The following is a 55678-nucleotide window of genomic DNA, read 5'->3' on the forward strand; positions in this document are numbered from 1 at the left end:
TGGTCGGCGGCGGCCCCAGCGAGGAGCGCCTGCGCGCCGAGGCCGCCGCCGCCAACGCGGAGCTCGGCCGGGAGGCGATCGTCCTCACCGGCCAGCGCGCCGACCCCCGCCCCGCCTACCAGGCCGCCGACCTGGTCCTCGGGATGGGCGGCTCCGCGCTGCGCGGCCTGGCCTTCGGCAAACCCGTCATCGTCCACGGCGCGGGCGGCTACACCGCCGTCCACGAACCCGGCCCGCTGGTCGAGCCGCACGCCTCCCGCTGCATGTACGGCCACGGCGACCACCCCGCCGACGCCAAGGCCCTCGCCGCCCAGATCCGCGCCCTCGCCGACGCCCCCGACCGCCGCGCCGAGCTGGGCCGTTGGGGCCGCGACTGGGTCGTGGGCCGCTTCTCCCTCGGCCACGTCTCCACCGCCTTCGAGGAGATCTACCGCGAACTCCTCCGTCGGCCCCCCGGCCGCACCGCCTGGCTCCGCGACCTCGAGCAGATGTCCCGCTACGAGTTCGTCAAGCCCACCGCCCGCCGCCTGCTGCATCGCTGACGCGCCGCCGGTCCCGCCCCGTCGGGTGCGTCCGGTCGGCTACGGCGCGTCCAGCAGGCGCTGGACGGTGTCGGCGATCCAGTCCTTCAACTCCTGCGGGTCGCCGAGGTCGTCGCGGAGCACCCGCAGGCGCGCGGAGACGCCGAGCACGAAGACGTCGACCGCCCGGGCCCGGGCGAGGGCCTCCCGCTCGGTCATCCCGTAGCGCCGCAGCCGCTGCCGCAGCGGCTCCAGCGACTCCCGGTCGAGGAAGGTCGCCAGCGCCTCGGCCGCCTCGCCGCGCTCGCCCGCGGCGCGGAGCAGGACGAGCAGCGGGTCCTCGCCCTCCATGCCGGTCCACCGGTCGACGATGCCCTCGGCCAGCCGCCGCCCGAGGGACTCCCGCGGTCCGTCGAAGACCCGGTCGAGGTCGAGGCGGACCTCGGTGGCGGCGACGAAGAGCCCGTCCTTGCCGCCGAAGTAACGGGTGATCAGGTTCGGCGACACCTCCGCGGCGGCGGCGACGGCCCGCACCGTCGTGCGGGCGAAGCCGACGCGGGCGAACTCGCGCCGGGCCGCGGCGAGGATCCGCTCGCGGGTGCGCGAGGCGTCCTTGGGGCGTGCCGTGCTGGTGTCCATGGCCCCAGGCTACCGCCGGTCCGCGCGATGTGTGCGAGTGAACACATGATGTGTATGGTTGTACACATGCCTCTGCCGTTCGGCCCCGTGCCCGATTCCGACCTGGACGACCTGCGCCGCCGCCTCGCCGCGACCCGGCGCCCGCCGCTGCCCCCGGGCACGGGGTGGGAACGCGGCACGGACCCGGACTTCCTGGCCCGCCTCCTGACCGCCTGGCGCGACCGCTTCGACTGGCGCACCCACGAGGCCCGCATCCTCGCCCTGTCCTGGGAGAGCGTCGACCCCGGCACCGGCCCGCTGCGCCTGGTGCACCGGCGCGCCGCCCCGGACGCCCCCGCGGTGGTCCTGCTGCACGGCTGGCCCGACTCGGTGCTCCGGTTCGAACGGGTGCTCCCCCTGCTCGACGACCTGAACGTGCTCGTCCCCGCCCTCCCCGGCTTCCCGTTCTCGGCCGGACCGCCGCGGCCCGGCACGACGGCCGCCGCGACGGCCGCCGCGGTGGCCGCCGCCGTCCACCGGCTCGGCTACCGGCGGTACGTCGTCTCCGGCGGCGACCTCGGCGCGGACGTCGCCGAGCACCTCGCCGCGGCGCACCCCGACCGCGTCGCGGCCCTGCACCTGACGAACGTCTCGCCGCTGCACGCGGCCTTCGCCGACCGCTCGGCCCTGGGCCCGGAGGAACGCGCGTACCTCGACGCCGCGGCCGCCTGGCAGCGCACCGAGGGCGGGTACATCGCGCAGCAGTCCACCCGCCCGCACACCCTCGCGCCCGCCCTCGCCGACTCGCCGGCCGGCCTCGCCTCCTGGATCGTCGAGAAGCTGCACGGCTGGTCGCACACCCCGTTCGCGGAGGAGGACCTGCTCACCTGGATCAGCGCCTACTGGTTCACCGGCACGATCGGCACCTCGTTCGCGCCCTACGCCGAGTTCGCGCCGCCCGTCCCGTACGTGCCGACCCCGACCGTCCTCAGCGCCTTCGCCCACGACACCAAGCCCGCCCCCCGGAGCTTCGCCGCCCGGTACGTCAACGTCCAGGAGTTCGTCGAGCACCGGGACGGCGGCCACTTCGCGGCCTGGGAGCAGCCGCTCGCCTACGCCCGGGACCTCCGCCGCGCCGTCGCCCTCGCGGAGCGCGGGGGCCCGCGGCCGGTCAGGGGCTCCGGCGCAGCACCAGCGTGACGAAGCCGAAGCCGTCCCGGTAGCCGCCCAGCCACTCCTCGCGGTGCTCGGCCGCCGTCCGCAGGGCCTGTTCGCGGTCGGGGCCCGGGGGCCGGTCCAGGGCCCAGTCGGTGAGGGAGCCGGTCCAGGCCCACTCGTAGGCGTCGAGTTCGGCCCGGGCCGAGGTGTGCCCGGCGACCGGCAGCCAGCCGGCTTCCCGGATCGCGGCGACCGTCCCGGCCAGGTCGCGGACCTCCTCCCCGAACAACTCCCTCGCCAGCTCCGTCGGTTCGCCCTCCCAGTAGGACTCGCCGAGCAGCACCGCACCGCCCGGCGCCAGCAGCGGGCCGATCGCGTCGAGCGCCGGGCCGAGCCCGCCGAAGGCGTACGCCGCCCCCACGCACAGCACCGCGTCGAAGGGCTCGGACGCGGTGAACTCCCGTGCGTCGCGGTGGTGCAGGCCGAGCCGCCGCTCGACGCCGAGCCGCCGGGCGGTCTCCAGGGCGGTGCGCAGCGCACCCGGGTCGGTGTCCACGCCGACCGCCCGCAGCGCCGGGTGCGCCGCCAACGCCCGTACCAGCCAAGGGGCTTCGCCGCAGCCCAGGTCGAGCAGCCGCCCGTCCGACCGGCCGCGCAGCAGGCGTTCCAGCAGGTCCCGCACCGAATCGTCGGAGAGCGGGGCGGCGATCGGGTGGTCGCGGTGCGCGATCCGCGAGATCTCGTGTCGTTCCATCACCGGGTCCTGCCCGCCCCGGCCCGGGCCTATTCGGCGCGCTGCGGCCGCGGGTAGGTGCGGCCCTTCCAGGCGGCGCCGCGCCCGCGCCAGTGCTGGACGGCGGAGTCCACGGTCATCAGCAGGTAGAGCAGCGCGGTGAACGGCAGCAGCGGGGCCGCCGCCACGGGCTGCCCGTAGTAGCGCAGCATCGGGGCGTACGTCCCGGCCATCACCGCCCACGCCGCCAGCCCCGCCCCGGCGGTCCACCACGCCCCGGCCGCGGCCCCGACCAGCGCGGCCACCGGCGGCGCCAGGTAGACCAGCGCCAGACCCGCCACCGTCCCGGCCAACAGCAGCGGCGAGTAACGGAGTTGGGCGTACGCGCTGCGCGAGACCATCCGCCACAGCGGGCCGAGGCCGGGGTAGGGGCGGACGGAGTCGACCAGGTCCGCGAGGCCGAGCCAGGTCCGGCCGCCGGTGCGCTTGACCGCCCGGGCCAGCGACACGTCGTCGATGACCGCGCCGCGGATCGCCGCGACCCCGCCCGCCCGCTCCAGCGCGGAGCGCCGCACCAGCGAGCAGCCGCCGGCCGCGGCGGCCGTCCGGGAGCGGGGGCGGTTGGAGCGGCGGAAGGGGTACAACTGGGCGAAGAAGTACACGAACGCGGGGACGATCAGCCTCTCCCAGCGGGTGGCGACCCGCAGCCGGGCCATCTGCGAGACCAGGTCCAGCCCGGCCCCCTCACCCGCCGCGACCAGCGCCCGCAGCGAGCCCGGCCGGTGCGCGATGTCGGCGTCCGTCAGCAGCAGCCACTCGGCGTCCGCCGCCTGCCCGACCCCGTGCCGCAGCGCCCACAGCTTGCCGGTCCACCCCGCGGGCAGCGGCGGGGGAGTGGTGACCGCCAGCTCCAGCCCGCCGACGCGCCGCGCCAGCTCCCGGGCGAGCTCGCCGGTGCCGTCGGTGCTGTGGTCGTCCACCAGCACCACCCGGGCCCGCCCCGGGTACTCCTGGGCGAGCAGGCTCGGCAGCGACACCGGCAGCACCCCCGCCTCGTCCCGGGCCGGCACCAGCACCACCACGGAGGGCCACTTCCCGGGCTCGCCGCCCCCGCGCGGCAACCGCTGGTCGGTGCGCCAGAACCCGCCGTGGCCCAGCGCCAGCCACGCCCACACCAGCAACGCCACCACCGAGACCCACCACAGGACCGTCACCCGGGCAGTCTGCCCGATCCGCCCCGCCCCCACCCCGAGGCACGACGGCCCGCGGCGGGTCAGGGCTCGGGCGGGCTCCGGCGGCAGCGCGGCCGGGGGCAGCGGGACGCCCGCCTCGGCGGCGAGCCGGGCCAGTTCGGCGCCGAAGCGGGCCGCGGAGGCGTCCCGTCCGGCCCGGGTCTCGGGCGGGGGAGGACCACGGCGCGCAGTGCGGGCCGCCGGGGCCCGCCGCCGGGGTCAGACCCGGGCGGCGGCCGTCAGCAGGGCGCCCTGCGGGTAGGCGAGCGCCTCGGCCTGCAGGGCCGCGGGGCGGCCCGAGTGCAGCACGGTCAGGGTGCCGCCGCCGGGGGGCGTGCCGGGGTCGAGGCGGCGCAGGGTCTGGGCGGCGATCGCGTCGGCCGAGGCGTGCAGCCGGACCGGGCCGGCGAGGGCGGCGGCGATCCGGTCGTCGATCAGCTCGTAGTGGGTGCAGCCCAGCACCACGTCGGTGGTCCCGGCGGGGGTGCGGGCGGCGGCCGAGGCGACGGCGGCGGCGATCGCGGCCTCGTCGGCCCGTTCCACGGCCTCGGCCATCCCCGGGCAGGCCACCTCGTGGACCTCCGCGGCCCCGCCGAACTCGGCGATCAGCCCGCGCTGGTACGCGCTGCCGGTGGTCCGCGAGGTCGCCCAGATCGCCACCACCCCGCCGGCCGCCGCGGCCGGCTTGATCGCGGGCACCGTCCCGATCACCGGCAGCCCGGGCTCGAACTCGGCCCGCAGCCGGGCCAGCGCGTGCACCGTGGCCGTGTTGCAGGCCACCACCAGCGCCTCCGGCCCGTGCTCCACCGCGGCCCGGGCGCAGGCGAGGGCGTGCGCGGTGATGTCCTCCGGCGTCCGCGGCCCCCAGGGCATGCCGTCGGGGTCGCAGGAGACCACCAGGTCCGCGTCGGGCCGGGCCCGACGGATCGCGGCGGCGGCGGCGAGCAGTCCGATTCCGGAGTCCACGAGGGCGATCTTCACGAGCACCGACTCTACCCCGTGCCCTCCGGACGGGCCGTGGGCCGGGGGCCCCCGGCCTGCTCCGTCCGACTGACGGTACGACCACCGTGCGGACGGGTTCCCGCCCCCCGGCGGCGCGCCCGCCCAGGGTGGGGTCCCATGGGACAGCTGACAGCATCGAACGAGCGGGTGCCGACCGACGACAAGGTGTCGGGAACGGCCTACACCAACCTGGTGGTCGCCACCGTCGGGTTCACGCTCACCTTCTGGGCGTGGAACCTGATCGCCCCGCTGGCGGGCGAGTTCGACAAGACCCTGCACATGTCGTCCTTCGCCCAGTCCTTCCTGGTCGCGGTGCCGGTGATCGTCGGCTCGCTGGGCCGCGTCCCGGTCGGCGCGCTGACCGACCGCTTCGGGGCGCGGCTGATGTTCCCGCTGATGTCGGCGCTGACCATCGTCCCGGTGCTGCTGCTGATCCCGGCCCGCAACTCGTACGGGGCGCTGCTGGCGGTCGGGTTCCTCCTCGGGCTGGGCGGCACCACCTTCGCGATCGGCGTGCCGCTGGTGAACTCCTGGTTCCCGCCGCGCAAGCGCGGCCTGGGCGTCGGCGTGTTCGGCATGGGCATGGGCGGCGTCGCGCTGTCCGGCTACTTCACGCCGCGGCTGTGGAAGCACGGCCACGACCTGCCGTTCTGGGTGATGGCGATCGCCCTGGCCGCGTACACCGCGGTCTCCTTCCTGCTGCTGCGCGACCGCCCCGACCGGGTGGTCCCGACCGCCTCGCTGGCCTCCCGGCTCGGCCGGGCCGGGCGGCTGCGCGTGACGTGGGAGCTGTCGGCGCTGTACGCGATCGGGTTCGGCGGCATCGTCGCGTTCGGCGTCTACCTGCCGACGTACCTGAAGACCTGGTACGACCTGTCGGCGACCGACGCGGGCACCAAGGCCGCCGGGTTCGCGCTGGTCACGGTCGTCTTCCGGCCGTTCGGCGGCTGGCTGTCGGACCGGGTCCACCCGGCCGTGGTGACCTGCTGGGCGCTGGCGGTCACCGCGCTGTTCGCGGTCGTCCAGGCCTTCGACCCGGACCTCAGCCCGATCGGCACGATCGCCTTCCTGGTGATGGCGGCCGGTCTCGGCACCACCAGCGGCTCGGTGTTCGCCCTGGTCGCCCAGGTCACGCCGGTCACCCAGGTCGGCTCGGTGACCGGCATCGTCGGCGCGATCGGCGGCCTGGGCGGCTTCGTCCCGCCGCTGGTGATGGGCGCGATCTACAGCGCCAAGGACAGCTACTCGATCGGGTTCATGCTGCTCTCCGACCTGGCCCTGGCCGGCGCCGTCTACGCGATCGGCCGGATGCGCGGCATCCGCCCCGCCTCCGACTGACCGCGGCGCTACGCCTGCGCCCCCAGCAGCCGCTGCACCGCCGGCTCCAGGCCGGACAGGATGGTGTCGAAGCGCCGCGTCGAGGTGGTCGAGTCGACCTGCAGGCGGCTGATCCGCAGCGGGTGGGCGGGCAGCCGCGGGCCCAGCCGGTGGTCGGAGAGGAAGCCGAGCCGGTAGCCGAGGCGGCGCAGCACCGCGTCCGCCCGCTCGTCGAAGCCGCCGTCCGGGTAGGCGAACGCGGACGGGGCCTCGCCCAGCCAGCGGGTCAGCGCCCGGTGCGCGCCGGTGATCTCCGCGTGCACGGTCGCCTCGTCGCAGCGCCGCAGCGAGGGGTGCCCCAGGGTGTGGTTGCCGACCGCGACGTCCGCCTCCCGCAGGACGCACAGGTCCTCGGGGCGCAGCTGCTCCTGGGCCGGGGGGCGGCGGTGCGCGGAGACCCGCAGCTCGGCCAGGCTGCGGCGGCGGTCCGGGTCGGGCATCGCCTTGAGCAGGGCCAGCACCCGGCCGGGGTCGGCGCCGCCGGGCAGCATCCTGGCCCGGCCGCCGTGCCGGGCCAGGAACGCGGCCTCGTGCCACCAGAACGGCTTCTCGGTGCCGACCAGCTCGGCGATCACGAACGCGGCCGCCGGGATCCGCCGGGCCACCAGCTCCGGCAGGGCGTGCCGCAGCACGGTGCGGTCCGGGTCGTCGAAGGTCACCAGCACCGAGCGCGGCGGCAGCGGCCGCCCCTGGGCCAGCGCCCGCTCCACGTCCTGCACCGACACCGGGGTGGCCAGTCGTCGCAGCCGGTCCAGCTGGGCGCCGAACGAGGCCGGGTCGGTGATCCCGTGGTACGCCAGCACGGCCAGGCGCTGCGCGGCGCGCGCCCGGAACAGCGGCTGGGCCGGGCTGAAGCGCAGCCAGCTGCCCCGGTCCCGCTCCCGGGCGCGGTGCGGGGCGGCTGCGGTGGACGACGGGACGACGGGCTGGGGCGGGGCGCAGACGGCAGCGGCAGTGGTGGCGTACGACACGGTTCCCCCCTCGGTCGCCGGCAAGCGGCGTGGCGGTACCGTCGGCAGGCGGAGCCCGGCCTCCGACCCCGGGTGCGGCGGCTCCGCACCCGAGTGATCTAGCCCGCGGCGGACACTCCCGATTCCGCTCGTCGGACGGCTCCTGGATCGCTCAATGTAGTGGAGACCCACGACGTCCCGGGATGGTTGTACGCCGGACGGCGAGATTTCGCGGGCGGTCCGGGGACGGTCCGGGAGGGGCCCGGAAAGCCTTGCGCGGGGGCCTGCCGCGAGGCGGCCGGGCGGGTGCGCGGGGGACGGAGGACTGTGGCCCGCTCCCCGGCGCCGGGTTACCGTGGAAGGCATGGCAGACACCCGAAGTGACCGCGCCGCTACCCGCTGGTCCGCCCTGTTCGGCGGCTGCGCGCTGCGCCGCCACCAGTTGCTGCTGGCCCTGGTCGGCCTGCTCTGCGTCGGGGCGGGCATCGCGGTGGCGGTGCTGGTCCCGGAGACCGACGGCCCGGCCTGGGTGATGGCGGTGGCGGGCTGCCTGGCCGCCGGGGTGCTGCTGCTGGTCCGGATCGGCCTCGGCCTGCTCCGCCCGGGCGGCGGCGCCACCCCCTGACGCGGCGGGCGGCCCCGGCCGTCGTCCGGACGCCGCCCCGCTGACCCTCCGCTGACCGGAAACGTCCACCAATGGGACAGGACCGGTCGGACCGGCTGATTTTCGGCCTACCTACGCACTTCTTTCACGTTTCGGGGGCAGCAGCCCCACACTTCCCCCTACTGTGATGCGCATCGCCCGCGGCAGCCGCGGGCCGGGGGAGTCACAGGTCCGGTGCGGGGGCACCGCGAGGGGGATCCATGGCGAGCAACGCCGCCCAGGCCGGGGGCATCCGGTCGAAGGTCAAGCAGCAGCTGGCCCGCGCGGCGGGACGGGTGCCCGGTGAGGGCGCCACCGTCCTCATCTACCACCGGGTCGGCGGCGGCACCGCCGACGAGCTCGACCTCGCCACCGCCGACTTCACCGCCCAGGTCGACCTGCTCGCCGAGCTCCCGCCCGGCCGGGTGGTCCCCCTGGACACCGCCGCCGACCGCCTCGAAGCGGGCCTGCGCACCCCGAGCACCGTCCTCACCTTCGACGACGGCTTCGCCGACACCTACGAGACCGCCTGGCCGCTGCTCAAGGAACGCGGCCTGCCGTTCACGGTCTACCTGGCCAGCGGCCTGGTCGGCGGCCCGATGCGCTGGGAGGGCTCCACCGCCAAGGGCGCCCCCGCCACCGGCCTCAGCTGGGAGCAACTGCGCGAGATGACCGCCTCCGGGCTGTGCACCGTCGCCAACCACACCCGCAGCCACGCCCGCCCCGAACTCCTCACCACCGCCGAGCTCGACGCCTGCGGCGACGACGTCGAGGAGCACCTCGGCACCCGTCCCCGGCACTTCGCCTACACCTGGGGCCGCCCCGTCCCGCACATGGACGCCGCGCTGCGTGCCCGCTTCCGCACCTCCGCCACCGGCCAGGTCGGCCGGAACCTGCCCGGCTACGACCCGGTCCGCTTCCACCGGATCCCCGTCCGGCGCACCGACCCGATCGACTTCTTCCGGGCCAAGCTGTACGGCCGCCTCCTCCCGGAGCGCGCCTACGCCCGGATCGTCGCCACCGCGAAGGCGGTGGGCGCCGGTGCCTGAACAGCCCGCCCTGCCCCTGCGCCTGCGCGGCGAGGGCGGCCGCCCGCTGCGGGTCGCCCACCTCACCACCGTCGACATGTCGCTGCACCTGCTGCTCGCCACCGAACTGACCGTCGACGTCGAGCACGGGCTGCGCACCTACGGCATCAGCGCCCCCGGCCCCTACCTGGAGCGGATCGGGCAACTCGGCGTCCGGCACCGGCCGCTGCCCTCGCTCACCCGCGCCTGGCAGCCGCGCGCCGACCTCGCCGCCGCCCGCGAACTGCTCGCCGCGCTGCGCGAGATCCGGCCCGACGTGCTGCACACCCACAACCCGAAGACCGGCGTCCTGGGACGGATCCTGGGCCGGCTCGCCCGCGTCCCCGTGGTCGTCAACACCTGCCACGGCCTGTGGGCGCAGGCCCACGACCCGCTCGCCAAACGGCTCGCCGTGCTCGGCGCCGAGGCGCTCGCCGCCCGCTTCTCGCACGCCGAGCTCTACCAGAACGCCGAGGACCACGCCACGCTCGCCAAGTGGGGCGTCCCCGCCGGGCGTTCGCGCGTCGTCGGCAACGGCGTCGACCTCGACCGCTTCCCCGCCCCCGGCCCCGCCCGGGACGCCCTGCGCGCCCGACTGCGCACCGAACTCGGCCTCGCCGACGACGAGTTGCTGGTCGGCGGCGTCGGTCGCCGGGTCGCCGAGAAGGGCATCCGCGAGTACGCCGAAGCCGCCCGCGCGCTGGCCGGCAAGGCCCGCTTCGTGTGGATCGGCCCCGACGACCCCGACAAGCCCGACGCCCTGCGCGCCGCCGAGGCCGGACTCGAATTCCTCGGCCCCCGCGACGACATGCCCGCCGTGTACGCCGCCCTCGACGTCTTCGTCCTCCCCTCCTACCGGGAGGGCTTCTCCCGCTCCGGCATGGAGGCCGCCGCCAGCGGCCTGCCCCTGCTGCTCAGCGACATCCGCGGCTGCCGCGAGATCGGCACCCACGACCAGCACCTGCTCCTGGCCCCGGCGGCCGACGCCGCCGCCCTGACCACCGCACTCGACCGGCTCCTCACCGACCCCGAACTACGGATACGCCTGGGCGCGGCGGCCCGCCGCCGCGCCCTCGACCAGTTCGACCAGCGCGCGGTCGCCCGGGTCTCGCTGGAGACCTACGCCGCCGTCGCCCGCCGCCGCGGGCTGCGCTGGACCACCGACTGACCCCACGACCCCTGCGAACGCACCGCAGCACCGCAGCACCGCGCACCACCACCGCACCACCGCGCGCCGAGCAGCCCCGGCACGCCCACGACACCACAACGCACCAACCCAGTTGGGGGAGAAATGAAGCGAGGGGGGGACCTCGCGGTCACCGTGCTGGCCGGGATCATCGCCGTCCCGCTCGGCCTGCTGATCGCCCTCCTGATCCGTGCCACCATGGGCGGACCGGTGATCTTCCGACAGACCCGCTCCGGCCGGCACGGCCAGGAGTTCCGCATCCTCAAGTTCCGCACCATGCGCGACAAGCACTACGAGGACGAGCCCGACGCCCCGCGCATCACCCGCCTCGGCGCGCTGCTGCGCAAGACCAGCCTGGACGAACTCCCGCAGCTGTGGAACGTCGTCCGGGGCGACATGGGCGTCATCGGCCCGCGTCCCACCCTGCCCGAACAGGTCGCCCACTACTCCGACCGCCAGCGCGGCCGCCTCGCCCTGCGCCCCGGCCTCACCGGCTGGGCCCAGGTCCGCGGCCGCAACTCCATCACCTGGCCCGAACGCATCGAACTCGACCTCTGGTACATCGAGCACCGGAGCCTCGCCCTCGACCTGCGCATCCTCGCCCTCACCGCGAAGATGCTGCTCCGCCCCACCGGCATCACCGCCGCCGGCGGCGTCAACCCCGGCTTCCCGGCCCCGGCCGAGGAGCCCGCCCCGGCGACCGCCAGGATCGTGCTGCCCCGCCAGGCCACCGCCACCGCCCCCCGGCTCGCCCGGGAGGAACTGCGCGGCTGACCCGGACGCGAGGACTCGCCACCACCGGGCCGGGCGGCAGCGGGCGACCGCGGCCGCCCGGCCCGGTACCTTGCCGGTGACGGGCCACCAGGACACCCACGAAGGACGAAGGACGGAGAACGGCGCATGGTGTGGATCGCGGGCGCGGGCGGGGTCGGCCGGGAGGCGCTGGACGTGGCGCTCGCCGCGGGCGTGCCGGTGTCCGGCTTCCTGGACGACCGGCTGGCCGGGGGAGAGGTGCGCGGCCTGCCCGTCCGCAAGCCCACCGAACTCCCGCCCGGAGCGCCGTACCTGATCGGCATCGCGGACCCGGCGGTACGGGCCCGGCTGGCCGCACTGCTGGACGCGGCGGGCGGGCACCCCGTCACCCTGGTCCACCCCCGGGCGATCATCGCCCCCGAGACCGAACTCGCCCCCGGCTGCCTGGTGATGGGCGGCGCGCACGTCTCCAGCAGCGTCCGGCTCGGCCCGCACAGCCAGGTCCACTACAACGCCACCGTCGGCCACGACACCCGGCTCGGCGCCCGCGTCACCGTCTACCCGGGCGCGAACGTCTCCGGCGCCGTCCACCTCGACGACGACAGCACCGTCGGCTCCGGCGCCGTCGTCCTCCAGGGCCGCACCGTCGGCCGCGCCGCCTTCGTCGGCGCCGCCGCCACCGTCACCCACGACGTCCCCCCCGCCACCACCGTCATCGGCACCCCCGCCCGCCCCGTGCCCCGCTGAACCCCGGAGGCTACCCGCCGCTCCCGGCGTTCCCGCCGTCCGGCAGGGTGCAGCGCATAGGCTCCGGGGCATGGGAATTCCTGCGTTTCTGACGGAGCTGCGCGAGGTGGTCGGTCACCGGCTGCTGTGGTTGTCCGGAGTGTCGGCGGTGGTGGTGGACGAGGAGGGACGGGTGCTGCTCGGGCGGCGGGCGGACACCGGGCGGTGGGCGTTGATCGGCGGGATCATCGACCCCGGTGAGCAGCCCGCGGACGCCGTGGTGCGCGAGTGCCTGGAGGAGACCGGCGTGACGGTGCTGCCCGAACGGTTGGTCGCGGTGGGCGTCACCCCGGTCATCGAGTACCCGAACGGGGACCGCAGCCAGTACCTCGACCTGGTCTTCCGCTGCCGCCCGCTGTCCGGCGAGGCCCGGGTCAACGACGACGAGTCGCTGGAGGTCGGCTGGTTCCACCCGGACGCGCTGCCCGAGCTGGGCGACCGCGCCCGGGAGCACATCGCCCGCGCACTGGCCGAGAAGGACGAGGCGCACTTCGAGTTGACGGAGCGTTAGCAGGACGGGGCGCGCGCCCGGCGCGCGCCCCCCGCCCACGGGGCTCAGAGCGTCCGGAACCAGTCCGCGGTGCGCCGCAGGCCCTGCTCCAGCGGGACGGGCACGACCTCGGGGAACAGCTCGCGCAGCCTCGCGTTGTCGGCCTGCGAGTCCCGCACGTCCCCCGGCCGCGGGTCGACGTGCTCGGCGGCGACCGGCCCGCCCAGCACCTCGCCCAGCAGGTCGATCAGCTCCAGCAGCGAGGTGCGCGTCCCGAAGGCGAGGTTCACCGGGTCCGCGGAGACGACCCGGCGCAGCACCGCCTCGGCGAGCACCTGGGTGACCGTGCCGACGTAGGTGAAGTCGCGGCTCTGCCGCCCGTCCCCGTGCACCGTCACCGGCCGCCCGGCCAGCGCCGCGTCCAGGAACGCGGGGACCACGGCCGCGTACGCGTGCCCGGCGGCCTGCAGCGGGCCGAAGACGTTGAAGAAGCGCAGCGGCAGCACGCCCAGGCCGTAGCAGTGGTGGTACGCGCCGAGGTAGGCCTCGGTGGCCAGCTTGGAGACCGCGTACGGGCTCATCGGCACCGTGCGCATCGTCTCGCGCTTGGGCAGCTCCCGGTTGGCGCCGTACACCGAGGAGGAGGACGCGGCCGCGACGTACAGGTCGCCCGCGCGGCGGGCCGCCTCCAGGACCTCCAGGGTGCCGGTGGCATTGACCCGGTGGCTGGCCAGCGGGGCGGCGATCGAGCGCGGCACGGACGGCAGCGCCGCCAGGTGCACCACCGCGTCGGCGCCGGTGAACGCGGCGTCCAGCAGGGCCGGGTCGAGGATGCTGCCCTCGAAGAAGGTGACGTCCACCCCCGTCAGGTTGGCCTTGCTGCCGGTGGACAGGTCGTCCACCACCCGGACCTCCGACACCTCCGGGCGGGACGTCAACTCCCTGGCCAGATTGGCCCCGATGAACCCCGCACCGCCGGTGACCACCACGCGCATCGCCGCGCACCGCCCCTCGCTCGGGCCCGGGGACTCCCCCCACCGGGCCGGTGCGGCCGACTCTAGCGGCGGACCGGGGCCCGGCGTACGCGAAACCCGCACAGTCGTGGCCAAACCGACCCATCGGACCCCTCTCGTCCGACGGGCGGAGGAGGGACGGAGGAGGGACGGGGGAGGGACGGGGAGCCGCCGGTCAGTGCTTCGGCCGGCGCGCGGTCTCCTCCGCCGCGTCCAGCACCGCCGCCAGGTCGCCGCCCGCGGTCGCGGTCGCCACCGCGGCCACCGCGCCCTCCACGAACGGGGCGTCGGCGAAGCGGGTCGGGAAGGGCAGGCCGTGCTCGTCCGCGGCGGCCAGCACGGTCAGCACCGTGCGCACCGGCCCGTCCAGGTCGCACAGCACCGCGACGCCGTGGCCCTGGTCGACCCGGCGGGCCGCGGCGGCCACCAGCACCGCGCTGGTGCCCGGCCCGTCCGCGAGCGAGCCGCCCGCCGTCGCGACCGGAGCCGGATCGTCCGCCTCCACCACCGCCAGCGCCAGCGCCCGCACCGCGTCCGCCAGTTCCTGGCTGTGCGACACCAGCACCAGCCCCACCCGCCCGTGCCCGGCCGGCCGCGAGGGCCGCGGCACGGACGGCACCGGCGCGGTCACCGTCCCCCGCGCGGCCCCCACCGGCGGGGCCGAGGGCGCGGTGGTGATCGGGATGACGTCGGCGCGGCTGCCGTCCCGTTGGTCCATCGGCTGCTCCCGGGTGCGTGGCTGACTGCTCGTCACCCCATCCTCGCCCCGGCCGGGCCCCGGAGCGGTGCCATTAGCACAGGTGTCGCCGCCGGAGGGCCGGATCGGCCCAGTCGTGCCGTCGGGCGGGCGTGCCGGGGCGATCCGCCGGAACGGGCGGGGGCGGGTGGCTAGGGTGGTGGCTCGACCAGAGGAACGGTTCCCAGCGGGAGGGTGTGCGGATGACGCCGGCAGAGGCGGCCCGGGCGGCGGACGAGCGGCGCAAGATCGAGCTGGACGTGAGCGGGGCACAGTGGCAGTACGCGCCCGGCGAGGAGGAGGGCGTGCAGATCGCCTTCGTCGACGGGTACATCGCGATGCGCAACGGCGCGGAGCCCGACGGCCCGGCGCTGATCTTCACCCCGGCCGAGTGGCGGGCCTTCGTCTTGGGCGCCCGGGACGGCGAGTTCGACCTGGAGAGCCAGGGGAGCCAGGACGGCCAGGGGCGGTAGGGCCCGCGCGGACGGCGGCGGAACCGGCCGGTCCGCGGCCGGGCCGAGCCGGTCCGGTTCGCCCCGCGTTCACCGCCCCGCAACGGGCCGGACCGGCGCCCGCGCGGCACGGCGGGCCCTGGTCGGGCCCGCGCGCAGGTGACGAGTGGGCATACGCCGAGGTTACAAAAGAGTTCTGATGGACCGAATCTTGTTGACTGTTCGACAAGCCTGCCAGCACAGTAAGAGCAGGCAGACGCCGTGCCTACCGCCCCCACGCGGTATAGGCACGGCGCCCGCTTCTGCTGCCCGTCAACGGCGCCGATGACGGGCTTCCCGACCCCGGCCGCACGGAGTGCGGCTGCCGTCGCAACGGGAGTGGCCTCCCCGGGAAGAGCGACTCCCCGGGTGGGCCGGACCCGGATTCCGCACGCCCCCACGCGGCGGTGATCCGGGCAAGGTTCGCGGACGCGACGGCACGGGGCCCCCGCGAACCTGGCTCTGGGTGTTATGTGGTTCGTGTCATGTGGTTCTCGGTGGTGCGGACGACACCGATCCGATGGTGCGTCGACCGCCCGGAGCCGACCGGAATCACCCGCAGGCTCCAGGAACAGTCTAAGGACCATTGAATCAGCAAATGGTGCTCGGAGTTCACACGACCGCGTGCGCAGTGAGGGAATGCGCGCAAGGCACGCTGCGACAACCCGCCCCCTGTGGATCTCGCCCCGGAGCGGCCGTCGTGCTGAACCGAACGTAGCCCGGACGGTTGCTCAGAGTCAACATTGGTCCCTGAGCGTAGATCTCGGCCTGATCGCGGACCCGCTCACCGGCCCCCGCCCACCGGGCACGTACGATGGGCCCATGTCATTTCTCCGCCGACGCTCCGGACAGCCCGCGGGCCCGGACTTCGACGTACTGGCCATGGATCCGGGCGACTGGCCCGGCGACTTCGGTGCCATGATCCTGGCCGGTCAGGACGGGTCCTGCCAAGGCATTTTCCTGCGCTACGACCTGCTCGGCGGCCGCGGGCCGGCCATGCTGATCGGCAACGTCCCGCAGGAGTCCCCCGTCCGCGAGAGCGAGGACGGCGTGCCGCTGGAAGCCCGCGAACTGCTCGCCTCGCTGGAGAACGAGGAGGAGGTCGAGTTCGTCTCGGCCGAGGACTTCCCGGTCATGCTCGGCGACGACCTGCTGATCGTCCGCAAGGTCAAGGTCACCGAGGAGCGGCTCTACTGCTCCCAGTTCGGCCGCAGCGACGGCGTCCAGGTCACCATCGCCTCCTGGGACCGGCCGATTTCGGACGATCTCTACCAGCTCCTCAAGCCGCTTCCGGCGGAGATGTTCCAGCAGGGCTAGCGAGATGCCCCGGCCGCTGCTGCTCACCCGACGCCTGCACGTGGACCTCCGGCGCACCGCCGGCGCGGCCTGTCCGGCTCCCTGACGACCCCCCAAGTCAAGGACGCCCGACCCCACCCACGCCGCCCGGCCCGGAGGCCACCGCCATGACCCGCACCGCAGCGCAGCCGACCGTCCCCACCCCCGCGACCACCACCGACCCCGCCGACGGAGGCGCCGTCGAGCGCGCGCTCGCCCGGCTGCCCCGGGTGGTCGACCTGCTCGCGGCCCGCGCCGCCGAGCACGACCGCGACGGCACCTTCCCCTACCAGGGCGTCGAGACCGTCCACGAGGCCGGACTGCTCACCCTCACCGTCGGCCGCCGCCACGGTGGGCCGGGCGCCGGACTCGCCGACACCGTCCGGGTGCTGGCCCGGCTCGGCCGCGGCGACGCCTCCGTCGCCCTGCTCACCGCGCACACCCTGCTGCACCACGCCGAACAGTCCCGCACCGCGCCCTGGCCCGCCGCGCTGTACCGGCGGCTGCTCACCGAGTCCCGCCGCGGCCCCGCCCTGGTCGGCACCCTGCGCGCCCCGGCCGGGCGGCCCCCCGCCGTCACCGCCCACTGGCACGGCAACGCCTGGCGGCTCGACGGCCGCGCCCCGCACTGCCCCGGCGCCGAGGCGCTGGCCTGGCTGGTCGTCGAGGCCCGCACCGCCGAGGCGCAGCCCCGCACCGGACTGTTCCTGGTCCGCGCCGACAGCCCCGGACTGGAGATCGACCCCGCCGCCGACCAGCTCGGCCTGCGCGCCGCCGCCGGACACGACGTCCTGCTGGAGGACGCCCGGATCGGCACCGACGCCGCCCTGCTGCCCCGCGGCGCGGCCCTCGCCCCCGACCCGGTCGCCGCGGCCTGGCACCAACTCGCCCTCGCCGCCGTCCTGCTGGGCACCGCCCGGGCCGCCCTCGACTGGTCCGCCGGACGGCTGCGCGGCGCCGCCGCCACCCACCGCCGCCCGCTCGGCGAACTCGCCGCCGCGCTCACCGGCGCCGAGGAACTCGTCCACGGCCTCGCGGCCCGCACCGACGCCGACCCGGCCGCCGCCACCCGGGCCCCCGCCGTCCAGCTGCTCGCCGCCCGCACCGCGGGCGACACCGTGCAGCGGGCCCTCACCCTCACCGGCAGCACCGGCCTCGACCGGCGCCACCCGCTGGAGCGCCACCTGCGCGACACCCTCAGCCTGCGCACCCAACTGCCCGCCGAGGACGCCGTGCTGGACGCCCTCGGCGAAGCCCTGCTGGACGGCTGAGACCCGGCGGGCGCCGACGACTCAGCGGGTGCCGACCGCCGCGCGGACCGCGCGGCGGGCCAGCGCCGCGTCGTCGTACAGCCGGCGGATCATGATCCGCTGCTCCTCGCCCGCGCCCGGGACGTCGTGCAGCCGCAGCTCCCGCATCAGCACCAGCACCAGGTTCACCAGGAACGCGTCCCGGGCCAGCGTGCCGCCGGACTGGGCGAGTTGGCTGATCTGGCGGCGGGCCGCGGTGTCGCCCGACAGCACGCTCCACAGCACCGCCAGGTCGTAGCCCGGCAGGTACCAGCCCGCCTGCTCCCAGTCCAGCAGGACCGGGCCGGACGGGGCCAGCAGCACGTTGCCCAGCAACGCGTCGCCGTGGTTGAGCTGCCACGTCACCGAGGACAGGCCGTGCAGCAGGCCGCGCAGGTCGCCCGCGTCCCGGTCGGTCAGCAGGCCCAGCGAGTGGAACCGGGCGATCTCGGTCTGGTAGTCCATCGGCTTGCCGAACACGTCCGTCGGCGGGCGCCACAGGTTCAGCGTGCGCACCGCGCCCAGCACCGCGCGCACCTCGCCCGGCGTCGGGGCGTTCACCGGGTGCCGCTCGCGGGCCGCCGGACGGCCCGGCACCCGCTCCAGCACCAGCACGCAGCGGTCGTGGTCGGCCGCCACCAGCCGGGGCAGCCGCACCGGCGGACGGTGCCGCACGAACGCCCGGTACACCGCCACCTCGTGGTGGAAGCGCTCGATCAGCTGCTCCGCCCGCTCCCCGCGCAGCGCCGCCGGCGCCAGGCACTTCGCCACCACCGGGGCCCGGCCGATGGTGCCCGCGATCAGGATGTGCCGGCTGCCCTCGCGCAGCACCTGGCGCGGCAGGAACGCCGGACATATCCGCGCGACGTTGGCGAGCACCGCCCGCACCGCCGGGGTCTGCAGCGCGGCCGGGTCCACCCGGTCCACGAACGCCTCCGGGGCCCGGACCGCGCCGGGACGGCCCAGCCGCCCGGCCTGGTCGACCAGCGGCCGGGTCACCAGGGTGGTGCGCCCGCGCGGGTCGCGCAGCTCGGCGCCGCGCGGCGCGGGACGGCCCGCACCGGCGGTCGGGGGGCGCAGGGGGGAGCGTGACTGGCGTACGGTCGCGGCGTCCGCCCCGGTCGGGGACGACGAACGGGTACCGGTGCTGGGTGTGGAGTACATGGGCTGGTGAGGGTCCTTCCTTGACCGGCGGCACAGCGGAAAGCAGGTGGTGCTGGGAGACGCGCGGGCCCGGGTCCTTGCCGGGCCGGGCCGCCGGGTGGGGCGCGGGCGCCGGGCACGGCCGACGGTGCGCCGGACCGCCCGCACCCTGGGGAGTGCGACCGCTCCGACCTCCACCGCGCCCTGCCCGGCGCCCCCGCGCCACCCGGTCGCGCCACCCCCCGGAACGCCGCTCCCGGACGGCCGCCTGACGTACCGTCGGAGTGGAGTCCGAGCCGGTCGGGGGCCGTTCCGGTGCGAAGCCGGGGTGGCGCATACCTACCTGACACCCGGACGGCACTGGCACACCACGTAGCGCACCCTGGCGAACCCTGGCGAATGGTCGCCTGGCATGTGACAGAGCCACTAGGGTCGGTGACCAGCCGAGGATCCTGGGGGCTTCAGTTGAGCAAGGGGCCGAACACCAGACTGGCCGACCACTTCGCCCTGACCGGATGGTCCAAGGGCGAGCTGGCCCGGCTGGTCAACCGGCGGGGTGCCGCGATGGGCGAGCAGCAGTTGTCCACCGACACCTCCCGGGTCCGGCGCTGGATCGAGCAGGGAGAGATCCCGCGCGACCCGGTGCCGAGGGTGCTGGCCGCCGTGTTCACGGAGCGGCTCGGCCGTGTCGTCACCACCGAGGACCTAGGTCTCGAACGACACCGGCCCACCAGGTCCGGCAGCAGCGCAGCACCGCCGAAGGAGCCCTGGGCACCGGATCGGACGGCCGCGGTCCTCACCGAGTTCACGGGAATGGACCTCATGCTGAACAGACGCGGACTGGTCGGCGCCTCCGCCGCCCTCGCGGCGGGCGCGGTCATCGCCGACAACCTGCACGACTGGCTGACCGGCGGCGCCGTCGCGGAGGCGGCCGCCCGTCCCGGCCCCCGCCACGTCCCCACCCGGGGCGGGCCCCGGCCCGTCCTCGACGTCTACGAACCCGGCCCGGTCGGCAACGAGGAGGTCGCCGCCCTGGAACGCGCCGTCGAGGTGTTCCGGGCCTGGGACGCCTCGCGCGGCGGCGGGCTCCAGCGCAAGGCCGTGGTCGGCCAGCTCAACGAGGTCGGCGGCCTGCTCACCCACGGCCACCCGCCCGCGCTGGAGCGCAGGCTCTGGACGGTCGCCGCCAACCTCGCCGTGCTGGCCGGCTGGATGTCCCACGACGTCGGCCTCGAACCCACCGCCCAGCGCTACTTCGTGATCGCCGCGCAGGCCGCCCGGGAGGCCGGCGACCGCCCCCGGGCCGGGGAGGCGATCTCCCGGGCCGCCCGCCAGATGCTCCACCTCGGCCGGGCCGACGACGCCCTCGAACTCATGCAGCTCGCCAACGCCAGCGCCGGGCCGAAGGACGGCACCCAGCCGCGCACCCGGGCCATGCTGCACACCGTCGAAGCCTGGGCGCAGGCCTCGCTCGGCCGCTCCGAGGCCACCCGCCGGGTGCTCGGCGAGGCCGAGGAGCTCTTCGTCCAGGACGCCGCCGAACCCGCCCCCAGCTGGATGCAGCTGTTCAACGAGGCCGAACTGCACGGCATGCAGGCCCTGGTCTACCGCACCCTCGCCGAGCACGACCCCGGCGCCGTCCCGCTCGCCCTCCGGCACGCCCAGACCGCGATCCGGCTGCGCCAGGCCACCGGCCGGGAGCGCTCCGCGCTGCTCGACCGGATCAACCTGGCCTCCATCCACTGGATCTCCGGCGAACCCGACGAGGCCCAGGTGCAGGCCAAGCTCGCCCTCGCCTCGATCAACGACACCTCCTCCAAGCGCACCTGGGACCGGCTGCGCGAGATGTACCGCCTCTCCACCCGCTACCAGGGGCTGCCCGCGGTGGCCGAGCTCCGGGAGCAGATCCACGCGGCCCTCCCCGCGCCGCGGGGCCCCCGGACGGTCTGACGGCCCGTCGGCCCGGAGCCCTTTCCCGGCTGCGGGCCGATCCGATTCGTGCCCGAACGCACGTCCCATTGCGGAAGGGGTCGATCCGGTACGGACGGACCCGGTTCGTCGCGGTCACGCAGGGGAAATCCGTTGCCCTGTGTGCGGATCGGCCACCCAGGCGGTAACCTTCGGTGATTCCGGCGCCCGGGCGCCTGAGCTGTGCCAACCGACCCCCGGCGACGGAAATCCCGTTGCCACGACGACCGCCGCAACGGATGCTGACCTCATGTTCGAGCCAGTGATAGCGCCCAGCGCCAGCCTCCTCGGCCTCCTGCAGAGAGGCCGCGGGGACGGGCAGCTGCATGCGTTGGCCGCAGACCGCGACGAGGCGATCGCCGCCGTCGAGACCTGCGTCACCAACGACCCCCGCGCCGACTGGCAGGTCGAGAACCGCTCCCTCTACTACGCACGCCTCTACATGGAGCTCGAAGCCCCCCTCACCGGCATCGAGCTCCACCTGAACTCGCCCGAGGACAGCCTCGACACCGACGAGGCCCGCACCGGCCTCGCCCTCGCCGTCCTGGGCCACCTGGCCGGCTACGGCCGTCGCGACGCCCTCGACCTGCTGCGCGCCTACACCACCACCGGAACCAACTGGGCCTGGGCCCTCGACGAGCTCGCCCTGCGCGACACCGACGAGGCCCTGCTCGCCCTCGCCCCCGCCGTCCTCGACCGCTTCCCGGCCGGGCCGGAGGGCGACGCCGAACTGCGCGAAGCCGTCCGCGCCGCGTACGAGCCCCGGGCGTGGCGGCTGTGGGCCGCCCACCACCCGCGGGTCGCCGCCGCCGGCGAGCAGTCGCCGTTCGACCTGTGGCAACGGCAACTGAACCGCCCCGGCGTCACCCCCGGCTGGTCCACCGCCGACGTGCTCGCCTGGGCCGACCAGGGCGACAGCGCCGCACCCGACGCCCTCGCCCGCCGCGCCGCCGCGGCCGCCCGCTGCCTCACCGCCGTGGTCCGCCCCGAGGACGCACCACTGCTGCACGACGCCGCCGCGCACGGACCGGCCGGCGCCCGCTGCGCCGCGCTCCGGCACCTCGTCGAGCAGCGCGACCCGGCCGCCGCCGCCCTGATCGAGACCGCCGCCGCCGACCTGGACCACCGGGTGGTCCGCGCCTCGCTGGAGCTGCTCGGCCGGATGCGAGGTCCCGAGGCGCTCGCGCACGCCCGCCGCTGGGCCGACCCGGCGACCGGCGGCGCGGACAGCGCCCTCGCCCAGGCCGCCGTCCGCCTCCTCGCCGACGCGGGCGAGGCCTGCGACGCCCCGCTGGTCGTCGCCGGACTCCACCAGTGGATCTCGCTGAACGGCGTCACCGGCGCCGCCCTCGGCAGCCTGGTCGACGGCGTCGGCCGCCTGCACGCCACCGGCGCCGTCCCCGCCCTGCGGCACGTCTACGGCGAAGCCGCCTCCTCCGAGCTGCGCGGCCGCGCCGCCCAGGCGCTCGCCGTCACCGACCCCCACTTCGGGGCCGGACCGGCCGTCGAGTGCCTGTGGGACTGCGAGGAGTCCACCCGCGAGCTCGCCGCCACCCACGTCACCACCACCGGCGACGTCCGGGTCCTCGAACGCCTGCGCCGGCTCGCCGCCGACCCGGCCGAGGAGGCCGAGGTGCACGCCGCCGTCCGCGGCCGCCTGACGGCGCGCGACCGGTAGGCCCGTGGCCGATGGCCTGCGGCCGGTGGTCCGCGACCGGTAGGATCGTCGGCCATGCAGCGATCACGAGCGTTCCGCCGGTCCGTCGTACCCGCCGCCCTCGCGCTGGGCCTGGTGCTGGGCGCGGCCGGGGCCGCGGCGGCGCACGTCGAGGTCGACTCCTCGACCGCGCAGGCCCTCGCGGTCGACGCCCAGGTGGCCTTCTCCGCCGAGGGCGAGTCCTCCACGGCGGGCATCGCGGACGTCAAGGTGGTGCTGCCCGGCGGGCTCGCCCCGGCCGACGTCACCCTGGTCAAGGCCCCCGAGGGCTGGGCCCTGACGCCCACCGCCGACGGCTACGCGGTGGCCGGGCCCGCCCTCGCGCCCGGCGCGGCCGCCGAGTGGACGGTCAAGGTCCGGCAGCTGCCGAACACCGACTCGCTGGTCTTCAAGACCCTGGTCGACTACTCCGACGGCCACACCGACCGCTGGATCGAGCTCCCGCAGAACGGCGGCAAGCCGGAGCACCCCGCCCCGACGCTCGCCCTGCGCCCGGCCGCCCCCGGCGCGACCCCGCTCGCGGGGGCCACCCCGTCCGCCGGCGCGTCCGCGCCGGCCTCGGCCCCGGCCTCCGCGTCGGCCTCGGTGGCCGCGAGCGCACCCGCCAGCCCGTCCGCCCCGCCCTCCGTGGCGGCCGCGGCCCCGAAGGACGGCGCGGACGGCACCGGTGACGGCACCAGCACCACCGCGGTCGTGCTCGGCAGCGTCGCGGGCGTCGCCGTCCTCGGCACGCTGGTCGCCCTGGTGCTGCGCCGCCGGAAGTCCCCCTCCGCCTGACCTGTCGGCGGGGGCTGCCAGGATCGCCCTCCATGAGCATCATCGGCAGCTACCTGCGGCTGGCCCCCGTCGAGATCGCCCGGGCCCTCGAAGTGCCCGGCTGGGCCCGGGAGTTCAAGGCCGAGCAGGCCGCGCAGGAACGTCGGCGCGGCCCCGCCGAACTGCGCTTCCACGACACCGGCAAGGCCTGGGCGGGCCTGGCTCACCTGTATGCCCGGCACGGCCTGCCGACCGAGGTGGTCCACGGCGGCGACGCCCTCCCGGGGGACGAGGACTGGGGCTACGGGCCGCCCGCCCTGCTGACCCCGGAGCGGGTCGCCGACGCCGCGCGGGTCCTGGCCGCGGTGCCCTTCGCCGCCCTGGTCGACGGCCTCGACCCCGCCGACCTGGCCGCCGCCGGGGTCTACCCGGTCGGCCTCTGGAGCCGGGACCCGTTCGCCTTCGAGTACCTCGCCGCCCACCACGCCGGCCTGCTGCGCCACCTCACCCGCACCGCCCGCTACCGGCACGGGTCGCTGGTCTGGTACTCCTGACCCGGCTCAGGCCGGGGCCGCGGCGGCGTGCGGGAGGCGGCGGACGGCGGGGGAGAGCAGCGGGAGCAGGACGAGGGCGGCCTGGGCCGCTGCGGCGGCGGTGGCCACGGCCGGGGCGCCGTAGCGGGCGGTGAGCGGCCCGCAGGCGAGCTGGCCGAGCGGGATGGCCAGGTAGGCGAGGACGTCGGCGTTGGCCGAGACCCGGGAGAGGACCTCGTTCGGCAGGTGCTCCTGGAGCGAGGTGTCCCAGGCGGTGGCGGACAGCGCCAGGCCCAGGCCGGAGGCGAGCGTTGCGGCCAGCAGCCAGGGGACGGGCCCGTGCCGTCCGAGGGCGAGCAGGGGCAGCGGGAGCAGCAGCCCGGCGAGCTGGCCGGTGGCGAGCAGGCGGCGGGGCGCCAGGCGGTAGGCGGCGGTGTCCGCGAGCAGCAGCCCGGCGCCGCGGGCGGCGAGCAGGACGCCCCACAGGGCCGGGCCGGAGAGCGCCGGGCCGAGGACCTGCCAGGGGCCGACGAGCAGCAGGTTGGTCGCGCAGCAGGACCAGGTGGTCCACCAGATCCAGCGGGTGCGGCGCAGGACCGTCCAGCCCGCGCGCAGCTCCCGGCGCAGACCGGCCGGTCGGGGGCGGGCGGGTCCGGCCGGGAGCCGGGCCAGGAAGTAAGCGGCGGGCAGGTAGCTCGCCGCGTCGAGGGCGACCGCCCAGCCGGGCCCGGCCCCGGCGACCAGCAGTCCGGCCAGCGCCGGGCCGAACAGTTTCCCGGCGTTGGCGGCGAGGCCCACCAGGGCATTGGCGGGCCGGAGCTGCCCGGGCGGGACGAGTTCGGGCAGCACGCCGCGCAGCGCGGGCGCGGTGAAGGCGGTCAGCGCGCCGTTGCAGAACTCCAGGGCGGCGAACGGCCCGAGCGCGTAGTGGCCGGTGAGCAGCAGGGCGGCGGCCGCGCCCTGGCTGAGGCCCGCGCCGAGGTGGGTGGCGACCAGGACGGTGCGCCGGGGCAGCCGGTCGGCGACCGCGCCGCCGAGCAGCATCAGGCCCAGCAGCGGCACCGTCCGGACGGCCAGGACGGCGCCCAGGTCGGCGGGGCGCCCGGTGGCGTCGAGGACGGCGAAGGCCAGCGCGACCGGGGCCGTCGCGCTGCCCAGCAGGGAGATCGTCCGGCCCAGCAGGAAGCGGCGGAAACCGGGGTGGTGAAGGAGAGGTGGAAGCACCCGCAGAGTCTGGGAGCCCGCGGGCCGTCGGCTCTATCGTTTCGGGATCCGCCGAAAGGCCATCGAGGGGGGGAGGGCGGCGCCGTGGTCGTGCTGCGGCTGGACTCGCTCGCGCTGTCGCGGTCCAGGTTCGCGCTGTCGCCGTTCGCGGAGACGCTGGCGGCGGTCGTCCAACTGGCCCGTCCGCACGCCGAACCGTGGGCCGCGGCCTGGTGGGAGCGGCACCGCCCGGCGTTCCTGGCCCGGCTGGCGGGGGACGGGTACGCGCGGGGGCTGGTGGAGCTGATCGCGGCGACCAAGTACCTGCCGGACCACCTGACGCTGCCGCCGGGCGGCGGCATGGGGACCACGTTGGAGTCGGAACTCGCCGAGGTGGCGCGGGTGCCGGACGAGGTGGCGGAGGCCGGGCTGCGCACCTCGCGGGCGCACGCCTGGGCGGGCCAGCGGCTGGACGGGCTCACCGGCCGCGGTCACGGCGCCCGCGCCGCCGCGCTGTTCCGCGAGGTCTGGGACGCGCACCTGGCGGCGGACTGGCCCGCCCGGCGGGCCGCCCTGCAGCGCGACGTCACCCACCGGGCCGGACTGCTGGCCGCGCACGGCTGGCCGCGGGCCCTGCACCTGATGAACCGGACCAGCGCCTGGGTCGGCGCGGACGCGATCCGGTTCGGCGACCGCCCCGGGCCGGACCGGCGGGTCGGGCCGGACGGGATGCTGTTCGTCCCGGTCACGGCGCAGCGCAGCTCCTGGCTGTGCGAGGCGCCGGGCCGCCCGTACGCGATGGTGTACCCGGCCCGCGGGACGGGGGAGGAGGGCGGCGGCGGCCGGACGGGGGACGGGCGGACGCTGGCCCGGCTGCTCGGCGGCGGGCGGGCGCAGATCCTGCGGAACCTGGAGACGCCCGCCACCACCAGCGAACTCGCCCTGCTGCTGGCCCAGTCGGTGGGCACGGTCGGCGGGCACCTGGCGATCCTGCGCGACAGCGGCCTGGTCGAGCGGACCAGGGTGGGCCGCCGGGTGCTCTACCACCGCACCGAGTTGGGCGACCGGCTGGTGGCGGGGCCGGGCGCCCGCTGAGGCCGGTCGCCGGGCGTTCCGGTCGGGTGGTTCCGGCCGGGTGGTTCCAGCCGGTCGACCGGTTCGGGCGTCCGGTTCAGGCGACGCAGAACTCGTTGCCCTCGGGGTCGCGCATCACCCACCAGTGGCCGGCCGGGCCCTGGTCCTGCTCCTCGACCCGGGTGGCACCGAGCTTCTCCAACCGGGCCACCACGGCGTCGAGTTCGCCGCCGGAGTGGACGTCGATGTGCAGCCGGTTCTTGCCCTGCTTGGCCTCGGGGACGTCCTGGAAGAGGATCCGGCGGCCCCGGCCGACGCCGCTCGCGGGGTCGGCCGGGTCCTCGGGGTGGCGGACGGCCGCGTAGCCGCGGAACAGCTTGCGGCCCCCGTGCTCGCGGACCGCGGCGGCGGGGAGTCGGCCGGCGGCGAGCAGGTCGTCGATCAGCGCGGTCGGGTCCTCGACCTCGTACTCGAGGGCGGCGGCCCAGAACTCGGCGAGTTCGGCGGAGTCCCGGCTGTCCACGACGAGTTTCCAAGTGAGCGTCATACCAAGGGATTTAATCGCACATCAGATCGAGCGGCAACGATCTTCGGTGTCCCGGCGCGTCGCCCGGTGGCGGGGACGGCGGGACGGGGCGGCGGGACGGGGCGGCGACGGCGACGGGGACGGTCCGGCCGGGGGGTTCCGGCGGGCCGTCCCCGTGGGGCGGTGCGCGGGGTGCTGCGGGGGCGTCAGTGCACGGCGCCCGCGTTCGGGTCCAGGATGCCGACGGTGACCAGCACGATGATGGTGATGCCGAGCAGGATCCGGTAGACCACGAACGGCGTGAAGCTGTTGTGCGAGATGTACTTCAGGAACCAGGCGATCGCCGCGTAGCCGACCGCGAAGGCGATCAGGGTGGCCAGGATCGTCGGCCCCCAGGCGGGCGCCGGACCGTCGCCGATCTTGAGCAGCTCCAGACCTCCGGAGGCCAGTACGGCGGGGATGGCGAGCAGGAAGGAGTAGCGGGCGGCCGCCTCCCGGCTGTAGCCGAGGAACAGGCCCGCGCTGATCGTGCCGCCGGAGCGGGAGACGCCCGGGATCAGCGCCAGCGACTGGGCGCCGCCGTAGACCAGCGCGTGCCGGAAGTTCAGCGCGCTGATCGGACGGGCGTTGCGGACGGCGCGCGAGCGGTCGGCGATCGCCAGCACCACGCCGAAGACGATCAGCGTGGTGCCGATCAGGCGCAGGTCGCGCAGGGTGGTCTCGATGGTGTCCTGGAACAGCTTGCCGAGGATGCCGATCGGCAGCGTGCCGACGATCACGTACCAGCCGAGCTTCGCGTTCTGGTCGCGCCGCCACTCGGCCCGGAACAGCGACAGCGTCCAGGCCTTGACGATCGCGCCGATGTCGCGCCGGAAGTAGATCAGCACCGCGGACTCGGTGCCCAGCTGCGTCACCGCGGTGAACGCCGCGCCCGGGTCGTCCCAGCCGGCCAGGGCCGAGAAGACCCGCAGGTGGGCGCTGGAGGAGACCGGCAGGAACTCGGTGAGGCCCTGCACCAGGCCGAGCACGGCCGCGTGGAACCAGTCGATCACCGGACGACACCCGCCGCGGATATCTCTCGGAGGCTCAGCATGGCGGTTTCCTGTTCGCTCGTGGGGTCGCTCGTGGGGTTTCGCTCGTGGGGCGGTCCGGCGCGGCTCGGGGCTGTCCGGTGCGGCCAGATGATAAGGGGTCCGGGTGTCCTGAAGATCGCAAAGGGACGATCAGTGACAATTCCGGCTCATCGGACCGCTCCGGCCCGCCCCGCCGCCCACTCGGCGCGGGTCAGGGCGTGGACCACGTCGCCGTGCTCGCTCCCCGGGATCGGGTCCGGCCAGTCGACGTGGAACGTCCGGACGTGGCGCAGGCCGACCCGCTCCAGGACGCGGCGGGAGGCCGTGTTCACCGTCATCGTGGTGGCCACCACCCGCTCGGCGCCCAGCTCCGCGAACGCGGCGCGGACCAGCGCGGCCGCCGCCTCGGTGGCGTACCCCCGGCCCCGGGCGGCGGGCAGCAGGCGGTAGCCCAGCTCCACGTCCCCGTCCCGGCGCTCCGGGCCGACCAGGCCGACCGAGGACGGCGGGCGCAGCGCCGCCCAGCCCAGGAAGCGGCCCTCCGTCCCGGTTCCCGTCCCCGGCTCCGCCGCCTGCGCCGTCGCCCGCGCTTCCAGTGCCCAGCGGCCCAGTCCGTCCGGTAGCTCCGCGTACTCGCGCAGCAGGCCGGGCAGTAGCTCGGTCGCGACCCGGTCGGGCGGGACGGGGCGGCCGTCGTCGAGGTGGCGCATCACCTCCGGGTCGCCGCACAGGGCGGTGACGGCGGGCAGGTCGGCGGGGGAGAAGCGGCGCAGGACGAGGCGCTCGGTGCGCAGGCGGAGGTCGGTCACCGGGCGAGCAGAGCACCGTGGGGGAGGGGGTGGCAAGCGGTTTCCGGAGGGCTCGGGCGGGTGGGGAATGCGCGCAGCGATCAGTCTGTTGGCCTGATGCGTTCACTCTGTTGTACCGTCCGAGTTGTTCCGCCTCACCACCCGGGAAGTGCCATGATCGCTCTGCTGCTCGCCCTCGGCAGCTCCCTCGCCTACGGCTGCGCCGACTTCCTCGGCGGTCTCGGCGCCCGCCGCGCGCACGTGCTGCGCACCGTGCTGGTCGCCGCGCCCGCCAGCCTGGCCGTCGAACTGCTGCTCTGGCCGCTGCTCGGCGCCCGCTTCGAGCCCGGGGCGGTCGGCTGGGGCGCGGCCTCCGGGGCGGCCTCGGCCGCGGCGTTCGCGCTGCTGTACCGGACGCTGGCGATCGGCCCGATGAACGTGCTCTCGCCCGTGACGGCGCTGGTCTCGGCGATGCTGCCGGTCGCCGTCGGCCTGCTGCAGGGCGAGCGGCTGGGCGCCGCCGGGCTGCTGGGGCTGCCGCTGGCGCTGGCCGCGGTGGTGCTGGTGAGCGCGGGGCCGGGTGGCGGCGGCGAGGATGGTGGCGGCGAGGGCGGTGGCGGTGGCCGGGTGCGGGCGAGCCGTCGCGCGCTGCTGCTGGCGCTCGGCGCGGGCGCCGCGATCGCCGTCCAGTTGGTCTGCCTGCACCAGGCGCCGTCCGGCAGCGGGGTCGCCCCGCTGATCGTCGGCCGCGCCGTCACCTCCGCCCTGACCCTGACCGCCGTCCTGCTGTGGCGCCGCCGACTCGGCGCCGAGCGCCCCGCGTACGGTCTGGCGGCCACCGCCGGGGCGCTCGACTCGCTGGCCGGGGTGCTGTTCCTGCTGGCCGCGCGCAGCGGCGACCTGGCCGTGGTCGCGGTGGTCACCGCGCTCTACCCGACCGGCACGGTGCTGCTGGCCCGCACCGTCCTCGCCGAACGCATCCACCGCGGCCAGGTGGCCGGCCTCGGCGCGGCCGCCCTCGCGGTCGGCCTGCTGGCCCTGGCCTGACACTCCCCGCCCGAAAGGACTTTCCTTCCCGTGACCGACCTGCACCTGCACCCCGCCGTCGCCGCGGCCTTCCCCGCCGCCCGGATCGTCGTCCTCACCGCCCGCGGCGTCCGCGGCGCCACCGGGCCGTGGCCCGCCACCGAGGCCGCGCTCGCCCGGCTGGAGGCCGAACTCGCCGACGGCAGTTGGCACCCCGCCGACGAGCACGACCCGCGGATCGCCGCCTGGCACGCCGCGTACCGCGCCTTCGGCACCAACCCGCGCCGCGTCCGCCCCAGCGCGGACGCGCTCGGCCGCCGCCTCGCCAAGCAGGGCGCGCTGCCCCGGATCAACCCCGCCGTCGACTCCTACAACGCGGTCTCCGTCCGGCACGCCCTCCCCGCCGGGGCGTTCGACCTGGCCGCGGTCGACGGGCCCGTCGAGATCCGCTTCGCCGAGGGCACCGAACGGTTCACCCCGCTCGGCGAACCCGACACCGTCGAACACCCCAAGCCCGGCGAGGTGGTCTACACCGACGCGACGGGCGTCCTCACCCGCCACTGGAACCACCGCGACGCCCACCGCACCCGCGTCACCGAGCACGCCACGGACGTCCTGTTCGTCCTGGAGACCATGGACGGCGACGTCCCGGAACTCGCCGCTGCGACCGAGGAGTTGCGTGCCCTGCTGACGCCGCACAGCGAGAGCGTGACGGTGCGGCACCTGGGCTGAGGCGTCAGCCGACCGCCAACTCGGCCGCACGCTCCGGGTGTTCGGCGAGCCAGGCTTCCACCGTGCGCTGCACGGCCTCGGCGGTGCAGGACAGGACGGCCTCGTTGTCGAGCCGTCGGCGGGTGGCGCCGTTCAGCTCCGGGGCGTCGAGCTTCACCGAGACCACGGCGGTCAGGCCGGGCGGTGGACCGCTCCGCCCCAGGGCGGCAGCCAGTCCGCGGTGGAAGCCCTGCAGGTGGGTGCTGTCCTCCTCCTCCGTGCGGCGGCTGTTGGCGTAGCCGTGGACGCCGCCGCGGCCGGTCCAGGAGAGGGCGACGTCGAGGGTGCCGCCCATGCGGGCGTCCTCGGTCTCGACGACGAGGGTCTCGGCGGGGTCGCCGCCGAGGTGGGTGGTGAAGTCGGCCGGTCCGGCGGGGTGGTGGAAACGCTCGGTGCGTGGCGGGGTGGTGCGCTCGTCGGTGAGGGTGAGGTCCAGTTCGCGGTTGAGGAAAGCGAGTTCGCGCAGGCGCTCGGCGACGGTGTCGCGGTCGAACGCCACCGTTTCGAAGATCTCCGGATCGGGGTGGAGGGTGATCGTGGTGCCGGTGCGGTCGGCGGGGCCGCTCCCGGTCGGTCCGGTGGACAACCCGCCGCGGACGTAAGCCCGGTGAACTGCCACGCCGTCGCGGTGCTCCTCCACGATCAGCCGGGCGGAGAGCGCGTTGGCCGCGGCCGGGCAGGTGCCGCTCCCGGCGATCTGTCGCCGGTCCGAGACGTGCCATGGAGCCGCAAGGGTGGTCAACACCGACTCTCGGTCGTAGGGTTGGGCGCCGTCGTGGCTCACCTGCACCCCGCCGTCGGCGGTCAGGGTCACCGCGACGCGGCTCGCCCGTCCCTGCAGCACCTCGTTCGCGGCCGTCTCCACCAGCTCGTGCACCATGGCGTGCAGCCCGCGCCCCTCGGTCGAGCCGACGTACATCCCCGGCCGTCTCCGGACCGCCTCCAGCCCCTCCGGCACCTGGATGCGCGCAGCGTTGTATTCGGTCATCACGTGTCCCCTCCGACGTGGTCCGCAGTGCCGCCAACCCTAGGGGAAAATCAGGAAAACACCAGGTCAGGGGCTATGTGGCGAAGGGCTGTGCGGCCCGCGGCGGGGGGTTGCGCGGCCCGGTGACCGCCACGCACCGGGAGGTGGGGGCCGGGGGCGCGGCGGTGCGGCGGAGGGTCGGGAAGGGGGCTTTCCGGGCGGCCGGGGGAGCGGGAATCCGGGGAATTTTCCGGCCCCGGGAGGGGCGGTGGCCGGTCGTCTCAGTCGCCGACGAACCACAGGTAGCGGTGCGGTCCGTCGAGGACCGCCCGGCTCAGGGCCAGGAGTTCGCGGGTGAACTCCTCGGTGAGCACGCCCGGGGGCAGGCGGGGCACTTCCGCCAGCAGGGTGATCACCTGACGGCTGTTGAAGACGGTGTCCGCGTATGGCAGCAGGTGCCCCAGCATCGGGAACGCCGACTGGTCGAGCGCGGCCAACTCGGGCCCCCAGGCGACCCCGTGCCGGGCGCGTGCCTTGATCGTCCCATTCTCGCCACGGACCTGAAGAGTGATCATCCCGAGAGCCTAGGGCAGTCGGGGGTGGAGCGTGCGATCAGTCGTCGGCCGCGACGAGCAGTGTCAGGACCCGCCGGTCGTCGTCGACGGCGACGTACTCGTGGAACTCGCCGTGGACGCCGCCCCAGTCGTGGAAGGCGTCGGCGCCCAGGTCGGGGAGGCGGTAGCGGCGGTCGGCCGAGTCCACCACCGTCCGGAGCGTCGCGTCGAGCGCGGCCTCCAGCGAGTCGGGGAGGCCGTCGCCCGCCCACTCCGCCAGGGTCCGTGCGGCTTCGGCCCGGCCGACCGGCAGGTACGCGCCGGGTCCGACCTCGTGGAGCCAGTAGGGGCTGTGGCGCAGGCCCTCGGGCTCGACGCCGCCCCCGGCGTAGTCGTCGCGGAACTGCTCGTGCGCGACGAGGGCGGCGAGCAGGGCCGCGTCCGGGCGGTCCGGCGCGAACCGGAAGGACTTCAGGTCGACCCAGCGGAAGCCGTGCGCCCGGGGGTCGGGGAAGCGGTGCTCCCGGAAGTTCACGAAGGCCCGGAAGAGGAGGTCGAGCTCTGCCACCCCGTCACGCTACCCCGGCGGTGGCGGCGGTGAGGGCTGTGGCGGCGGTGGCGCGGCTCAGGTGAAGGCCTCGACGCGGACGCCCGCGGAGGCGAGGGCGCCCCGGACCCGCCAGGCGAGTTGGGCGGCGCCCGGGGTGTCGCCGTGGACGCAGAGGGAGCGGGCCTGGACGGTGATGGGCTCGCCGCCGACGGCGGTGACGGTGGCGTCGCGGGCGATGCCGACGGCGCGGGCGATCACCGCCTCGGGGTCGTGGACGACGGCCTCCGGGTCGCGGCGCGGGACGAGGGTGCCGGCCCAGGTGTAGGCGCGGTCGGCGAACGCCTCGGTGACCACGGGCAGTCCGACGCCCTCGGCGACCGCCAGCAGCCGGGAGCCGGGCAGGCCGAGCAGCGGCAGCGGGCCGTCGCAGACCGCACCGGCCCGCAGCACGCCCGAGACCACCGCCTCCGCCTGCTCGTTGTCGTGCACCACCCGGTTGTAGAGCGCGCCGTGCGGCTTGACGTAGGAGACCCGGGAGCCCGCCGCGCGGGCGAACACCTGGAGCGCGCCGATCTGGTAGGCGATCTCGTCGGCCAGTTCCTCCGGCGGGACGTCCATGGCGCGGCGGCCGAACCCGGCGAGGTCGCGGTAGGAGACCTGGGCGCCGATCCGCACCCCGCGCTCGGCGGCCAGCGAGCAGACCCGGCGCATCGTGGACGGGTCGCCCGCGTGGAAGCCGCAGGCGACGTTGGCGCTGGTGACCACCGAGAGCAGGGCCTCGTCGTCGGTCAGGCTCCAGCGTCCGAAGCCCTCGCCGAGGTCCGCATTGAGATCGATCACCGCGTCGGCCACTTCTCCTCCTCGTCCGCCCTTCCGCACGCGACCCGTTCCGGGCCGGGACCGGGCCCGTTCCGGGGCCGGTGTCCGCTTCTGGGGGTGATCGTAGGGCCTGATCGTTTCGGCCGGGGGTGGCGGCGGCGGCCGGGCGGCAGGTTTTACCCGTCAGGTCGCGGACGGGCGTCGCGAGGGCCACCCGCTCGGCGCAACATCCGCCGGGGGAGCGGCGGACGGCGGGCGTTGACGGGCGTTGACGGGCATTGGCGGGTGCTCGACGGCTGTTCGGAGGGGAGGGTCGGCGCCGGGCGGTGCCGTCAGCCGCGCGGCCAGGGGCGGCCCTGGATCCGCTCGATGTCGCGGTTGAAGCGCTCCAGCACCTCGGCGAAGCCGGCCAGGTCGTCGGACGTCCAGTCGCTGACCACCTTGGCCAGGCCCTGGATCGACCAGTCGCGGTCCTGGCGCAGGCGGCGCAGGCCCTCCTCGGTGATCCGCAGCTTGCGGGCCACGCCGCCGTCCGGGTCCGGGATGCGGTCGACCAGCCCGGCCCGCAGCATCGCGGCGGTCTGCCGGTTGACGGTGGAGGTGTCCAGCCCGAAGGCCTCGGCGAGTTGGCCGATGGTCAGCGGGCCCTCGGTCTCGATCCGGCTGAGCAGGGTGTACGCGCTGCGCTCCAGGGCGTCGGGGCCGCCGTTGGTGCGGGCGGTGGCCAGGACCTGGTGGCGGGCGAGCAGCATCATCTCGCGTTCGATCAGGGCGAGTTCCTCGTGGCGCCGCATGCTCCTCCGTCCTGTCCGTCCTGTCCGCCCTGCGCGGTCCCGGTGGTCACTTTTCGGCAGCATATCCCGCAGGGGTGTCATATGTATGGTACACATTATGTGCATCATGCATATGTCGCTAGAGAGATGGAAGTACCCCATGAGTCAGGCACGCACCGGCCCCGTCGTCGGAGTGCTCGCCGGCGCGGGCATCGTGGTCTCGCTGATGCAGACCCTGGTCGTCCCGCTGATCCCGGACCTGCCGAAGCTGCTCCACACCTCGGCGGCCAACGCGTCCTGGGCGATCACCGCCACCCTGCTGGCCGGTGCCGTCGCCACCCCGGTGCTCGGTCGGCTCGGCGACATGTACGGCAAGCGCCGGATCCTGCTCGCCAGCCTCACCATGCTCGTCATCGGCTCGCTGATCTGCGGCTTCAGCAGCTCGCTCGCCCCGATGGTGGTCGGCCGCGCCCTGCAGGGCGTCGGCGCGGGCGTCATCCCGCTCGGCATCAGCATCATGCGCGACGAACTGCCGCCGCAGAAGCTCGGCTCCTCCATGGCGCTGATGAGTTCCTCGCTCGGCATCGGCGGCGCGTTCGGCCTCCCGCTGTCCGCCGTCATCGCCCAGCACGCCAGCTGGCACGCGCTGTTCTGGATCTCCGCCGCGCTCGGCGCGGTGGTCGCCGTCTGCGTCCTCTTCCTCGTCCCCGAGTCCCCCGTCCGCTCCGGCGGCCGCTTCGACACCGTCGGCGCGCTCGGACTCACCGCGGGCCTGGTCGCCCTGCTGCTCGCCATCTCCAAGGGCAGCGACTGGGGCTGGGGCTCCGGCACCACCCTGGGCACGCTCGCCGCCGCCGTCGTGGTCCTCCCGGTCTGGGGCTGGTGGGAGCTGCGCACCCGGCAGCCGCTGGTCGACCTGCGCACCAGCGCCCGCCGCCAGGTGCTGATGACCAACCTCGCCTCCGTGGTGATCGGCTTCGCGATGTACGCGATGAGCCTGGTCTCCCCGCAGTTGCTGCAGATGCCCACCGCCACCGGCTACGGCCTCGGCCAGTCGATGGTCGCCGCGGGCCTGTGGATGGCGCCCGCGGGCGTGGTCATGATGCTGCTCTCGCCGCTCTCCGCCAAGCTCTCCCGGGCCAAGGGCCCCAAGGTCTCGCTGCTGGTCGGCGCCGTCGTCATCACCTGCGGCTACCTCTCCGCCCTCGCCCTGATGGGCCATGCCTGGGGCGTGCTCGTCTTCTCCTGCCTGATCAGCGGCGGCATCGCGTTCGCGTACGCGGCCATGCCCGCGCTGATCATGGGCGCCGTCCCGGTCTCCGAGACCGCCGCCGCCAACGGCCTCAACACCCTGATGCGCTCCATCGGCACCTCCAGCTCCTCCGCCGTCATCGGCGTGGTGCTGGCGCACATGACCACCGACTTCCACAGTCACGTCCTGCCGTCGGAGAGCGGTTTCCGCACCGCCTTCCTGATCGGCGCGGGCGCGGCCGTCGCCGCCGCCCTGGTCACCCTGGCCATCCCGGGCGTCCGCCGCGCGGTCGCCGGTGCCGGTGCCGGTGCCGGTGCTGAGGGCCGGGCCGGTGCGGTGCCGACCGCTGCGGCCGAGGGCGCGACGGCGAAGTAGGCGCGTACGGCCGCGACGGCGGGCCGTTCGTCCCTGCGGGGAGGAACGGCCCACCGTGCGTTCCGGCGCGTTCCGGGGAGCCGTTCGTCCCCGCGTAGACGAACGGCCGTTGGCGCGTCCCGGAAGCGGTTCGTCCCCGCGGAGACGAACGCCCCGCCATGGCTCCCGCGCAGGTCGCGGCAGTAGGGTGCGCGGATGGCGACCCACGAGCGAGAGATCACCGGCCCCGTCGAGCTGTGCCGACCCGACGGACGGCTCAACCGCGACGCCGTCGGCTGGTCGCGCACCCCGCTGCACCGCGGCAACCTGCGGGGCTGGGGGCGCACCAAGCGCTGGGAGTACTGGTGCGTCACCACGCCCACCCACCTGCTCGCGCTCACCGTCAGCGACCTGGACTTCCTCACCCTCGACACCGTGTACTTCCTCGCCTGGGACGGGCACGGCGTCCTGGAGGACCACGAGCGCACCGCGATCGCCCCCGGCCTGCCGACCCGCCGCACCGCCTTCCCCGAGGGCATCGCGGGCTCCGGCGGCCCGTACGGCGCGGACCTCGCCGTCGGCCCCGAACGCCCCCACCGCGGGCAGGTCCGGATCTCGATCGGCCGCGAACCCGGCGGCACCCGGCTGCGCGCCCGCGCCCTGACCGTCGACCTGCGCCCGCTGGAGGTCGACCTGCTGGTCGCCCTGCCCACGGGCCACGAGACCCTGTCGGTGGTCGTCCCCTGGGACGTCAGGCGCTTCCAGTACACCTCCAAGCACACCGCCCGCCCCGCCACCGGCACCGTCCGCCTCGGCGACCGCACGTACGACTTCGGGGACGACGCCTGGGGCGTGCTCGACCACGGCCGGGGGCGCTGGCCGCGCTCGCTCGGCTGGAACTGGGGCGCCGCCTCCGGCCGCACCGACGGGCACACCGTCGGACTCCAGTTCGGCGGGCAGTGGACCGTCGGCACCGGCAGCACCGAGAACGCGCTGTGCGTGGACGGCCGCCTCACCAAGATCGGCAGCGAGCTCGACTGGCACTACGACCCCGCCACCCCGCTCGCCCCCTGGCGGATCACCACCCCCGACAGCGACCTGGTCGACCTCACCTTCCTCCCCTTCCACGACCGCCGCACCCGCACCGAGGCCGGGCTCGTCGCCAACCGCACCGACCAGTGCTTCGGCCACTACCGCGGCACGATCCGCACCGACGACGGCCTGCGCGTCGCGGTCGACGGGCTGCTGGGCTGGGCCGAGGACGTCCGGATGCGCTGGTGACGCCCCCTCCGATGTGCCCCGCGCACGGCCCCGGCCCCGACCTCGCCGCGCTGGTCGGCCGTCGGCTGACCGGCGTGGTCGCGTCCTGGTACAGCCACCGGGGCGAGCGGGCAGCCGACCCCGTCGCCCTCTGGCTGCGCGACGACCGCGGCGGCTGCACCTTCGTCGCCACCGGCAGCGACTGGTGCCTGATCGTCGCCGAGGACCACCCGCACCCCGACGTCGACCTGGGCGAGTGGGGCCGCCTCGACGTCCGCGACGCCCCGCACGGGACCCCCTTCGCCCCGCACCTGGGCCACCCCGTCCTGGCCACCCGCCAGGAGTACGCCCCGCACACCGGCCGCACCGCGCTCGAACTCGACTTCCCCGGCGGCACCGTCCGCTGCGAGTCCTGGGACGGCGACCTGCGACTGTCCGGCACCGGAGACCCGCGATGACCGAACTCCCGCACCACCGGGCCCTGTTGGCGTCCGTCGACTGGCCGTCGCTGGAAACGGCGTTGGATGACCCGCTGGACGCGGCGCTGCTGGCCGGGATGACCGACCCCGACCCGGCGGTGCAGGAGGAGGCCACCGACCGGATGCTCGGCGCGGTCTGCCACCAGAACACCGTCTACGGGGCGACGCCCCCGGTGGCCCGCTACGCGGCCGCGATCCTCGGCGAACTCCCGGACGCACCGCGGCTGCGCCTGCTGAAGTGGTTGGGGGAGGCGGCGCACGACGCGGACGACGAGAGCGCGGATTGCGAACTGGAGTGGATCACCGCCGAGGACGACTATCCGGCCTTCTGGGAGTTGCGGGGGCTGCGCCCCGAACTGTTCGCCGCCGTCCGCCCGTTCCTCACCGACGCGGACCCGGACGTCCGGGAGGCCGCCCTGGTCGCGGCGCTCCCGCTCTCCGAGCACCCCGACCTGGCCGACCTGCGCCCCGAGCTGGCCGAGCACGCCGAGCGCCTGCTCGCCACCTCCACCGACCGCTTCCGCCGAGACCGGGCCCTCGAGTACCTCCGGGCCTGGGGCCGGGACACCGCCGCACTGGAGAGCGCCGAGGACCGCGCGGCCGAGGAGCGCCGCGCCCGGCTGCGGGCCGAGCGGGAGCGGCGCGACGACGAGCGGACCGCCGGCGGCGGCGGGTGCTTCGCGGAGCCCCCGTTCTGACCGCCCGGGCAGTCCGCCACCGGCGGTGGCGTCCTCGCCGTGGACGACACCGGCCCTACGCCCCGACCGCCGCCTGCGCCGAGGAGCCGGGCCGCGTACGGGCGGTCGGGCCGGTCAGGGGCAGGGCGCGACGCGGGTGAAGTCGTGGTGGGCGGTGACGGCCTGCTGCCACTCCAGGGTGCGGATCAGGCGGTGGACGATCAGCAGCGGGACGACGCCGACGACGCCGAACGACATGTCGACGAATTGCCAGAACACGGGTATGCCGCGCAGCGGGCCGCAGATCAGCGCGAGCGGGATGACGCCGCCGCAGGCCAGCATGGCCCAGCGGACCACCCAGACGTTGCGGACGGGGTCGCGCAGCGGCCCCCAGAAGGCGGCGGCGATCACCAGGTGGGCGAAGGCGAGCCAGTCGGTGCCGTAGGCGAGGAAGGGGTGGCGGCCGTAGCCGTCGGCGACGCCCTCGCGGACGCGGTCGACCCAGGCGTCGAGGGCGGGCAGGGCGCCGTCCAGGCCGGTGGCGTCGACCAGCCGGGCCAGCAGCGAGGTCTCGGTCCGCAGCGGGAAGGCGGTCAGTCCGCTGAGGGCCAGGCAGACGATGAACAGGAGCAGCCAGCGCCGGATCCGGCGGCGGACGAGTGCGGTGTCGGGGCCGGGCGCGGAATCCGGTCCGGCGGTGGTGGAACCGGCCGGGACGGTGGCGATGTCGGACATGGGGAACCCCCCTCATGGCGCGGGTGCCGGGAGACGGCACGCGGTGTCGCGAGAAGGACTCTAGACCTGAATTTGAACGCGTTCAATATGCGGGGACAGGCCGCCCGAAAGGGGCTTTTCGGACCTGTCCGTGGAAAGCCCTAATCTTGTCCCCCGTGACCGCCATCGCAGACCAGCCCACCAGGCCCGCCCCCGGCCCGGCCGCCGACGAGGGACTCGCCCGCCGGCTCAAGGCGCTGGCGTGCACCGCCCCGCTGCACGACCTGGACAGCCGCAAGGTCAACCTGGCCGGCGAGTACGCCTCGTACACCATGGCCGAGGTCGGCCTCGCCGCGATCGACCTGGTCACCCTCAACATGGACTTCGACACCGGCGCGGACCGGGACATAGTGCTGGCCCGGCTGCTGCCCCGGATCGCCGCCCAGAACCCGGGCCGCGCCGCCGCCGAGCACGAGCGGGTCGCCCGCTGGGTGCTGGAGTCGCTGATCAACGTCGGCAGCGTGGACCGCGGCTTCCGCGCCGTCTACGGCACCTTCGGCCCGGACGGCGAGTACACCCGCCGCGACTACGACTTCAAGCTGATCGAGGAGGTCCCCGGCCAGGACGGCGGGGTCTACCTGCGCACCACCGACGAGGCCGTCAACGTCCTGGTCGGCGCCCTCGACACCGACGTCACCAGCGCCCAGATCGCCGCCGAGGTCAAGCTGGAGGTGCTGATCCGCCGCGGCCGCCTCGCCGACGCCCAGCTCGCCGCCGAGCAGGCCCGCTACCGCACCGTCCAGTACGCCGAGACGCTGCGCCGCGCCCTGGAGGCCACCCGGCGCAACGTCCGCGCGGTCGACTGGATGGAGACCGTCCCCGACCTGATCGACGAGGCACTCGACCACATCGCCGACCGTTACCGGCACGAGAACGCGATCCTCACCAACATCCGCAAGGCCCGCGACGAGAGCGTCGACGGCGAGCACAAGCGCCGCGCCGCCGAACTCGTCGACATCGTCAAGGACTGCATCCGCCGCCACACCCAGCTGCAGACCCGCCTGCTCGAAGCCGGGCCGCTGTTCCGCGCCGAACAGGACCGGCAGGCCTTCGCCGCGCCCGCCGCCCGCAGCGGCATCGACCTGTACGGCCAACTGCTGGCCCCCGTCCTCACCCTCCCGCTCGGCGACGCCACCCGGCCCACCGACGCCTTCTTCGCCCGCGCCACCGGCCTGCGCACCCCCGTCTCCGTCCGGGTCGCGGACCTGGTCGACCTGCTGCTCACCCCGCCGGTCGAACGCGAGCACCTGGGCGCCGAACTCCCCGAACCCGACCTGGTCGCCACCCCCGACGACAGCCGGTTCTCCGAGGCCCAACTGGAGGCCGCCCTCGACCTGCTCGACCTGCCCGCCGACGCCCCCCGCCGCCTCTCCGGCCTGCTCGCCGACGCCCGCCGCCGCGGCGCCGCGCTCGGCGAGGAGGGGGAGGACGGGGACGGCGAGGAGCTCGCCTACCTGGTCGCCCTGCTGGCCGTGCACGCCGCCAGCCCGCCGGTCGGCACCGCCTACCGGCAGGGCGAGGAACGGCTGCTGTTCGCCGTCGACGACGGCACCCGGCTGGACGACCCCGGCTTCGGCGGCGCCGACCTGATCGTCGGCAGCGCGCTGCTGGACGCGGTGGGCATGGCCGCCGACCGCAAGGACGCCAAGGCCGCCGGGGCGGCCGGGTGACCCGCACCACCCGCACCGCACCTCGTACCCGCACCGCCCGTATCACCGGCACCACCCGCCGTACCCGCACCACCCGCACCACCCGCACCACTCGCACCGCCCGGATCGAAGGAGCGCTCGGATGACCACCACCAGCGAGGCGTGGACACCGCCCGAGAGCGAACCGGCCGCCGCCGCGCCCGCGCCGATCAGCCCGGCGGACGTCGCCGAGGCCGCCCGGCTGGTCTCCTTCGGCCTGCAGGCCAAGCTGCTGCCCGCCCGGGACGCCGAGTACGGCGAACTGGTGCGCCGCTACCGGGAGGACCCGCCGTTCGGGCGGCTGGCCGACGCCGTCGCCACCGGCATGGGCCTGGTCGTGCTGGAGGTCTCCGCCCGGGCCGGGATGGCCGTCGCCGCCGCCGAGGACTCGGTGTTCGCCGTCCGGATGGGCGACTACTCGCGGCGCGCCGCCACCGAGTCCACCGACCGCTTCCTGCACGGCCTGGCCCACCTCGCGGTCGCCGCGCTCGCCTTCCCCCGCCCCGAGGACCTCGCCGACGACGGCTACCTCGGCCGGGTCACCGTCAACGGCGTGGACGCCTTCGTCCGGCAGGCCTGCCGCCGCCTGGAGGAGCGCGCCGAGGCCGAGGGCACCAACACCGACCCGGCCAGCGACGCCCCCGGCCTGGAGGCCGCCTGGCGGGTCTGGGCCCGCCGCTCCGCGACCGGCGCCACCAAGGACGCCCGCCGCCTGGCCGGCTCCACCACCGGCATCGTCTCCAAGGCGGTGTCCTTCCTGGTCGACTCCGGCTTCCTGCAGAAGACCTCCGACGACTCCGGCGGCACCTACCGCACCACCGCCCGCTACCAGTTGCAGGTCCGCGACCTGGCGGGCGGCGCCGCGATGGCCGAACTCCTCGACCTGGGCGTCGTCCCGGTCAGCGACGGCACCCCCACCCTGGCCCCGCCCGACGAGAGCGACGAACTGGTGGCCGACGCCGGCCTGCCGTTCCACGCCCTCTGACCGACCGTCAGCACCACTGAGACCGCTGAGACAGCTTCAGGAGAACCACCGCACATGTACGAGCTGAACCGGGTCCGCCTGTACTCGATCGGACCGGCCGGCGCCCGCTACGCCGACACGGTGCTCGACCTGCGCGGAGTCGGTGAGCCCGTCCCCGAGCCGCAGCCGCAGCAGATCGGCCTGTTCGGCGAGGAGCCCGAGGGCCCGCAGCGCCGCCCCGCGCCCGCCGGGGTGCTGTTCCTGGAGAACGGCGGCGGCAAGTCCGTGCTGCTCAAGCTGATCTTCTCGGTGATGCTGCCCGGCCACCGCAACACCCTCGGCGGCGCCTCCTCCGGCGTGCTGCGCAAGTTCCTGCTCGCCGACGACTGCGGCCACGTCGCCCTGGAGTGGCAGCACACCGTCACCGGCGAACTCATCGTGGTCGGCAAGGTCAGCGAGTGGCGCGGCCGCCAGGTCTCCTCCGACCCGCGGAAGTTCGCCGAACTCTGGTACTCCTTCCGGCCTGGCCCCGGTCTCACCCTGGACGCCCTGCCGGTCGCCGAACGCCCCGCCCTCACCGGCGACCAGAAGGTCCGCGGCCGCCGCCGCACCATGAAGGGCTTCCGCGACGCCCTCACCGAGGCGGGCAAGGCCCAGCCGCACCTCGACGTCACCTTCGAGGAGATCCACGACCGCTGGATCGAGCACCTCGGCGCCCTCGGCCTCGACCCCGAACTCTTCCGCTACCAGCGCGAGATGAACGCCGACGAGGGCGAGGCGGCCGGCCTGTTCGCCGTCCGCAACGACGCCGACTTCACCGACCTGCTGCTGCGCGCCGTCACCGACACCCGCGACACCGACGGCCTCGCCGACCTCGTCCACGGCTTCGCCGCCAAACTCGGCCGCCGCGCCGAACTCACCGCCGAACGCGACTTCACCGCGGGCTCGGTCGACCTGCTGCAGCGCATCGTCGACGCCACCGCCGCCCGCGAGACCGTCCGCGAGGGCCACCGGGCCGCCGAACGCCGCACCCGCAAGCTCGCGCTGTCGCTGGCCGCCCGCTCCGCCGTCGAACGCGACCGCGTCCACGACCTGGCCGTCGAGGTCGCCGCCGCCGCGAGCGCCGTCACCGCCGCCGAGACCGACCGCACCCGGCACTCGCTGATCGTCTCCGAACTCACCTACCGGCACGCCACGCTGGGCCTGGAGGCGGCCACCGCCGAAGCCGCCCGACTGCGCCGCGAACTCACCGACGCCCGCGCCCAGTTCGCCGCCTGGCAGGCCGCCGAGGCCGTCCTGCGGCACCGCGCCGCCGCCGACCGGGCCGGACGGGTCGCCGCCGCCATCCGCGAGGCCGAACTCGACGCCGCCCCCGCCCTCGCCGCCCGCGACCGGGCCGCCGGAGCCCTCGCCCGCGCCCTCGAAGCCGCCGCCGCGAACGCCGAGACCCGCGCCGACCAGGAGGAGTTGCGCGCCGGGGAACTGCAGGAGGACGGCGCCACCGCCCAGTCCGAGGCCACCGCCGCCGCCACCGCCGCCCAGAAGGCCCGCTCCGAGGCCGAGCACCTGCGCCAGCGCCTCGCCGAGGTCGAGCAGGAGACCGCCGCCGCCGTCGAAGCGGGCTGGATCGACGACTCCGGCGCCGAACCCGACCCGGCCCGCGCCGCCCTGCACGCCGCCGACGCCGAACAGGCCGCCACCGAGGCGCTCGCCCAGGCCCGCGCCGCCGCCGAGCAGAGCGCCGTCCGGGCCCGCGAAGCCGCCGCCGCCGAGGCCCGCGCCGAACTCGCCGCCGCCCGCGCCGCCGACGCCCGCACCGCCGCCGACCGCGCCCTGGCCGCCGAGCAGCGCACCGCCGCCCAGCTCGCCGCCGAACCCCGGCTCGCCGAACTGCTCTCCCTGACGCCCCACCAGGACGGCGCCGAGGAGTCCGAGGGCTTCCTCACCCCGCGCCTGCTGGACGCCAGCGCCGAGGACCTGCGCGAACTGCTCGACCAGTCGGTGGCCACCGCCGAACGCACCCTGTTCGACCTGCGCACCGCCGCCGCCGACGACTCCCGCATCCTCGCCGCCCTCGGCGACGGCGGCCTGCTGCCGCCCGGTCCCGACGTCCTCGCCACCGTCGAGCACCTCGGCGAACAGGGCATCCCGGCCCTCCCCGGCTGGCGCTACCTCGCCCAGTCCGTCGACCCCGCCGACCACGACGCCATCCTCGCCGCCCGCCCCGAACTCGTCGACGGCGTCGTGGTCACCGACCCCGCCTCGCTGGACCGGGCCCGCGAGGCGCTCGCCGCCGCCGCCCTGCTGCCGCGCTCCACCGTCGCCGTCGGCACCGCCGCCGCCCTGATCGCCCCGATCGAGGGCGAGCCCGCGTACTTCCTGGTGCCGCCGAACCCGGCCATGCACAACGAGACCGCCGCCGACGACGAGCGCCGCGAACTGCGCACCCGCGCCACCGCCCGCGAGGAGCACATCCGCGAACTCGCCGCCCGCCTCGGCGGCGACCGCGCCCTCGCCGCCCGGCTCGCCTCCTGGCACGCCAGCTGCCCGCCCGGCACTCTCGCCGAACTCGCCGAGACCGCCGCCGCGGCCGCCCTGCACGCCGAGACCACCGCCGCCGAACTCGCCACCCTGCGCGCCGAGCGCGCCGACGCCGACGCCGAGCACCAGGCCGCCGCCGCCCGCCACGAGGAGTGCCGGGAGGCCGCCCAGCGCGCCCGCCGCCGCGCCGACGCCCTCGAAGGACTCGCCTTCCGGCTGCGCGAACGCGCCAACTGGACCCGCCGCCTGCGCGAACTCGCCGACGACGCCGTCGAGTGCGAACGCCGCCAGGCCCAGTGCGCCGAACGCGCCCGCACCTGCGACGAGGACCGCCGCGCCGCCCAGCGCGCCGCCGACGACGCCCGCCGCACCGCCCGCACCCTGCGCGGCGAACGCGCCGAGATCGCCGCCGTCGACACCAGCGCCGCCCCCGACCCCACCGTCACCCCCGCCTCGCTGCCCGCCCTGCGCGAGGCCTACCGGGCCGCCGCCCAGCTCTACGAGAAGGTCGGCGTCGGCGCCGACCTGCGCGCCGAACAGGCCCGCGCCGAGAGCGACGAGACCGCCGCCGCGGCCGAGCTGGACCGGCTCAGCAACAAGGTCAAGGCCCGCGCCGAGGAACTCCTCGCCAGCCCCGACGGCGCCGACGGCCCCGCCCGGCAGGCCGCCGCCGCCCGCGCCGAGGAACTCGTCGCCCTCATCGAGGCCCGCTCCGGCGCCGCCTCCGAGGAGGTCGGCCGCCTGCGCGGCGACGCCGAACGCTCCGCCCCGGTCAGCGGCGAGGCGCACACCGAACTCCCCGAGGACCTGCTCCCCGCCGACCCCGAGCACGCCCAGGCCCTGCTGCGCACCGCCACCGCGCTGCTCGCCGAACGCCGCGAACGCGTCGAGGCCGCCCGCGCCGAGCACGGCGACCTGCAGCGGACGCTGGACCAGGCGCAGGCCGCCGCCGCGGACTTCGAGGAACTCGCCGGGCAGCTCCGCGACGCCCTGCGCGACAACGGCGAGGAGGCCGACGCCGAAGCCGACGCCTACCTCGGCTCGCTCGCCGCCGCCCGCGCCGCCGTCACCGACACCCGGCGCGCCATGCGCACCGCCGCCACCGAGCTCACCGGCGCCGAACTCGCCGTCCGCGACGCCGCCGACGCCCTCGTCCGGCACGCCAACGCCGCCCGCTACGAGGCCGTCCGCACCCCCGCCCGGCAGCAGATCCGCGAGCTGCCCGCCGCCGCGCTGCCCGACCACGCCGCCGCCTGGGCCGCCGCGTTCGCGCCCCGGCTGCGCGTCCTCACCGACGAGCTCGCCCAGTTGGAGCGCAACCGCTCCTCCATCGTCGACCGGCTGCGCGGCCTGGTCGAGACCTCGCTCGGCACCCTGCGCGCCGCCCAGCGGCTCTCCCGCCTGCCCGAGGGCCTCGGCGAGTGGTCGGGCCAGGAGTTCCTGCGGATCCGCTTCGAGGACCCGGACCACGCCGTCCTGGTCGAACGGCTCGGCGAGGTCATCGACGAGGCCACCCGCTCCGCCGTCAGGAAGAACTCCGACCTGCGCCGCGACGGCATGTCGCTGCTGCTGCGCGGCGTCGCCGCCGCGATCGGCCCCAAGGGCGTCTCGGTCGAGATCCTCAAGCCGGACGCGGTGCTGCGCGCCGAACGCGTCTCGGTCGGCCAGATGTCGGACGTCTTCTCCGGCGGCCAGCTGCTCACCGCCGCGATCGCCCTCTACTGCACGATGGCCGCGCTGCGCGCCAACGACCGCGGCCAGTCCCAACTGCGGCACGCCGGGACGCTCTTCCTCGACAACCCGATCGGCCGCGCCAACGCGACCTACCTGCTGGAGCTGCAGCGCGCCGTCGCCGACGCGCTCGGCGTCCAACTCATCTACACCACCGGCCTGTTCGACACCACCGCGCTGGCCGAGTTCCCGCTCGTGATCCGGCTGCGCAACGACGCCGACCTGCGGGCGGGCCTGAAGTACATCTCGGTGGAGGAGCACCTGCGCCCCGGCCTCCCGGCCCCGCAGGGCCCGGACGGGCCGACGATCCACGGCGAGATCACCGCGACCAGGGTGTTCCGCAAGCCCGAGTAGGAACGTGCCGCAAGATCGCGACGTGGTGCAACCGGCTCACTGCGTCGCGATCCTGCGGATGGTGTGTGGTGGGCCGCGCGGTTCCTCGCGCCCCTGTCCGGCCTAGCCCTTCACGGAGACGGTGACGGAGGCGACCTTCATCGGGTGGCCCGGTTCGGTCGCGGCGGTGGGCGAACTGCCGTACGCGGCGGGGAGGTTGCCGCCGACGGCGACGTTCAGGATCAGGAAGACGCCGTGGTGGACGGCCTGGTCCCAGGCGGCGGGGTCGACCTGGTCGGCGGTGACCCGGAAGTACTCCCGGCCGTCGCGCAGCCAGCGGACCCGTTCGGGGCTGGTGGAGCGGTCGATCTCCACGGTGTAGGTGTGGAAGGCGCCCCAGCAGTCGGCGCAGGGCTGCTCGCCGGAGCCGAGGCCGCCCGGCTCCCGGCACGGCCCGCCGGGGGTGGTGCCGCAGTGCAGGGTGCCGAACACGCCGCGGGCGCCGACGGACTCCAGGACGTCGAACTCGCCGACGCCGGGCCAGCCGGTGTACCCGTCGCGGAGCTTGCCGCCGAGCGCCCAGAACGCGGGCCAGTACCCGGCGGCGGCCTGGCCGTGGACGTCGGGGAGGGCCAACTCGGCCTCCAGGCGCAGGATTCCGCCCGCGGGGGCGGCGAGGTCGGCGCGCTTGGACTCGATCCGGCCGGAGGACCAGCGGCCCGCCGCGTCCCGGGTCGGGGTGATCTCCAGGGCGCCCCTGCCGTCCAGGTGGACGTTCTCGGCGGAGTCGGTCATGGTCTCGACCTCGCCGGTGCCCCACTGGGCGGCCGGGCAGCCGGGGTAGCAGGTGCCCAGGTCGTACTGCCAGGTGGCGGCGTCCGGCCCGCTCCCGGCCGGGCCGTCGAACTCGTCCCGCAGCAGGGTGGTCCAGCCGGTGCCGAACACGCCCAGGTCGGTGAGGAGCTGGTCGAGGCGCGGGGTGAGGACCACGGCCGCGGCATTGGTCAGGTGGGAGTCGTCGCGGTACAGCAGCACGTGCTCCAGCACGGCCGGGCAACTGCGTCCGCCGGCCGGGCAGAGCACCGAGTTGACCTCGACGCCCTGCACGCCGGGGATCCTCCCGGCGGCGATCTCCTCGGCCAGCGGGTCGGCGTACAGGCCCTCGGCGCGCGGGAAGTCGCAGGCGGAGGTGGTGTCGGGGTGGCCGGAGACGCAGGCCGGGACGTCCCGGCCGGGGACCGGGGTGTCCTGCAGGTAGACGATCGGGACGCCCAACTCCCGTAGCGGGGCCAGGGTCCGCTCCCAGCCGCGCAGCAGCGCGGCCCGGTCGGCGGTGTAGCGGTTGAGGGTGGACAGGACGATCAGCTTCGGCCTGGGGCCGGTCTTGAGGCGGGTCAGCGCGTTGGCCCGCCAGGTGTCGCACTCGTGGTAGGTGCGGCCCAACTGCGGGTTGACCACCTCGATCTCCGGCAGCGGGCAGCCCTGCTTGACCAACTCCTCGACGGACAGCCCGTGTTGGGCGGCGATGCCGAGCATCGCGGAGAACCACTGCCCGGCGTGCGAGTCGCCGAGCAGCACGATCCGGTCCTCGCCGGTGCCGAAGCGGCACGGCGGGCTGGTGGTGTCGCCCGGGTCCACCTCGCAGGCGCCGTCCGGCGGGAAGTCCTGCCGGGCCTGGACGGGGTTGGGGACGGTCGGCGCGTGCGGGGGCGGCGCGGCGGCCAGCAGGCTGCTGCCGGTCCGGGCGCCCGGGGGCAGGCCGGACGGGTCCGGGGGAGTGGCCGGGCCCAGGCTGCGCAGGGTGCCGGAGCCGACGACCAGGGCCAGCAGCACCGGGAAGACCACCGCGGTCAGGCCCAGCGACAGGCCGCGGCGCGGGATCTCGCCCAGCACCCGGCTGCGGCGCAGCGGCTGCTCCAGCCAGCGCAGCGCGGCGTACGCGGGCAGGGCGGCGGCGGCGGTGAGCGCGGCCTTGGCGCCCCAGGGCAGGGCGCCCCAGCGGGCCTCGGCGAGGACCAGCACCGGCCAGTGCCACAGGTACAGGTTGTAGGAGAGCCGGCCGACCGCGCGCGGCGCGCCGAGCGACAGCGCCCGCCCGACCAGGTGAGTGCCGCCGGAGCCGGCCAGCAGGAGCGCGGCGGTGGCGGCGGTCGGCAGCAGGGCGGCGTACCCGGGGTAGGGGGTGCGCCCGTCGAACAGCAGCAGGGCGGCGAGCACCCCGGCCAGACCGCCGAGGCCGAGCAACTCCCGCACCGCACGCGGGAGCTGGTGTACCGGCAGCAGGGCGACGGCGGCTCCGGCGGCGAACTGCCAGGCCCGGGTGGGTGTGGAGAGGTAGGCCCCGGCGCTCCAGTGCAGGGAGAGCCAGAAGGAGGCGGCGCCGAGCAGCAGGGTCAGGCCGAGCAGGGTGCGGCGGCGCCAGGCCCAGCGGGCGGCCAGGGCCAGCAGCGGGGCCCAGAGCAGGTAGAACTGCTCCTCGACGGCGAGCGACCAGAAGTGCAGCAGGGCGCTCGGGTCGCGTCCGGCGGCCAGGTAGTCGGTCTGTTCGGCGATGAAGCGCCAGTTGGCGACGGACAGCGCGGAGGCGAGGACGTCGCGCTCCAGGTCTGCGCGGCGCAGCGGGGCGGTGAGCAGGGCGCCGAGGACGGCGACGGCGGCCAGCACGACGGCGGCGGAGGGCAGCAGTCGGCGGGCCCGGCGGGAGTAGAACTCGGCGAGCCGGACCCGGCCGGTGCGCGCGGTCTCGGTGCGCAGCAGGCCGGTGATCAGGTAGCCGGAGATCACGAAGAAGACGTCGACGCCGACGAAGCCGCCCGCGAAGCCGGGTACGGCGGCGTGGAAGGCGAGCACGGCGAGCACGGCGACGGCCCGCAGGCCCTCGATGTCGGGTCGGAACTTCGGCCGCTCGACCGGTGGTTGTCGCAGCACGACGGTGAGCGGGGCGGTACTCGGGGCGGTACTGGTGGACACGGGAGCGTGGACCTTTCAGCCCAGCCAGGGCAGCATCGGGGCCGCCCAGCCGGAGGCGAGCAGGGCGATCAGGGCGAGCGTGCTCGTGACGGCGAGGGCCTCGGGCCAGCGCCGCGGACGCATCGCCGGGCTGGCCCCGGAGTCGGTGGAGTCGGTGGATTCGACGGCGCGGGGCCGCAGTTCGGCGTACAGGTCGCGGATCAGCGGCACCCCGAGGTGCAGTTGCACGGCCAGGTACAGGGCCAGTCCCCAGGTGGTGTGCCAGCCGTGCAGGGCGGTCGCGACGGCCACGCCGACGGTGGTGGCCAGCAGCGTCCCGGCCGTCCAGAGCAGCGAGACCAGCAGCACCCTGCGGGCCATGCCGCCGGAGCGGCCGGGCTTGGCGACGCCGGTGGGCACCCAGGCGGCGCTGCGGCCGCGGGCGGTGTGCCAGTAGGCGGTGGCGGCGGCGAAGCTCATCAGCACGTTGGCGCGCAGCACCTCGGAGCGCCAGCGGGTGCGGCTGACCCGGGGCAGCAGCACGTGCCACAGCCACAGCAGGGAGAGCATCGGCAGCACGTACCGGGCGCGGACCTCGCCGGGGAAGGCGAACAGCATGACCAGCGGCGGCAGCGGGGCGGTGAGCACGTTCACGGCGGCGGCCAGGTAGCCGACGATGCCCTCGTCGAAGCAGCGGCGCATCCGCCAGGTCATCGCCCGGCGGGTGGCCCGGTCGCCGATCAGGTGCAGGTTGCCCATCGTCCAGCGGTACTGCTGGTTGACGAAGCTGGTGGTGGAGTCCGGCGAGGTGCCCTTGGCGACCAGCACCGGCACGTACCGGGTGGTGTAGCCCCGCTGGTGCAGGGCGAGGCCGGTGTACATGTCCTCGCTGTGGTCGAGCCGGGCGAAGCCGCCCGCGGCGTCGAGCGCGGCGCGCCGGTAGACGGCGTTGGAGCCGCAGCAGATGGCGGCGTCGGAGGCGTCCCGGCTGGGCTGCACCCAGCGGAAGAACCACTCCTGGGCGGAGCCCGCGGCGCGCTGCACCCAGCCCATCGAGGCGTCGGTGTCGAAGCACTGCGGGCTCTGCACGATGCCGACCTGCGGGTCGCCGAAGTACGGCAGCAGGTGCTGCAGCAGGTCGGGGCGCGGCGCGAAGTCGGCGTCCAGGATGGCGACGTACTCGCCGGTGCTGAGGGTCAGCGCGTGGTTGAGGTTGCCGGCCTTCTTGAACTCGCCGCGGTTCGGCCGGACCACGTAGTGGTAGCCGAACTCCGTTGCCAGGGCGGCGACTTCGGGCCGGTCGGCGTCGTCGAGCACCCACACGTCGAGGCGGCCCGGGTAGGTGCTGCGGGCGACCGCGCGGTAGGCGTTCGCCAGGACGTCGAGCGGCTCGCCGCAGGTCGGCAGGTACAGGTCGACGGACGGCGGTTCGGCGGGCTGCCAGGCGGAGACCAGCAGTTCGTGCCCGGCCCGGGTGAAGCGGCGGCGGCGCAGGCCGTTCAGGCAGGTCAGCGCGAGCGCGACGGCGTTGACGCCGAGGACGGCGAGGAACGGCCACAGGGCCGGGGTGCGCAGCGAGAAGCTGAGCATCGTGGCGGCGCTGACCGTGAAGGCGAGCGCGGAGAGCAGCGGGACCCAGCGGCGCTGGGGCCCGAAGTACCAGTAGAGCTCCTGATCGGAAGGTGGTGACGGAAGGTGATTGGCAGTCATTGGGCCCCCCACGGCCAGACATTGACACCTGTCGCCGGTCAGATTACCTGATTGGTATAGACCAAATGACCACGGCGGATGAACGCCGGGACAACTCGGGTGAAGGCCGTGTGACCAGGCATGACCGCGTCAGGCAAGATCGCCGCCACGGCGCGCGAGAGTCCCGTGGGACGGCTGACGTGCGGAGTGGCGCAGTGGCTCCGGGGCGGGGGCGGCGGGCGCCCGCCGCGCGCAACGGCGGCTTCACGCCGTGAGGTGACGGGTCGTCAGGTGGCCCTCGGTGACGAACGGGCACCCGGCGGCGCCCCTCGGGGCGGCTTCCGGCGCCCTTCGGGGCAGTTGGTCAGCAGTTGGTCAGCAGTTGGTCTCGAGACCCGCGGCCGGGGTCGCGTGGGCGTCCCGCGGGCAGTGCGGGAGGGCGGCCAGCACGGCTTCCAGCAGGCCCGGGAAGCGGGCGGCCAGGTCCTCCGTGCGCAGGGTGTTCATCTTCGAGGTGCCGCGCCGGTGCTGGCGGATCACCCCGGCCTCGCGCAGCACCCGGAAGTGGTGGGTCATCGTCGACTTGGTGACCGGCAGCTCGAACGCCAGGCAGTTCAGCTCGTCGCCGCCCGCGCCCGCGAGCTCGGCGACGATCCGCAGCCGCATCGGGTCCGCCAGGGCGTGCAGCACGCACACCAGCTTCAGCTCCGCGGCGGGGGGCTCGGGGAGCAGGCCGGGGCAGTCCTGGTCGTGGTCGATGCTCACGGAGCCATAGTACGACAGACCTCGTAGTTTGACAGTCCTCGTAGTACGGTGGGTATCGTACGAGGCGAAGAAGCCGTGTCCGGACCACAGGAAGGACGGGCTGCCGTGAGCGCCCTGTTCGAGCCCATCACCCTCCGTTCGCTGACCATCCCCAACCGGATCTGGCTCAGCCCCATGTGCATGTACTCGGCCGCCTCCGAAGGGCCCGACACCGGTGTCGCCACCGACTTCCACCTCGCCCACCTCGGCTCCCGCGCCGCGGGCGGCGCCGGACTGGTGATGGTCGAGGCCACCGGTGTCCGCCCCGACGGCCGGATCTCCCCGTGGGACCTCGGCCTCTGGAACGACCGCCAGCAGGAGCAGCTCGCCCGGATCGCCGCGCTGGTCACCCAGCACGGCTCCGTCCCGGCCATCCAGCTCGCCCACGCGGGCCGCAAGGCCTCCACCGACAAGCCCTCGGCCCGCAGCCGCCCGCTCCCGGTCGAGGAGGGCGGCTGGCCGGTGGTCGGCCCCTCCCCGCTGCCGTTCGACGAGGGCTACCCCGTCCCGGCCGAGCTGACCGAGGCGCAGATCGCCGAGCTCGTCGAGGACTTCGCCGCCGCCGCGCGCCGCGCGCTGGCCGCCGGGTTCAAGGTCGTCGAGGTGCACGGCGCGCACGGCTACCTCACCCACCAGTTCCTCTCCCCGGTCTCCAACCACCGCACCGACGGCTACGGCGGCGACTTCGCCGGGCGCAGCCGCTTCGCCCGCGAGGTCGCGGCCGCGGTGCGGGCCGTCTGGCCCGCCGAACTCCCGGTGTTCTTCCGGATCTCCGCCACCGACTGGCTCCCCGAGGAGCCCAGCTGGACGGTCGAGGAGTCGGTCCTGCTCGCCAAGGAGCTGCAGGCCCTCGGCGTCGACCTGGTCGACGTCTCCACCGGCGGCAACGTCCCGCACGCGCAGATGACCGTCGAGCCCGGCTACCAGGTGCCGTTCGCCGAGACGATCCGCCGCGAGTCCGGCCTCCCGGTCAACGCGGTCGGCCTGATCACCGACGCCGCCCAGGCCGAGGAGATCGTCGCCGAGGGCCGCGCCGACGCGGTCATGCTCGGCCGCGAGCTGCTGCGCGACCCCTACTGGCCGCTGCACGCCGCCCGCGAACTCGATGTCCCCCGCAACTGGCCCGCCCAGTACGGCTACGTGGTCGGCCCGCGCGGCTGACCCCACCACCGCGCCACGGCGCGCAGGCCCCGGCCCGGGCCTGCGCGCCGTGGCGCTCAACGCAGCGCGGCGGCCACCGTGCGGCGGCCGCCGCGCGGCGGCTACTGCTCGGGCGCCAGCCGGGCCGGGAAGCCGCCGGTGGCGATCGGGCCCCAGCGCAGCGGGGTGATCCGGATCAGCGACTTGTCCTGGCGGCGCATCGCCTCGCGGTACTCGTCCCAGTCCGGGTGCTCGCCCGCGATGTTGCGGTAGTACTCGACCAGCGGCTCCAGGGCCTCCGGCATGTCCAGCACCTCGGCCTCGCCGTCCACCTGCACCCACGGGCCGTTCCACTCGTCCGAGAGCACCACCACGCTCACCGCGGCGTCCCGCTTGGCGTTGCGGGTCTTGGCCCGCTCCGGGTAGGTGGAGACGACGATCCTGCCGTGGTCGTCCACCCCGCAGGTCAGCGGGGAGGCCTGCGGGGTGCCGTCGGTGCGGCGGGTGATCAGCAGCGCGCGGTGGCGGGGGCGGACGAACTCCAGCAGTTCGGCCAGGCCCACCCGGGTGTTGGTGGCGATCGAAGGGCTCATGCCGCCCAGCCTAGGAGGCGGCGGCGCTCCCGGCCGGTTCGAGGTCCGGGGCCGCGTCGTCCGCGTCCTTCCAACGGCCCGGCTCGACCATGAACGCGCCGAGCGCGACGCCCAGCAGCGGGATCGCGGGCAGCAGGGCCAGGACGCCCTGCGGGCCGTGGTGCTGGGCGAGCAGGCCGAACAGCGGGGCGACCAGGCCGCCGACGCTGACGGCCAGGCCGAGGGTGACGCCGGCCGCGGTGCCGGGGCGGTTGGGCAGGTAGTCCTGGCCGAGCTTGACCAGCACCGCGAACGGCAGGTTCAGCGTCGCGCCCGCCAGCACGGCGAACAGCAGCGGCGCCCACGCGCCCGGCGTCACCCGCAGCAGCACCAGCGCCGGGACGGTCAGCGCGGTGCCCCACTGCGCGGTGCGCACCATGCCGATCCGGTCGGCCAGCCGCCCGCCGCCCAGGGTGCCCGCCACGCCGCCGAGCAGGAAGCAGGTCAGCGCCGCCCCGGCCAGCAGGTGGGAGGCGTGCAACTGCCGCAGCCAGTACAGCTCGACGAAGGTGCTGACGCCGAAGAACACCACCGAGCGGACGACCTCCACCCCGGTCAGCACCAGGAACGGCCGCCAGCGGTCCCGCCCGGCGCGCTTCGCCCCGCCCCCGGCGTGCGGGTACGTCCGGTGCCGGGCCCGGAACAGCACCGCCGCCATCAGCAGGGCGGGCAGCACGAACACCGCCGTCGCCCGCACGCCCCACGCCGACAGCAGCGGGGTGGCCAGCACCGGCGCCAGGAAGAACCCGACGCTGCCGCCCGCCGCGAAGACGCTCATCGCACCGGTGGAGTCGCCCGCCGCCTCCCGGGCCGCCCGCCCCGCCGCCGGGTGGAAGGCCGCCACGCCCAGGCCGGAGAGCAGCACCAGCAGCCACACCAGCGCGTACCCGTCGGCCAGCCCGCTCAGCCCCGCGCCCAGCCCGGCCAGCGCCAGCCCGGCGGCCGACAGCCAGGGCAGCGGGCGCCGGTCCACCAGCAGGCCCACCAGCGGCTGCGGGACGGCGCTGCCCAGCGTCGCCGCCAGGGTCAGCCCGCCCGCCGCCACGTACCCGTAGCCGCGCTCCAGCACGAAGTACGGCACCACCGCGGGCACCAGGCCCTGGTAGAGGTCGTCCACGGCGTGCGCCGCGCCCCACATCCGCATCCGGCGCCACACGCCGACCGGTTCGCCCGTCCCGTTCCCCGGGCTCGTCATGCTCGTCATGCCCACCAGACTGGCCGCCCCGGCCGCGTGCGGGCTTCCGGTATTCTGCCAACTCGTGTCGCCAACCCGCCAACCGTCCGCGGACGGCCCCTCGCGCGCCGCGCACCTGAAGGAGACCGGCCCGAGCCGCCACCCGCTGTCCCACCGGCAGCGGATCGACTGGCACTGGCACGACGTCAACCAGCTGATCACCCCCGGCCTGGGCGTGCTGGAGGTGAGCACCCCGCACGGCCGCTGGGTCGTCCCGCCGCACCGCGCGGTGTGGCTGCCCGCCGGGGTGCCGCATGCCCAACAGGCTTACGGGCAGAGCGAGTTGCGCTGCCTGATCTACCCGGCCGGGACGAACCCGCTGCGGCTCGCCGCGCCCGCCGTGCTCGCCGTCACCCCGCTGCTGCGCGAGATCATCGCCCACCTGACCGGCCCGGACGCCCCCACCGGACGCCCCGCCCGGACGCTCGAACGGGCCGCCCTGGACCAGCTCGCGCACGCCCCCGAACTCCCGCTCGGCCTCCCGCAGCCCACCGACCCGCGGCTGCGCGACCTGGCCGCGCTGCTCGCCGCCGATCCCGCCGACGACCGCTCGCTGGCCGCGCTCGGCCGGGCCGTCGGCGCCGCCGAACGCACCCTCAGCCGACTGTTCCGGGCCGAGCTCGGCCTCGGCTTCCCGCAGTGGCGCACCCAACTGCGCCTGCAGCACGCCCTGGTGCTGCTGGCCGAGGGCCGCTCGGTCACCGCCACCGCGGCGGCCTGCGGGTTCCGCTCGCCGAGCGCGTTCATCGAGGCGTTCCGGCACGCCTTCGGCACCACCCCGGGCCGCTACCAGCAGGACTGACCGCCTCTCAGCGGTGCCTCGGCCCGCCGCCGTGCTCGCGCGAACCCTCCAGCGGTTCGGCCGAGTTGGGGGCGCGGCGGCGGGAGGCGGCGACCTGCCGGGAGACCACCACGTCGATCAGGCACCAGGCGAGCCCGAAGACGCCCAGCCCCATCAGCGCCAACGCCGGTGTCAGCAGGTCGGTGTGGGCCCAGGAGGCGAACAGCGCCACCACGAAGGCCACCAGCGCGAAGGCGAACGACATGCCCGCCCGGACGGCCGCCGCCCGGACCTCGTCCGGCAGCCGACCGCGCCGACGAACGGCCATTGCCCACCCCCTGTCGGTCGCGCGCGCCCGGTCGGGCGCACCAGGACCAGCCTTGCCCCGTCCGGGGGGAGCCATGCCACCGACCCGGCCGGTCCAGCCGACCGTGGGCGTGTCGCGGCGGCGCCTCCCCGGATCCCCGCCGCCTCCCCGTCAGGATCGTAACCGGGGCCGCAAGGGCGCCCCTCCGGCCGGGCCGGGTAGGGGAGTTCAGTCCGGCAGGGTGGCGTCCAGCTCCTCCAGGGCACCGACCACGATGGTGCGCATCGCCCGCTCCGCCCGCTCCGGGTCGCCCGCGCAGATCGCCTCGGCGACCTCCCGGTGCAGCTGCACCGCGTACTCGCGCGGCCGGTGCGGCATCAGGTGGTGCTCGGTGCGGCCGGTGAGGACGGCGCCCACGGTGTCCTTCAGGTGGGCGAACATCTCGTTGCCGGAGGCCCGCAGCACCAC

55 protein-coding genes (2 of these 55 cut by a window edge) are annotated in these 55678 nt (G+C 75.6%); 30 read left to right on the forward strand and 25 right to left on the reverse strand.

Annotated features, from left to right (window positions below; genetic code table 11):
• Positions 1–542: the final stretch of a glycosyltransferase family 4 protein gene (locus tag ACFY00_RS22250; protein WP_388033190.1), read on the forward strand. The gene continues 658 nt to the left of window position 1, outside the view; only the last 542 of its 1200 coding nucleotides appear in the window; the start codon falls outside the window, past its left edge; its stop codon occupies positions 540–542.
• A gap of 39 nt (positions 543–581) precedes the next feature.
• On the opposite strand, the gene ACFY00_RS22255 is transcribed toward ACFY00_RS22250, so the two are convergent.
• On the reverse strand, positions 582–1160 hold the full coding sequence (locus tag ACFY00_RS22255; protein WP_388033191.1) for a TetR family transcriptional regulator: 579 nt from the start codon (positions 1158–1160) through the stop codon (positions 582–584).
• A gap of 66 nt (positions 1161–1226) precedes the next feature.
• Between ACFY00_RS22255 and ACFY00_RS22260 the strand changes: the two genes are divergently transcribed.
• Entirely contained in the window at positions 1227–2339 is a 1113-nt protein-coding gene (locus tag ACFY00_RS22260; protein ID WP_388033192.1) for an epoxide hydrolase family protein, read from the forward strand.
• Here ACFY00_RS22260 and ACFY00_RS22265 read toward each other — a convergent pair.
• The 3 genes from ACFY00_RS22265 to ACFY00_RS22275 form a co-directional block, all read right to left on the reverse strand.
• Complete coding sequence (locus ACFY00_RS22265) at positions 2311–3051, reverse strand: SAM-dependent methyltransferase (RefSeq protein ID WP_388033193.1); 741 nt, start codon at positions 3049–3051, stop codon at positions 2311–2313. The two genes, ACFY00_RS22260 and ACFY00_RS22265, sit on opposite strands and share 29 nt — an antisense overlap.
• A 29-nt stretch (positions 3052–3080) precedes the next feature.
• Entirely contained in the window at positions 3081–4244 is a 1164-nt protein-coding gene (locus ACFY00_RS22270; protein WP_388033194.1) for a glycosyltransferase, read from the reverse strand.
• A 237-nt stretch (positions 4245–4481) separates the two neighbouring features.
• Positions 4482–5243, reverse strand: coding sequence for a glutamate racemase (locus tag ACFY00_RS22275; protein WP_388033195.1), 762 nt, complete (start codon positions 5241–5243; stop codon positions 4482–4484).
• A 138-nt stretch (positions 5244–5381) separates the two neighbouring features.
• Between ACFY00_RS22275 and ACFY00_RS22280 the strand changes: the two genes are divergently transcribed.
• Positions 5382–6602 carry a nitrate/nitrite transporter gene (locus ACFY00_RS22280; RefSeq protein WP_388033196.1) on the forward strand — a complete coding sequence of 407 codons (1221 nt, stop codon included), beginning with the start codon at positions 5382–5384 and terminating at the stop codon, positions 6600–6602.
• An 8-nt stretch (positions 6603–6610) separates the two neighbouring features.
• Here ACFY00_RS22280 and ACFY00_RS22285 read toward each other — a convergent pair whose 3' ends face one another.
• Entirely contained in the window at positions 6611–7612 is a 1002-nt protein-coding gene (locus tag ACFY00_RS22285; RefSeq protein WP_388033197.1) for a polysaccharide deacetylase family protein, read from the reverse strand.
• A 343-nt stretch (positions 7613–7955) separates the two neighbouring features.
• Here ACFY00_RS22285 and ACFY00_RS22290 point away from each other — a divergent pair, with 343 nt between their 5' ends.
• From ACFY00_RS22290 to ACFY00_RS22315, 6 genes are all read left to right on the forward strand, one after another.
• Positions 7956–8216 carry a hypothetical protein gene (locus tag ACFY00_RS22290; protein ID WP_388033198.1) on the forward strand — a complete coding sequence of 87 codons (261 nt, stop codon included), beginning with the start codon at positions 7956–7958 and terminating at the stop codon, positions 8214–8216.
• A 239-nt stretch (positions 8217–8455) separates the two neighbouring features.
• Positions 8456–9283: a polysaccharide deacetylase family protein gene (locus tag ACFY00_RS22295; RefSeq protein ID WP_388033199.1), complete on the forward strand. Its 828-nt coding sequence runs from the start codon at positions 8456–8458 to the stop codon at positions 9281–9283.
• The gene (locus tag ACFY00_RS22300; protein ID WP_388033200.1) at positions 9276–10469 is read left to right on the forward strand and encodes a glycosyltransferase; all 1194 of its coding nucleotides are present in this window, start codon (positions 9276–9278) and stop codon (positions 10467–10469) included. The genes ACFY00_RS22295 and ACFY00_RS22300 overlap by 8 nt, the downstream gene beginning before the upstream one ends.
• 123 nt (positions 10470–10592) lie before the next feature.
• Complete coding sequence (locus ACFY00_RS22305; protein WP_388033201.1) at positions 10593–11261, forward strand: sugar transferase; 669 nt, start codon at positions 10593–10595, stop codon at positions 11259–11261.
• A 126-nt stretch (positions 11262–11387) separates the two neighbouring features.
• Complete coding sequence (locus ACFY00_RS22310) at positions 11388–11987, forward strand: NeuD/PglB/VioB family sugar acetyltransferase (RefSeq protein WP_388033202.1); 600 nt, start codon at positions 11388–11390, stop codon at positions 11985–11987.
• A gap of 70 nt (positions 11988–12057) precedes the next feature.
• Positions 12058–12537, forward strand: a complete 480-nt coding sequence (locus ACFY00_RS22315) for an NUDIX domain-containing protein (protein ID WP_388033203.1) — start codon at positions 12058–12060, stop codon at positions 12535–12537.
• A 44-nt stretch (positions 12538–12581) separates the two neighbouring features.
• On the opposite strand, the gene ACFY00_RS22320 is transcribed toward ACFY00_RS22315, so the two are convergent.
• Both ACFY00_RS22320 and ACFY00_RS22325 read right to left on the reverse strand, forming a co-directional pair.
• Entirely contained in the window at positions 12582–13511 is a 930-nt protein-coding gene (locus ACFY00_RS22320) for an NAD-dependent epimerase/dehydratase family protein (RefSeq protein ID WP_388033204.1), read from the reverse strand.
• 193 nt (positions 13512–13704) lie between these two features.
• Positions 13705–14247: a PTS-dependent dihydroxyacetone kinase phosphotransferase subunit DhaM gene (locus ACFY00_RS22325; RefSeq protein ID WP_388033205.1), complete on the reverse strand. Its 543-nt coding sequence runs from the start codon at positions 14245–14247 to the stop codon at positions 13705–13707.
• 221 nt (positions 14248–14468) lie between these two features.
• Between ACFY00_RS22325 and ACFY00_RS22330 the strand changes: the two genes are divergently transcribed.
• The 4 genes from ACFY00_RS22330 (at position 14469) to ACFY00_RS22345 (ending at position 17362) form a co-directional block, all read left to right on the forward strand.
• Complete coding sequence (locus ACFY00_RS22330) at positions 14469–14738, forward strand: DUF397 domain-containing protein (RefSeq protein WP_388033206.1); 270 nt, start codon at positions 14469–14471, stop codon at positions 14736–14738.
• 840 nt (positions 14739–15578) lie between these two features.
• Positions 15579–16073: a hypothetical protein gene (locus ACFY00_RS22335; RefSeq protein WP_388033207.1), complete on the forward strand. Its 495-nt coding sequence runs from the start codon at positions 15579–15581 to the stop codon at positions 16071–16073.
• A gap of 4 nt (positions 16074–16077) precedes the next feature.
• Positions 16078–16158: a putative leader peptide gene (locus ACFY00_RS22340; RefSeq protein WP_342449664.1), complete on the forward strand. Its 81-nt coding sequence runs from the start codon at positions 16078–16080 to the stop codon at positions 16156–16158.
• Positions 16159–16219: 61 nt separating this feature from the next.
• Positions 16220–17362 carry an acyl-CoA dehydrogenase family protein gene (locus ACFY00_RS22345; RefSeq protein ID WP_388033208.1) on the forward strand — a complete coding sequence of 381 codons (1143 nt, stop codon included), beginning with the start codon at positions 16220–16222 and terminating at the stop codon, positions 17360–17362.
• 21 nt (positions 17363–17383) lie between these two features.
• Here the strand turns inward: ACFY00_RS22345 and ACFY00_RS22350 are convergent, their stop codons facing one another.
• Positions 17384–18544 (reverse strand): aminoglycoside phosphotransferase family protein, encoded by a 1161-nt coding sequence (locus tag ACFY00_RS22350; RefSeq protein WP_388033209.1) that lies wholly within the window; start codon positions 18542–18544, stop codon positions 17384–17386.
• A 444-nt stretch (positions 18545–18988) separates the two neighbouring features.
• Here ACFY00_RS22350 and ACFY00_RS22355 point away from each other — a divergent pair, with 444 nt between their 5' ends.
• From ACFY00_RS22355 to ACFY00_RS22370, 4 genes are all read left to right on the forward strand, one after another.
• A complete protein-coding gene (locus tag ACFY00_RS22355; RefSeq protein WP_388033210.1) occupies positions 18989–20473 on the forward strand; it encodes a hypothetical protein in 1485 nt (494 codons plus the stop codon).
• Between the two features lie 268 nt (positions 20474–20741).
• Positions 20742–22169: a HEAT repeat domain-containing protein gene (locus ACFY00_RS22360; protein WP_388033211.1), complete on the forward strand. Its 1428-nt coding sequence runs from the start codon at positions 20742–20744 to the stop codon at positions 22167–22169.
• A 54-nt stretch (positions 22170–22223) separates the two neighbouring features.
• Positions 22224–22985, forward strand: coding sequence for a DUF1775 domain-containing protein (locus ACFY00_RS22365; protein ID WP_388033212.1), 762 nt, complete (start codon positions 22224–22226; stop codon positions 22983–22985).
• 32 nt (positions 22986–23017) lie between these two features.
• A complete protein-coding gene (locus ACFY00_RS22370; protein ID WP_388033213.1) occupies positions 23018–23518 on the forward strand; it encodes a YfbM family protein in 501 nt (166 codons plus the stop codon).
• A 6-nt stretch (positions 23519–23524) separates the two neighbouring features.
• Here the strand turns inward: ACFY00_RS22370 and ACFY00_RS22375 are convergent, their stop codons facing one another.
• Entirely contained in the window at positions 23525–24721 is a 1197-nt protein-coding gene (locus ACFY00_RS22375) for an MFS transporter (RefSeq protein WP_388033214.1), read from the reverse strand.
• A gap of 84 nt (positions 24722–24805) precedes the next feature.
• On the opposite strand from ACFY00_RS22375, the gene ACFY00_RS22380 reads away from it, so the two are divergent.
• Positions 24806–25795 carry an ArsR/SmtB family transcription factor gene (locus ACFY00_RS22380; RefSeq protein WP_388033215.1) on the forward strand — a complete coding sequence of 330 codons (990 nt, stop codon included), beginning with the start codon at positions 24806–24808 and terminating at the stop codon, positions 25793–25795.
• Positions 25796–25871: 76 nt separating this feature from the next.
• On the opposite strand, the gene ACFY00_RS22385 is transcribed toward ACFY00_RS22380, so the two are convergent.
• From ACFY00_RS22385 to ACFY00_RS22395, 3 genes are all read right to left on the reverse strand, one after another.
• Entirely contained in the window at positions 25872–26321 is a 450-nt protein-coding gene (locus ACFY00_RS22385) for a VOC family protein (RefSeq protein WP_388033216.1), read from the reverse strand.
• A gap of 185 nt (positions 26322–26506) precedes the next feature.
• Positions 26507–27349, reverse strand: coding sequence for an undecaprenyl-diphosphate phosphatase (locus ACFY00_RS22390; RefSeq protein WP_388033274.1), 843 nt, complete (start codon positions 27347–27349; stop codon positions 26507–26509).
• Between the two features lie 191 nt (positions 27350–27540).
• Positions 27541–28182, reverse strand: a complete 642-nt coding sequence (locus ACFY00_RS22395) for a GNAT family N-acetyltransferase (RefSeq protein WP_388033217.1) — start codon at positions 28180–28182, stop codon at positions 27541–27543.
• 153 nt (positions 28183–28335) lie between these two features.
• On the opposite strand from ACFY00_RS22395, the gene ACFY00_RS22400 reads away from it, so the two are divergent.
• Together ACFY00_RS22400 and ACFY00_RS22405 are read left to right on the forward strand one after the other, a co-directional pair.
• Positions 28336–29208 (forward strand): EamA family transporter, encoded by an 873-nt coding sequence (locus ACFY00_RS22400; RefSeq protein ID WP_388033218.1) that lies wholly within the window; start codon positions 28336–28338, stop codon positions 29206–29208.
• A gap of 30 nt (positions 29209–29238) precedes the next feature.
• Positions 29239–29919 (forward strand): B3/4 domain-containing protein, encoded by a 681-nt coding sequence (locus tag ACFY00_RS22405; RefSeq protein WP_388033219.1) that lies wholly within the window; start codon positions 29239–29241, stop codon positions 29917–29919.
• 4 nt (positions 29920–29923) lie between these two features.
• Here ACFY00_RS22405 and ACFY00_RS22410 read toward each other — a convergent pair whose 3' ends face one another.
• From ACFY00_RS22410 to ACFY00_RS22430, 5 genes are all read right to left on the reverse strand, one after another.
• Positions 29924–30946: a DNA gyrase subunit B gene (locus ACFY00_RS22410; RefSeq protein ID WP_388033220.1), complete on the reverse strand. Its 1023-nt coding sequence runs from the start codon at positions 30944–30946 to the stop codon at positions 29924–29926.
• 260 nt (positions 30947–31206) lie between these two features.
• Positions 31207–31500 (reverse strand): hypothetical protein, encoded by a 294-nt coding sequence (locus ACFY00_RS22415; RefSeq protein ID WP_388033221.1) that lies wholly within the window; start codon positions 31498–31500, stop codon positions 31207–31209.
• 37 nt (positions 31501–31537) lie between these two features.
• Positions 31538–32047 carry a hypothetical protein gene (locus ACFY00_RS22420; protein WP_388033222.1) on the reverse strand — a complete coding sequence of 170 codons (510 nt, stop codon included), beginning with the start codon at positions 32045–32047 and terminating at the stop codon, positions 31538–31540.
• A gap of 57 nt (positions 32048–32104) precedes the next feature.
• Positions 32105–32869, reverse strand: a complete 765-nt coding sequence (locus ACFY00_RS22425) for a LamB/YcsF family protein (RefSeq protein WP_388033223.1) — start codon at positions 32867–32869, stop codon at positions 32105–32107.
• A gap of 311 nt (positions 32870–33180) precedes the next feature.
• Positions 33181–33642 (reverse strand): MarR family winged helix-turn-helix transcriptional regulator, encoded by a 462-nt coding sequence (locus tag ACFY00_RS22430; protein ID WP_388033224.1) that lies wholly within the window; start codon positions 33640–33642, stop codon positions 33181–33183.
• A gap of 139 nt (positions 33643–33781) precedes the next feature.
• Between ACFY00_RS22430 and ACFY00_RS22435 the strand changes: the two genes are divergently transcribed.
• The 4 genes from ACFY00_RS22435 (at position 33782) to ACFY00_RS22450 (ending at position 37664) form a co-directional block, all read left to right on the forward strand.
• Positions 33782–35248 carry an MFS transporter gene (locus ACFY00_RS22435; protein ID WP_388033225.1) on the forward strand — a complete coding sequence of 489 codons (1467 nt, stop codon included), beginning with the start codon at positions 33782–33784 and terminating at the stop codon, positions 35246–35248.
• A 195-nt stretch (positions 35249–35443) separates the two neighbouring features.
• A complete protein-coding gene (locus ACFY00_RS22440; RefSeq protein ID WP_388033226.1) occupies positions 35444–36508 on the forward strand; it encodes a DUF2804 domain-containing protein in 1065 nt (354 codons plus the stop codon).
• On the forward strand, positions 36505–36945 hold the full coding sequence (locus ACFY00_RS22445; protein ID WP_388033227.1) for a hypothetical protein: 441 nt from the start codon (positions 36505–36507) through the stop codon (positions 36943–36945). Before ACFY00_RS22440 ends, ACFY00_RS22445 begins: the two co-directional genes overlap by 4 nt.
• Positions 36942–37664 carry a hypothetical protein gene (locus ACFY00_RS22450; protein WP_388033228.1) on the forward strand — a complete coding sequence of 241 codons (723 nt, stop codon included), beginning with the start codon at positions 36942–36944 and terminating at the stop codon, positions 37662–37664. The genes ACFY00_RS22445 and ACFY00_RS22450 overlap by 4 nt, the downstream gene beginning before the upstream one ends.
• A gap of 114 nt (positions 37665–37778) precedes the next feature.
• Here ACFY00_RS22450 and ACFY00_RS22455 read toward each other — a convergent pair whose 3' ends face one another.
• The gene (locus tag ACFY00_RS22455; protein ID WP_388033229.1) at positions 37779–38378 is read right to left on the reverse strand and encodes a hypothetical protein; all 600 of its coding nucleotides are present in this window, start codon (positions 38376–38378) and stop codon (positions 37779–37781) included.
• Between the two features lie 155 nt (positions 38379–38533).
• Here ACFY00_RS22455 and ACFY00_RS22460 point away from each other — a divergent pair, with 155 nt between their 5' ends.
• From ACFY00_RS22460 to ACFY00_RS22475, 4 genes are read left to right on the forward strand one after another with little or no spacing between them, the layout of a single operon-like run.
• Positions 38534–40087 (forward strand): hypothetical protein, encoded by a 1554-nt coding sequence (locus ACFY00_RS22460; protein WP_388033230.1) that lies wholly within the window; start codon positions 38534–38536, stop codon positions 40085–40087.
• Entirely contained in the window at positions 40084–40212 is a 129-nt protein-coding gene (locus ACFY00_RS22465; protein ID WP_388033231.1) for a hypothetical protein, read from the forward strand. Before ACFY00_RS22460 ends, ACFY00_RS22465 begins: the two co-directional genes overlap by 4 nt.
• Positions 40209–41090 carry a hypothetical protein gene (locus tag ACFY00_RS22470; RefSeq protein WP_388033232.1) on the forward strand — a complete coding sequence of 294 codons (882 nt, stop codon included), beginning with the start codon at positions 40209–40211 and terminating at the stop codon, positions 41088–41090. Before ACFY00_RS22465 ends, ACFY00_RS22470 begins: the two co-directional genes overlap by 4 nt.
• Before the next feature lie 54 nt (positions 41091–41144).
• Positions 41145–45695 (forward strand): hypothetical protein, encoded by a 4551-nt coding sequence (locus ACFY00_RS22475; RefSeq protein WP_388033233.1) that lies wholly within the window; start codon positions 41145–41147, stop codon positions 45693–45695.
• 102 nt (positions 45696–45797) lie between these two features.
• Here ACFY00_RS22475 and ACFY00_RS22480 read toward each other — a convergent pair whose 3' ends face one another.
• The 3 genes from ACFY00_RS22480 to ACFY00_RS22490 form a co-directional block, all read right to left on the reverse strand.
• Complete coding sequence (locus ACFY00_RS22480) at positions 45798–48644, reverse strand: acyltransferase family protein (protein ID WP_388033234.1); 2847 nt, start codon at positions 48642–48644, stop codon at positions 45798–45800.
• A 15-nt stretch (positions 48645–48659) separates the two neighbouring features.
• Complete coding sequence (locus ACFY00_RS22485) at positions 48660–50333, reverse strand: glycosyltransferase (protein ID WP_388033235.1); 1674 nt, start codon at positions 50331–50333, stop codon at positions 48660–48662.
• 354 nt (positions 50334–50687) lie between these two features.
• Entirely contained in the window at positions 50688–51071 is a 384-nt protein-coding gene (locus tag ACFY00_RS22490) for an ArsR/SmtB family transcription factor (protein ID WP_388033276.1), read from the reverse strand.
• Between the two features lie 111 nt (positions 51072–51182).
• On the opposite strand from ACFY00_RS22490, the gene ACFY00_RS22495 reads away from it, so the two are divergent.
• Positions 51183–52277 carry an NADH:flavin oxidoreductase/NADH oxidase gene (locus tag ACFY00_RS22495; protein WP_388033236.1) on the forward strand — a complete coding sequence of 365 codons (1095 nt, stop codon included), beginning with the start codon at positions 51183–51185 and terminating at the stop codon, positions 52275–52277.
• Between the two features lie 101 nt (positions 52278–52378).
• Here ACFY00_RS22495 and ACFY00_RS22500 read toward each other — a convergent pair whose 3' ends face one another.
• Both ACFY00_RS22500 and ACFY00_RS22505 read right to left on the reverse strand, forming a co-directional pair.
• Entirely contained in the window at positions 52379–52849 is a 471-nt protein-coding gene (locus ACFY00_RS22500) for a PPOX class F420-dependent oxidoreductase (protein ID WP_388033237.1), read from the reverse strand.
• A gap of 10 nt (positions 52850–52859) precedes the next feature.
• On the reverse strand, positions 52860–54092 hold the full coding sequence (locus tag ACFY00_RS22505; protein ID WP_388033238.1) for an MFS transporter: 1233 nt from the start codon (positions 54090–54092) through the stop codon (positions 52860–52862).
• Positions 54093–54147: 55 nt separating this feature from the next.
• On the opposite strand from ACFY00_RS22505, the gene ACFY00_RS22510 reads away from it, so the two are divergent.
• Complete coding sequence (locus tag ACFY00_RS22510; RefSeq protein ID WP_388033239.1) at positions 54148–54924, forward strand: AraC family transcriptional regulator; 777 nt, start codon at positions 54148–54150, stop codon at positions 54922–54924.
• 7 nt (positions 54925–54931) lie between these two features.
• On the opposite strand, the gene ACFY00_RS22515 is transcribed toward ACFY00_RS22510, so the two are convergent.
• Positions 54932–55231, reverse strand: a complete 300-nt coding sequence (locus ACFY00_RS22515; protein ID WP_388033240.1) for a hypothetical protein — start codon at positions 55229–55231, stop codon at positions 54932–54934.
• A gap of 207 nt (positions 55232–55438) precedes the next feature.
• Positions 55439–55678, reverse strand: partial view of a FadR/GntR family transcriptional regulator gene (locus ACFY00_RS22520; protein ID WP_388033241.1) — the end only. Its footprint extends 459 nt past the window's final position; the window shows 240 of its 699 coding nt (coding positions 460–699); the start codon falls outside the window, past its right edge; the stop codon is at positions 55439–55441.

This window comes from Kitasatospora sp. NPDC001540, from assembly GCF_042894345.1.
Classification (GTDB): Bacteria; Actinomycetota; Actinomycetes; order Streptomycetales; family Streptomycetaceae; genus Kitasatospora; species Kitasatospora phosalacinea_C.

What these genes read in the sequence shown, in the direction of transcription:
- ACFY00_RS22255 (WP_388033191.1), bottom strand. Translation starts at nt 1,160, where the DNA reads ATGGACACCAGCACGGCACGCCCCAAGGACGCCTCGCGCACCCGCGAG.
- ACFY00_RS22260 (WP_388033192.1), top strand. Translation starts at nt 1,227, where the DNA reads ATGCCTCTGCCGTTCGGCCCCGTGCCCGATTCCGACCTGGACGACCTG.
- ACFY00_RS22265 (WP_388033193.1), bottom strand. Translation starts at nt 3,051, where the DNA reads ATGGAACGACACGAGATCTCGCGGATCGCGCACCGCGACCACCCGATC.
- ACFY00_RS22280 (WP_388033196.1), top strand. Translation starts at nt 5,382, where the DNA reads ATGGGACAGCTGACAGCATCGAACGAGCGGGTGCCGACCGACGACAAG.
- ACFY00_RS22290 (WP_388033198.1), top strand. Translation starts at nt 7,956, where the DNA reads ATGGCAGACACCCGAAGTGACCGCGCCGCTACCCGCTGGTCCGCCCTG.
- ACFY00_RS22295 (WP_388033199.1), top strand. Translation starts at nt 8,456, where the DNA reads ATGGCGAGCAACGCCGCCCAGGCCGGGGGCATCCGGTCGAAGGTCAAG.
- ACFY00_RS22305 (WP_388033201.1), top strand. Translation starts at nt 10,593, where the DNA reads ATGAAGCGAGGGGGGGACCTCGCGGTCACCGTGCTGGCCGGGATCATC.
- ACFY00_RS22310 (WP_388033202.1), top strand. Translation starts at nt 11,388, where the DNA reads ATGGTGTGGATCGCGGGCGCGGGCGGGGTCGGCCGGGAGGCGCTGGAC.
- ACFY00_RS22315 (WP_388033203.1), top strand. Translation starts at nt 12,058, where the DNA reads ATGGGAATTCCTGCGTTTCTGACGGAGCTGCGCGAGGTGGTCGGTCAC.
- ACFY00_RS22320 (WP_388033204.1), bottom strand. Translation starts at nt 13,511, where the DNA reads ATGCGCGTGGTGGTCACCGGCGGTGCGGGGTTCATCGGGGCCAATCTG.
- ACFY00_RS22325 (WP_388033205.1), bottom strand. Translation starts at nt 14,247, where the DNA reads ATGGACCAACGGGACGGCAGCCGCGCCGACGTCATCCCGATCACCACC.
- ACFY00_RS22330 (WP_388033206.1), top strand. Translation starts at nt 14,469, where the DNA reads ATGACGCCGGCAGAGGCGGCCCGGGCGGCGGACGAGCGGCGCAAGATC.
- ACFY00_RS22335 (WP_388033207.1), top strand. Translation starts at nt 15,579, where the DNA reads ATGTCATTTCTCCGCCGACGCTCCGGACAGCCCGCGGGCCCGGACTTC.
- ACFY00_RS22340 (WP_342449664.1), top strand. Translation starts at nt 16,078, where the DNA reads ATGCCCCGGCCGCTGCTGCTCACCCGACGCCTGCACGTGGACCTCCGG.
- ACFY00_RS22345 (WP_388033208.1), top strand. Translation starts at nt 16,220, where the DNA reads ATGACCCGCACCGCAGCGCAGCCGACCGTCCCCACCCCCGCGACCACC.
- ACFY00_RS22350 (WP_388033209.1), bottom strand. Translation starts at nt 18,544, where the DNA reads ATGTACTCCACACCCAGCACCGGTACCCGTTCGTCGTCCCCGACCGGG.
- ACFY00_RS22360 (WP_388033211.1), top strand. Translation starts at nt 20,742, where the DNA reads ATGTTCGAGCCAGTGATAGCGCCCAGCGCCAGCCTCCTCGGCCTCCTG.
- ACFY00_RS22365 (WP_388033212.1), top strand. Translation starts at nt 22,224, where the DNA reads ATGCAGCGATCACGAGCGTTCCGCCGGTCCGTCGTACCCGCCGCCCTC.
- ACFY00_RS22370 (WP_388033213.1), top strand. Translation starts at nt 23,018, where the DNA reads ATGAGCATCATCGGCAGCTACCTGCGGCTGGCCCCCGTCGAGATCGCC.
- ACFY00_RS22385 (WP_388033216.1), bottom strand. Translation starts at nt 26,321, where the DNA reads ATGACGCTCACTTGGAAACTCGTCGTGGACAGCCGGGACTCCGCCGAA.
- ACFY00_RS22400 (WP_388033218.1), top strand. Translation starts at nt 28,336, where the DNA reads ATGATCGCTCTGCTGCTCGCCCTCGGCAGCTCCCTCGCCTACGGCTGC.
- ACFY00_RS22410 (WP_388033220.1), bottom strand. Translation starts at nt 30,946, where the DNA reads ATGACCGAATACAACGCTGCGCGCATCCAGGTGCCGGAGGGGCTGGAG.
- ACFY00_RS22415 (WP_388033221.1), bottom strand. Translation starts at nt 31,500, where the DNA reads ATGATCACTCTTCAGGTCCGTGGCGAGAATGGGACGATCAAGGCACGC.
- ACFY00_RS22430 (WP_388033224.1), bottom strand. Translation starts at nt 33,642, where the DNA reads ATGCGGCGCCACGAGGAACTCGCCCTGATCGAACGCGAGATGATGCTG.
- ACFY00_RS22435 (WP_388033225.1), top strand. Translation starts at nt 33,782, where the DNA reads ATGAGTCAGGCACGCACCGGCCCCGTCGTCGGAGTGCTCGCCGGCGCG.
- ACFY00_RS22440 (WP_388033226.1), top strand. Translation starts at nt 35,444, where the DNA reads ATGGCGACCCACGAGCGAGAGATCACCGGCCCCGTCGAGCTGTGCCGA.
- ACFY00_RS22450 (WP_388033228.1), top strand. Translation starts at nt 36,942, where the DNA reads ATGACCGAACTCCCGCACCACCGGGCCCTGTTGGCGTCCGTCGACTGG.
- ACFY00_RS22455 (WP_388033229.1), bottom strand. Translation starts at nt 38,378, where the DNA reads ATGTCCGACATCGCCACCGTCCCGGCCGGTTCCACCACCGCCGGACCG.
- ACFY00_RS22470 (WP_388033232.1), top strand. Translation starts at nt 40,209, where the DNA reads ATGACCACCACCAGCGAGGCGTGGACACCGCCCGAGAGCGAACCGGCC.
- ACFY00_RS22475 (WP_388033233.1), top strand. Translation starts at nt 41,145, where the DNA reads ATGTACGAGCTGAACCGGGTCCGCCTGTACTCGATCGGACCGGCCGGC.
- ACFY00_RS22485 (WP_388033235.1), bottom strand. Translation starts at nt 50,333, where the DNA reads ATGACTGCCAATCACCTTCCGTCACCACCTTCCGATCAGGAGCTCTAC.
- ACFY00_RS22500 (WP_388033237.1), bottom strand. Translation starts at nt 52,849, where the DNA reads ATGAGCCCTTCGATCGCCACCAACACCCGGGTGGGCCTGGCCGAACTG.
- ACFY00_RS22505 (WP_388033238.1), bottom strand. Translation starts at nt 54,092, where the DNA reads ATGACGAGCATGACGAGCCCGGGGAACGGGACGGGCGAACCGGTCGGC.
- ACFY00_RS22515 (WP_388033240.1), bottom strand. Translation starts at nt 55,231, where the DNA reads ATGGCCGTTCGTCGGCGCGGTCGGCTGCCGGACGAGGTCCGGGCGGCG.